Source organism: Legionella sheltonii (assembly GCF_026191355.1).
GTDB lineage: Bacteria > Pseudomonadota > Gammaproteobacteria > Legionellales > Legionellaceae > Legionella > Legionella sheltonii.
Genome location: NZ_JAPHOQ010000001.1, coordinates 315,001 through 372,363, shown reverse-complemented (window position 1 = coordinate 372,363; position 57,363 = coordinate 315,001). Strand labels below are relative to the sequence as shown.

The window sequence follows — 57,363 nt, the reverse complement described above, 5'->3', positions numbered from 1 at the left end:
ATAAATTAATACCACTCACAGGCAAACCAATATTATCAACAATACTTTCCAAATCCTTAGGAGGTATCACCTGCCGAATCACCGTATCAATATTATCAACAAGTCGTGCCGTTTCCTCTACGCGCGTCCCTGTTGGCGCACTAATATGTAATTTAATTTGTCCCGCATCCACATCAGGGAAAAAATTTGAACCAAGCCATGGCCAGAGTAATAATATAGAGACACCAACAAAAGCTAAAAAACAAGGAATAAAAATTTTGGCATTGTCTAATGCCCATGATAATGATTCAGAATAACGGGAGCGGAGCCGTGTAAATTTATCTTCGAATTGTGCATGTAGACGAGCCATGCGGCTTTTATTTTTCTCCTCGCCCATCAGTTCATGTTTGTGTAACCAATATTTTGCGAGTGTAGCTACCAGTGTGCGTGATAACACATAAGACATCAGCATCGCAAAAATTACCGCCTCTGCTAAAGGTACGAATAAGTATTGAGCAACTCCCCCTAAAAAAAACATAGGTACAAAAACAATACAAATACATAGGGTTGATACCAGCGCAGGTATTGCGATTTGTTTCGCACCATCAAGAATAGCCTGTTCTACTTCTTTCCCTTGCTCTAAATTCCAGTTAATGTTCTCGATTGCCACGGTCGCATCGTCAACTAAAATACCCACAGCAAGTGCTAACCCTCCCAACGTCATAATATTAATCGTCTCACCTAAAGCTGAAAGGATAGTAATCGATGCAATGATGGATAGTGGAATAGACAAGGTAATAATAAAGGTGCTACGCATACTTCCTAAAAAAAGTAAAATCATGAGACCCGTTAATGCTGCAGCGATGACTCCTTCAACAATCACCCCACGAATGGCTGCAGTGACAAAAATGGATTGATCCGCAAAATTTGATAAATTAAGTCCTTCCGGAAGCATGTCCTTCACTATAGGCAATAAAGCCTTTACCCGATGTACAATATCTAAAGTGGATGCATTTCCAGTTTTTTGTATCGACATCATGACCGCTCGCTTTCCATCGACCCGTACGATATTGGTTTGCGGTGCGAATCCATCTCGTACGTGAGCCACATCACGAATATATAAAACTCGACCAGGCGTTGATTTAACAGGCACATCATTTAATTCAACAGCTGAAAGCGGACTGCCATTTAATTTGACAATATACTCATATTCACCAATTTTCTGTGTTCCTGAGGGGATAATTAGGTTTTGGGCAAGAATTGCGCTATTAATGTCTTGTGCAGAGACACCATAGGTTTGCATTGCCTGTAAATCCAAATCGACTTGTATTTGCCGAATTTTACCTCCATAAGGATATGGAACTGCCGCTCCTTGTACGGTTGCCAGTTGCGTACGAAGAAAATTATTGCCCAAATCATTTAATTTTTGTTCTGGGATGGTCGCACTGGAAAGCACCAGTTGTAAGACCGGAACTGTGGATGCTTTATAACTTAAGATCAATGGCGGTAAAGTTCCAGGTGGTAAATTGCGGAGTATGGTTTGTGCGATTGCCGTGACCTGGCTCAGAGCGATATCAATATTCACACCGTGTTGAAAGAATAATTTGACGACGCCAACGCCAATCAGTGATTCCGATTCGATATGCTCGATATCATTGACTGTAGTGGTTACAGCACGTTCAAACACACTCGTAATGCGGTTACCCATTTCATCGGGAGGCAAGCCGGTGTAATTCCATACCACACTCACCACAGGGATATTGATGTCAGGGAAAATATCTGTAGGAGTACGCATTATTGCCAAAGGCCCAATAATGAGAAGCATTAGAGCCATTACAATAAACGTGTAAGGTCGCGAAAGTGCAATCCATACAATCCACATAAATATCCATATCCCCGATTGAAACAGTAAGTCATTATATCAATGCAATGAATTAATCTTTAAGAATAAAACTTGAGTTTTTTGATACTCTTGCCCGCTTATTACTTTGAAAAAAAGAAATTCCCAAGGATCGCAATCTTAAAGGATAATTTTGCAATGACATTGTTTTTGATTATATGTTTTTTTAATTCACTTAGATAGCTTTAACCAAGATCAAACTCTTGTCCAGGACGAACGAAACCGGCAAAACCATGTGATTTAGCGTCAGGTAACTCTCCATCATTGTAGTGATATAACCAAAGCTTTGCTTTAATCTTAGGGTCCAATGTATCCAACTGATTGAAATGGGTATGCACTCCACTAGGCACATCTAATGTTTCGCAATCATGAAAAATTACTGTAGCGTCTCGAAAATAGCTTTTGAAACGATCTGGGGTAAATTGCGCATCAGTAGTGATAAAAAATGACTTTCCTTTATGGCCAATATTTAAACCATAGCTTGGCATCAATTCCTTATTTGAATGGATATGAATTGTCTGCACTAAACTTAACTTCAAACCTTCCCAATTGAAAATTTCTCCATCTTTAACTATTTGAACCACAAAATAATCACTCAACGTTGCTTCTTTTTCATTAAGTGATCTCAAGCCCCCACTTAGACTATGCTCCCATAATGGCTGCACCAGGTGTTCATGAATAATCAATTGAGGAGTTCCATTCTGAGCAGCAAATTTACGTTGAAATGCGAACCATTCGATTCCACCTATGTGATCAGCATGCAAATGGCTAACATAAAGCGCATCAATATCTTGAGAGCGATAACCAGCGTGAGTTAATGAAAAACGAATATCGGTGCCACAATCTATCAATAGTTTTTTACCACTATCGGCTATAAGTAACATATTGGATTGGAAGTTTCCAAAATCCGTTCCGATACCGCTGCCAGCCCCTAGAAATAACAATTTCATTAATAATCCCTGAACTAAATTAAGACTTGCCCTAAAATTCCTTAATAAAACAACTATCTTCTTCACTAAGAATAGCATTTAAAATGAGTTATTAGAAATAGCCCAACGATTATAAATGAGCTATTCTTCAAAGTAAGTTGACAAAGAACATGAGTCAAATGTGCTAAAAAAATTCCATCTTAAAAAGACGCGCCTTTTAAACTATTTTTTCCTTTTTTTAGCAATCACACTTGTGAGTTTGATCGTGTGTTTATTTGCATTAAAGCACATTGCTGTTCAAGAAGTTATTGATGGAAACGAGCGTTATCAATTGTATAAATTAGCCAATAAGCTCCGTCAGAGTTCTGATGATTTAACTGAGTTGTCTCGTCTTTATGTGATAACAGGTGAGAAAAAATACCGTGATTACTATTATGAAACTTTGGCAATACGTAATGGCACCTCGCCTCGCCCTGTAAATTATGACGAATTGTATTGGGATTTGGTTATTGGTAATAATGTTCCCCAATCCTATGGTCCAGCAAAATCGTTAGCATCAATGATGTTAGAACATCATTTTTCGCTCAAAGAATTTTCCTTATTGACTGATGCAGAAAATAAAAGCAATAAACTTGCAGAAACTGAAATTAAAGCGATGAATTTGGTTGATGGAACACATCAAGCTAAATCAGGAATCGAGAAACCTAATCCCGAATTAGCCAAACAAATGCTTTTTGATAAGGACTACATGAAAGCAAAATTACAGGTGATGCGACCCTTAGAGGAATTTTTTAACCTCGTTAATGACCGAACCTTCTTAACGAATGAAAAAATTGAAGCCAAAATGTCTAAGATTATCGCTTTGGCACTCGCACTCTCATTTTTATCAACAATACTCATGCTCGTTTTTATTATTCACGCATTAAAAACATTATCTAGGGTAAATGAGGAAAATGATTTATTGCTATTGAATATCTTGCCTGAATCCATTGCCTCACGCTTGAAAATGGGAGAGAAAGGTATTGCTGACGAATTCCCGCAAGCCAGCGTGATGTTTGCGGATATTATTAACTTTACACAAATGACGGAAGAATTAGGTGCCAAAAAGACCGTTGATCTTTTAAACCGCTTATTTGCTGAACTAGACAAACTCACTGAAAAGTATTACGTAGAAAAAGTTAAAACCATTGGCGATAACTATATGGCTGTATCAGGTGTTCCGGAACAAACCACACGACATGCGATCAACATTGCGAACTATGCTTTAGCCATCCAGGAACGATTGCGGACTTTCAATCAAGAAAATCAAATGGAACTCCAATTGCGCATTGGCATTACATATGGTCCGGTAATCGCTGGGATAATAGGCCATAAAAAATTTGTTTACGATATATGGGGCAACGTGGTCAACTTAGCCAGCCGTTTAGAAGAATCTTCCCTTCCGAATAAAATCCACATTTCAGAAAAAATGGCTTTTATGCTTCAAGATGAATTCATTGTCGAACCACGAGGAACTGTGGAAATGAAAGGGTTCGGTGAAATAAAAACCTATTTTCTTTTGGGAAAAAAGGAAAAATAACAGTGGAGGAATTTATCAGTCTGAATGGCAACGTGGGCATATCCCATAAATATTTAATGCATGATCGGTCATCTGAAAATTGGCACGTTCAGCTATAGTCTTTTGTCTCTGCTCAATGACTTCATCGACAAACTCCTCAACACAGCCGCATTTGATGCAGACGAGATGATCGTGATGAGCTCCCTGACTCAATTCAAATACTGAATGCCCTCCTTCAAAATTATGGCGATTAACGAGTCCAGCAGTCTCAAACTGCGTTAATACACGATAAACCGTCGCAAGGCCTACATCTTCTCCAGTTTCCAATAAGGCCTTATACACACCTTCCGCACTTAAATGATGATTTGGAGATTGTTCCAATATTTGCAATACTTTTAAACGTGGTAAAGTAATTTTTAACCCAGCATTCTTAAGTTGCTTGCTTTCTTCCATCAATGTCCTCTTTGCTGTTATGAACTTAGGTGTCTTTCAGTAAATGACGTGTTATTATGGCGAAATTTTTCACGATAGGCAAAAAAAATGAGAATAATAATATTTCTACTTGGAATTGTATTTACTTTAACCCTGACTCAATGTACCACCTTTGATTTATCTCGACGCGTAGTACAGCAGGGAAACCTATTACCAAAATCTCGAATAGACCGACTTAAAGTAGGAATGAGCAAGAATGATGTTGCCATACTAATGGGTACCAGTCTGTTAAGCCCTACATTTAATAATAGCCGCTGGGACTATGCTTACACCTGGCGTAGAGGTCATGGGCCTATAACCATGTCTACATTAAGTTTATATTTCCACAACGATATTCTAACTCGTATAGAGCGTGATCAATTTAAACCAGGACCAGGACTCAATCACCCAGACATTAACCAGGAATAATAGAAATTATCAAGACTTCGTCATCTCGAGCGAGTCGAGGGATCGCCCAGCATAACAACGTGTTATCGCGTAGAGCACCCTTGATAAGCTCGAGATGAGGACAAAAAATTCCGGATTACTTTGCTGTTAATCCAGACTACAAAACTACAGCATGCAGGCTACGTGCGCTGGCGAGCACGAGTAGCTTTTTGACGCCGCTTCTCTTTAGGATCCAAAACCAAAGGTCTGTATATTTCCACCCGGTCACCCTCCTGCAAAACCTGCTCCAAAGAAACTTGCTTGGCATAAATGCCCACGGGCATATCTCGGGTTTCTGGGTAAGTTTGGTATATTCCTGATGAACTTAATGCATCAAAAACGGTTGCTCCATGGTGAAGATCGAGAGTCATATGAACTGTCTTTTTTTCCGCATTCACGTACACCAGTTCCACTTTAACCATAAATAGCCTTGGCTCGTTCACAAAATGAATCAACCATTTTATCCGTTACTTGTTCAAATACTGGGCCAAGCAACATGGAAAACATACGCCCTGCAAATTCAAACTCCAAATCAAAAGAAACATTACATCCCTCTTCAACTTCATCAAAGCGCCAGAAGCCTTCTAAATGGCTGAATGGACCATCAACAAGACGAATTTCTATCATTTTATTAATTTGTAATCTATTGCGGGTAGTAAATGACTTACTCATACCGGCCGCCCCAATAACTAAGGTGGCCTGTACCTCATCTTCATCCCGATGATGTACTAAACTTTCTGTGCAATAAGGTAGAAACTCCGCATATCGCTCTACTTCATTCACTAACGCAAACATTTGTTCACAGGTGTAATTAACGGTACGTGCCTTTCTCACTACGGGCATTATGCTTCTCCCCGAATAGTATTTCTCAACCAAAGACTCAGATCTTTGATCTCCTCAAAACAAATTGAATGTTCCATGGGATACTTATAATAAGAAATATGTTCGTATCCTTTATTCAATAGCCAATCTTTACTTGATTCAGTCCATTGAGATACAACCAGGGGATCAAATTGCCCTGCCCCCATAAAAAAAGGTGTGCTCTTATCCAGTTTTGGTCGGGTATGGGCAGCTAAAGGTAAATAAGCAGATAAAGCGACAACGCCTGCCAGACGAGCCGTTGTATGCAAGGCAGTATGTAATGCCATAGCCCCACCTTGCGAAAATCCTGCTAAAAAGATTCGCTCGTAGGCAAAACCATCATTTAACTGTTCATCCATGACTTTACGAATCAGTAATTCGGATTGTTCAATACCTTCTTTATCTTCTCTATCAATTAATTTCATGCCAACAATATCATACCAGGCAGGCATGATCATTCCACCATTCAGGGTCACTGGACGCTGGGGGGCATTAATAAACACATGACGTAACGCCACATCAGAAACAGTTAACTGATCGACTAACCCCATCATATCGGAAGCATCAGCACCTAATCCATGCATCCAAATAACGCATGCCTGGGCTTGAGCCTGTGACTCATTGATAAATACATTCAAAACAAATCCCCTCACAGACAAAAAAGAGAAATTATCGCTAATGCATTAACACAGTGCAAGTTATTACGTTCTCGATATTTTATAGAATCTCAGAACAGCAAAAATAGAAACAAAATCACACCATTTTGATCAATTGAAAAACAAAACACCCATCCAGACTATTTTATTATTAGGCAACATGTATTATAGTGCGCTACAGTGGATCAATTAGCGGCAAAAATATGTTTAAGAAATTAGAATCTAAATCATTTACCCTTACCATGCTGGGGACAGGCACAGTATATACCCCTACTCTAAAAAACAAGAAAAAAGAACCTGTAAAAGCAGGAGATAAATTGCAAGAGTATTATCCTAAAGGAGAAACTCTCAGTCTCGTATCTATGTTGGTTAAAACAGATAACCCAGTGATTGATCACAAACAACTTGTTCCTTATCAATCTCTAGACATCGCGGTGGTTAATGGCCCCAAAAATGACGGAACCAATGTTGGCGAAAAAATTGGACTTGGTCTGGGTATCGCTTTAAATGCTCTTGCTCGAGGACAAACGGAACTAAATGATATTGCCCACAGCAGGGGCGGGGTTGAATCCATTCTGATTGCTCATGAAATCAATGCCATAAAAGAAGCGATGACCGTTTGTGAAGATTTTGATCAACTAATAAAAGAGCTAACACGACAACAAGCTGAGAGACAAAAAGGCAAACCCACGAATAATACCCCTGACATCATTAAATCCCTATTAACCCAATTACCTCAATCAATAGCAGAGAGAGAGCTATGGTTTAAGGGGCTAAAAGCCAATATCTCTGAAGTGTCAATGAACCTGTTTATCATTGACCCTGTTCCAGGGGATGTCTGCTGGCCTATAACATGGTATGACCCAAGATTTTATAGCATTCCGCCTATTGTTAAATATGCAGAATTTATCTATTACGAAAATGAACATTCAGATTGGGGCTTTACCCCAATCTATCCGGAAGCATCCGATCCACAACAACAGGTAGTCATTCGCAATACCCTACCCGGACATCATGGAACAGGTTCTGCTGGCAGTAACGCATCACAACAGAGCATTGTCGTTTCTCCTGATAAAACCAAATCGACACACGTACAAAAATTAATGATTTTCAAATTACTTCATTTTTTATTTAATCATGGTGTTGAATTTAAAGATGCTCAAGAAATTTTTCATGAACACACCGGACTCGGTAGAAAAAAAATCGCTTTTCTGGAAGAGGTAGGAATTAATGAGAATATTGATGTTGCTAAACTTGATTTTCCAACCATATTTCGCAATCTTTATGACAAAATTTACGCCAATAGAGCGGCATATGAAGCATTCAATACGACTCATTACATTGGGATGGGTGTAGCACCACAAAGAAAAGTACTACGTACTGACCATAAATATGGACTTTTAACGGAGATCTTCCCTAAAAACATAGGATATGTTAACGAAGAGCACAGTGTATTAATGAAAGAGTTTTTCTTCAAAATATTCCACGAACCTTCACAAAAAGATCAAACTATTTTAGAGCTCATTAGATCAGCGCAAGCTATACTGTCGAAAAACATAAAAGTCATTACGAATCTTTCCTCTTCTACTATTAGTGAACATCAAAAAATTGCTGCGGCAGCAATACTTGACAGTGAAAGTGCACGTAAAGATGTCTTGATTTCTTTTGGTACATTGATTCAAAGAGTAAGCCAACAATATTTAATGGATGACTGGAGTTCAGAGAAAAAGCAACACGAAAAAGAAGAGCTTTTTGTTGCTATCATTGGCCTATTTGCAGAGTTTAAAGAACTAGAAAAAATTGACAACCCAACCATACAAGAATTTGTAGCTTCACTCATCGATTTGACACTACACGGGATTAGTCAGACCGTTGCGCAACAACATGCAAATCTGGAAGAAGTATTTAATCGTCTTCGTACACCAACTAATGTAAACTTGAGGTCCTTTTTTCATACCTTATTAACTCAGCTCAATAAAGATGAAGCGTCTTCTGATTTAGAAATTCAACAGGAAATTAATAGGATCTTTACCAGTCTTGAATTTGCTCAATTAGCCGATCATCCCATAAAAATAAAGATAGAATTCATTTGCCAGCAATTGAAAGACAAACTGCCTCGGAGTGAGGGCCAAGAAAACTTGGTCGACCAACTTGTTACACGATTTGAAGAAAATTATGGCAGTTCTTTTGATGAATTTGAAAAACTGTATCATCAAATTGGAATTTTTATCAATGATACTGCCGCGTTAGGTCGACAGTTCGAAACTGAAGCAGCTGTGTTTAACAAGCATGAACTCTCTCTGCGAAAAAAAGCTGAAGCATTAATTGATGTCGCTGCACAAAAATTTTATCGAGATAGGCCTAATGCTTTGCCTCAACCAGCAGAAAAGGACACCTTCAAAGAATTAGTTGAACGACATGCCATTAATAAATACGGTGTAGTGGATAGACTCAAACAAGAAAAAGCGCGTTTGGAAGATGAAAAGAAACAATTAAGCGCCCGTATCAAAATAATGGAAGAACAAATAGCAGCGAAAGATCGGCACAGTGAAGAAATGGATGCTTTATTAAAATCAGAAACAGACAAAAAAAATGAATATTTTGCAGAAAAGAATAAATATTTTGCAGAAAAGAATGATCCCCGAGAAGCTAAATATTTATTACTCATTAATGAAAAACTCATTCCATTAACAGAAGAGTATTTGGCGTCACTCAAATCACAATTGTCCAAAGCTCCAGAATCTGAACAAGATGAAGAGACAAAACAAAAGGATAATAAAATCCAGGACAAAATCAAAAAAGCTACCGAATTGTATTATATTTTGGAAGATAACAAACAAATATCACAGCATAAGGAGCGTTTGCGTTTATTTTACACCCAGCTGGATAAGTATAAAGAGAACTTCGCAGCGCATCATGATCCCGATTGGGTACGGTATCGCAGAAATGCGGTAATTGCCGCCGGAATTCTCTTGACGCTTATCTTCCCTGGATTAATTGCACTGGCAATTTATGCTAATGTGGGCCATTCTTCCGTAAAATCATGCTATTTTTGGCAATCCTCTGGACAAAATGCAGTGGCTTCATTTAACAAACATAGAGTAGCTGCTGATATACCAATTGATGTTGTTGATAAAGATGAAGAGGAAGAAAGCAGACCGCCATCACCTGAGGTTATGTAGTCATGTAGCCAGTATGCAGTGCAGCATACCGCGAGGTAATGGAATAGGATTTTTTATCTCAAACCTGGGTTACGGCTGCGCCTAACCCAGGCTACAATCAGAAACATTTCCTAATACTTGAATTTTTATATAAATAAATGGATAGTTACCGTTCTAAAACTTTTAAATATTCTCTCTAATGAAACAAATTTACTTTTTATTTATGCTTTGCATTGCCATACTCTTAGTAGGTTGTGGACAAAAGGGACCACTCTATTTGCCAGAACCAACAACAAAGACGCAAGTGAGTAACGAGAGTTCAAAATAATTCAGTTCAACAGGCAAATTATGAACATTAAATTTACCAAAATGCATGGCTTAGGTAATGATTTCATGGTGATTGATGGTATTAATCAGCAGATCACTCTAAATCCCCAACAAATAATTACTATGGCTCAACGCCATACTGGCATTGGCTTTGATCAATGCTTGCTTATTGAATCAAGCATGCAGGACGGTATTGACTTTAATTATCGAATTTTTAATGCCGATGGCCAAGAGGTGGGGCAATGTGGCAATGGAGCACGTTGTCTTGCCTTATTTGCTAAATATTACGGATTAACCGATAAAAATCACTTAACTGTTGCAACGCGCACCACACAGATGAATTTGCATATCAATTCAGACTCTAGCGTTAGCGTCGATATGGGAATACCACGCTTATCCCCATCTGATATACCATTCATCACCGAGCAACAATCCGCTGAATATTTTTTAGACCTTCAACCGAACAAAACAGTTCACTTTCATGCCTTAAGTGTGGGCAATCCACATGCAGTATTGGTGGTAGAAGATACAGACAAAGCCCCTGTTCATGCCTTAGGAAAAGAAATCAGTTTACATCCCCGTTTTCCTGTCCAAGTCAATGTTGGATTTATGCAAATTGTGAATCAAAACCATATCAAATTACGAGTCTATGAACGTGGTTGTGGCGAAACACAAGCATGTGGAAGCGGTGCTGTTGCAGCAGCTGCTATTGGCCGCTTATATCATCAATTGGACAAACAAATAAAAGTGACGTTGCCTGGCGGCGATTTATTAATTAACTGGTCATCATTTAATGAGCCGATAATTCTAACCGGGCCAGCCGTTTTTGTTTATGAAGGTATCTTGTTTTAGCTTAAATACATTTACTATGCAAAATTAACACAAGTATTGAATTTTCTTTACAAAGAGTTATTCTGAAAGAACGCCTCACACTCGCACTGTTTCAAATTTACACTAGACTGCTTTCGAAATTCACTTCAAAGTGCGAAGAGAAGCGCAGAACCGCAGTGTACACCCAAGTACATGAGGACTCAGGCACCTGCTCGATAAATTAGTTTGTCGCTACGATAGAGTATTGCAAGAAATCTATTTGGAAATGGGTGCTTGGTTAAAAGGAGAGTGTCATGACAGGAAGCAAAATTCAAAGTTTTGACTTATTCAAAGCGGCTATGGGAAACCTAGAATATTTAACGGAAATTAATAAGGATACAAAAAGCCAGGCCCACTTTTTAACGACTATTGAGGAAGGCGAATTGACTATCCCAAATATTCTCGAGTGCATTCAAATTGTTAAAAATCCGCAGATAAAATCGCTCTTAATTATTTACTTATTAAGCCAAAAAGAATATTTATCTTGTTTAAAAGGTGACTCATTATTAAACAGGCTAACCCATCAAGATCATCATATCCCTTCACGTCTTAATGCTCTCGTGCATCAATTAGACTTAAAAACTCTCTCACCCCAATTGATTGACAAACTAGAACCCGAGTCAGCGATTAGTATTCTTTGTTCTGTTCCTCATTTTCATCAATTGACTAAAGTCCAAGTAGAGGCCCTTCTTGAACGATACCCTCTCTATGAAAGACACAAGGTTCTTACTTATTGGATTAATCATTTTGCCTTAATGCCTAATGCTCATTACATCTTGGCTCATTTTATGAATATCGCAGGTCCAAATGTTATTGACGAATTAGGTAAAATGGAACCGAGCCAAAAAAAAGCAGTGGTGGTTAATATCATTGAGAATTTAGGATTATTTCATAACCTTCCTAATAGGTTTCTCGACCATGCGCACGAAGAATCTCATTTGATGTTGGCAATACGCCTCTATCTTAATGGTCATTATAATAAAACCTATGCATTTTATATTAATCAATTAACGAAAAAACTGTTAGCTAAAAATTACCCGTTCTCATTAGAAGCAGTAGAACTCCTTTTTTTCTTAAATGATAAGCTTGCATTTAAGGAATTAGCATCTAAAACCGCGTACTTAACCAATCGCTATTTACGAACCAATGCGTTAGAAGGGAATGCGGCATTATTTTATCAAAATAAACGAATCAATATGCCGAGGATGCTCCAAAATATTCATTTAAATCCTTCCATCCCCGGAATTCCAAAAGAACAAAGACCATCAATACCCCCTGATGAAAGTCCATTCATAAAAGAGTTGGTTCAACGGGGCAAGTCAATTAATTGCCTTGAGTATTTTTTATTACACTATAAAGGCAGTGTGGAACCCATTCTTAAGTTGCTTAATGATTATATGGAGTTTTATGAGCGTTCTGTAGACGTCATCACGCGCAACAAAGCAATCCACCACATTGGCTTCATGTTAAAACGTCCCGAAATAGACCAAGCGGTAAAAGAAACCATATTTTCAGCCTTTTTAAGCCATCCTGTTTTTTTTGATGAACAAATCATTTATCACTTATTTTTATTTGATGCAAAGAGAGTTATTCGTTATTTTGGCCTCCGTGGTGGAAAAGAAAATCATCAACGAGTCATTGACTTATGTACCTTGGCTCTAAAAAATCTTAACACTGAAAAAAATCAGGAAATTATTCAAATTGCTCAACAAGCCCTCTCTGAAGCACAAGTAGAATTAAAATTCTCTAATGAGTATGGATTTTTTTCTGATTTAATTAACTGGATTAAACGATGTTGGATATATGGGTGGACCGGATTTTTTAAACCCAATTCACCCGAGTTTGTTGCACCAACATCATACTATGTAGAAGAAAACAATAACTCTTCTTCCTTAAGCCGAACAAAAAGTACCGAATCAGCGCAAGAATCAGAAACAATGCTTCTGGATTTGTTGAACAAAATTGCCCTTCCTTTAACACAAGAAAAATTTGCAGAAATCATTAAAGCACTCGATAGATTTTCGCTACAAACAATGCCTAAGAGTGAGTTAATTACCCGACAAAAATTGCATAAGTTATACCATTATGTAATGAAACATAGGGAAGAGAATGAAAGCATTTATCATTGGCTAAAGGACAACCAGAATCCATTCGTCATGAATCAATTTCGACTTTTAGAGCTGATGTTAAAAGAAAAATCACGTGAAGAGATTGATTCATTACTTTCACAGGTCAACGAAGATTCTGATCAACTGCAATATATTTCTGATGAGTTGGATGAGCTCATGCCAGAACTAGTAGTTGTTCCCTGTAAAAAACCGGCACCAAGCTCGGAAACAAGTGATTTTGTAGCAAGCGCAGGTAAAATACTCTCCAAATATACATGCGAAGCAACTGTATATGCACAAAGTGCCTTGAGTTGGGCTGAGGGTTTTTTTGCCAAAATGAAAAAGCCTGAACTAGCGGAAGAAGAGGCCTTTGAAGTGGAGCATATTGAATCGTTTAAAACGATAATAAACAGTAAAGGAACGATTACGACTTGAGTTTCCAACGTTTATGCATCCAATTCCACTGTTCAGGATGAGCCAAAATAATCCGTTCTAATGCTTGATTATAAGCTAACGTATTATAATAAAGAGACTCTTGAGCTGAATCATAATCTTTCCATGGAATGGGATCATAAAACTCCAGGACATGCTTCCCATTGGGTAATCTATATCCAGCAGCTGGAATTACAGGAACTCCGGTATAACGAGATAGGGTTGCAAGGCTACGGTAAGTTCCTGCTTTCACGCCAAAAAACTCAACAGCGATACCATCTCGGTTGGCCAGTGAGGCATGTTGATCGAGAACGAAAATTACTGCATGATTTTTTTCCAAAGCAGCACAAACCTTATCGAGAGAATTCTTTTTAGGAATCACATTTAAGCCGACTTGGTAGTACTGTTTAAATAAACTTCGTTCGATAAATTTAATTGACAAGGTTCGACGAATAAAATGAAACTGACCTTGAAATTCTTTAAAATTTAAAACACCACCAATGGGTGCAACCTCCCAATTGCCAAAATGTCCTGTTAGGACTAAAACTCCTTTTTGTTGTGCTACAACTGCCAGCATATGTTCATGGCCGCGCACCTCTACCAGATTGCGTAAATCCCCTTCGGACATAAAACGCAATTGAATGGCTTCTTTAAAGGACTTAAGCAAATGTGTGTAGTAGGATGTAGCAAGTCGTTTTTTTTGGGTGCTATTCAATTGCTCGCCAAAAACACGATCAATATTTGCCATCACGACTTTTCGCTTATAAGGCAAAAACTTATAGACGAATCGGCCAAGTAAACTTAGAGGCAATTCATTAATTTTTTGTTCTAATTCAGTCACAAGCTTTAATCACCAAACAGGCATTCATACTGGCAAATCCTCGATTGATCGTCAGTGCATAAGGACCACGTTTTAACGCTTGATGCTCCGTACTTACGGACAATCCTTGGCAACTGGGTGCAACCTTCTGCAAATTCGCTATACCGGGTACACACTGAGAAGAGAGTGCATAAGTAGCCATTACTGTGTCAATCAAACCAGAAGCACATATAGTATGCCCCATAGACCATTTGAATGCCGTTACAGGAATTTCTTGTTCGGCAAAAACACTTTGTATCGCCTGAGATTCACTATAATCCGACTTACTATTCCCATTACCATGCGCGACAATAAAGCCTAAGTCATTAGGATTTAATTCAACACATTCTAAAGTACGATGTATCAACTCAGCAAGTTGCTGTCCACTTGTATCGAGAGAAAACAACCCTTCAGCTTCAGTGGTTGATAATCCACCCATAACTTCACCATAGCACGTGGCTGAGCGCGCCCGCATACTGGCCTCACTTTCCAATACTAAAGCAGCAGCACCTTCGGCCAAAATCGTACCATCATGCGACTCATCAAAAGGTTTTAAGTGTTGATTGCTTAATACCCCTAATTGCTCATAGTAAAATAAGGCTTGAGGTTCAGTAGCCATATCATAGGCAACCACAACCGCTCGCTCTGCCTGACCACTGCGAATAGCATGATAGGCTTCCAATAAAGCTTGTGTTCCGCCAACCGCATGGTTTGTTACATTATGATTGGGGCCTTTAAATTCATAGGTTATCCCTGTGTAGGCAAGAACATTATTAGGCAATATGCGTAATAACCACATCGGATGAACTGTTTCAAATAGATGTTGTGCAAATTGGTGCATATTCCTTTGCGTTTTTGCGAGCAAAGGTAAAAAATCATATTGTTGAAAATATTTATTCCCTGGTGAACCGACGAAAACAGCCGTTTGTTCATTAAATGAATTAGGGTCTTCAAGAGTATCACGATAAGCAATCATTTGACTGTGCTCGATTGCTTGTACTGCAGCATGAATTCCCATTACATCCTGCCGTGAAATAACTTTCATCAACTTGCGATCAGGTAGCATTTTTGCTGGATTAAATTCTTTTAACTCACCACCCAAACGATGAGGCCATTGCGATAAATCCCAGTGAGTTATTTCAGCAATTCCATTTTTACCTGAAAGAATTGCATCCCAGGTTGCATCCGCAGTAGCGCCTGAAGCAGTTAGTGCACTTCGTCCTGTAATAAATACTCTGTTACTCTGACTCATATACCCGCTCCTTCAAATTCAGGATGCTTAAATAACAAGCAACTATTAGAGCCACCAAATCCAAATGAATTGGAGAGAACCACTCCCAAAGAACGTTCACGCGGTCCATCAACCACATAATCCAAATCACACTCTGGGTCAGGGGTAGTTAAATTGGCGGTTTTGGGTATCGTTGCTTGCTCTATGGATTTAACTGATAAAACAGCCTCTAGCGCACCGGCCGCAGCAATCAAATGTCCGGTTTGACTTTTGGTCGAACTCACAGGCAAGTTTGCGACAGACTCTCCAAAAACTGCTTTAATGGCATTCGTTTCACTTAAGTCATTCATTTTGGTTGAGGTACCATGTGCATTAATGTAATCCACATCAGAAGCTTGGACTCCAGCATCCTGAAGAGCACGCTCAATTGCTTGTATTGCCCCATCGCCATTTGGATGCGAATCAGTAATTCGATAAGAGCTTAGTGAATTACCTTCGCCGGCTAATTCTGCGTAAATATGAGCGCCTCGCGCTTTTGCCTTACTCCATTCTTCCAGAATTAAAAAAGCAGCCCCTTCTCCTAAAACAAAACCATTGCGTGTTCCATCAAAAGGTCTACTTGCTGTTTCAGGCGTGCTGTTATAAGTAGATAAAGCACCTAATAAGCAAAAACTGGATAATCCCAAAGGATTAATCATTGAATCAAATCCTCCAGCCAGCATAAAATCAGCTTCACCCCGACGAATTACTTGCATTGCCAACCCTAGTGCTTGTCCACCTGATGCACAAGCGGTATGCACCGAGGAAGCATAACCTCTGATGCCAAATTGTTGGATCAACAAAGAAAGGCCTGAATTTGGCGTTGTTTTACCGAAATCAGATAATCTATAAAATTCTTGCGTATTCGCCAGCAAACTCGCCCAATCTGCTTCGCCATTTGGGGCACAAATTTCTTGAAATCGAGCTAAGTAATCAAATTCAGCAGTCATCATCCCACTGCCGGTAACAACCCCCCACTGTGCTGCAGTTTGCGCTGTTGGCAAAATCCCTGCATCATCAAAAGCTTGCTGCGCTGCTTCAAGCGCATAGCGGGTAAAATACACGGAAAAGCGACTCCGTTTGGTAGTTAAATTAGGAGCAAGCGAAAAATTCTTCACCTCAGCCGCAATATCGGTTGGAAAAGCACTGGCATCAAATTGTTTGATTTTAGAAATACCTGAACGCCCCTCCAATAAATTGGACCATGTAGACTGAACATCAAGCCCTAAAGGAGAAACAGCTCCCATACCTGTAATCGCAACTCGTCTTTTTTTCACTTTTATTTACCTCTGGGAATAAGCACTACATCGACCACACAAACACGTTTACCTGCAACCTCGCTACGATAAGCAAGAATTAATTCATCTTCAGTGTGCTTTTTGACCGTTACAAAACATTCAAGAACATCACCTGGATAGACAAACTCATTCATTTTTATTTTGCGACACTCGCTCACTTGATAGTCTACTGCATACCCTGCACGCCGAATAAATTCATGCGCCAAATTTAATTTACATTCCAATAATACCGTCATAGGTAATACCGGTTTTTTGGGGAAGTGATCTGCAAAATAAAGGGCCGCTCGTGATATTCTTTTTTCTGCGGTTAAACTAACCCCTGGTTGGCTGGAGCGAATTCGGTCAAACGTCATGGACACTACGGGCAAGTTCAAATCCATAATCAGATTGTCACTCAATATTGGTGCGCTCTCCTTACTGATAGCTAACCAATCACCTGGTCGATTAATTTCGGAATATTGCTGTTTCACTTCATCTAAATCGATAAAATCATTCATAGGGAGTAGAGGGCCTAAGGCGCCTTCAATACTGAAAACACGCTCATTACCTACTCTCGCTTCACTATGATATTGCATTACTGAACTATCTAAGTGCTCAATAAACGACTCAAGTAATAAAGTTTCACCTACATAGGCGGGCCGATGCATGGAAGATTTAGCAACAATACCTGCCACAGGTCTGCAGGTAAACTCTTGTAGCGCCATCACATTCCATGCAGCCAATTGCCCTAGGGTCTCTCCGATTAATGAGGGGATAAAACAGGGTCGTCCCTGCTCATCAACTGTGAGGCATGTATCATTGGGGGTAACATGTTTGATTCCCCGGATCACCTGACCAGGAGATGACTCCACTATACGATCAACGAATAAGAATCTCATCAGTATTTATTAAGCCCTATTAACCTTGAATTTAAAAAAACACCCGAATTAAGCTTCAGATCCAGCAGTTTGTTGTTCTTTGATTGCCGCAACAACTAATTTACAAAATGTTTCAATGGTAAATAGCATAGGTATTTCATTGACTTTCATATTGGGCTTAAATTGCTCAGCAGGAACTTCACTTAAGTAATTTTGCAATACCTTCAAACCCCTTTCGGTAATAATGCCACCTTTCTCGAATTCATCTTCTGCTAAATCACCACGTGCATTTTTTTCTAATTGGCCACGAGGGATTTTAATTTTGAATTCTTTCTCTAATTGGAATACCAAATCAAGAAAATCAATGGATTCTGCGCCCAGATCTGCTATCAACCGACTGTTAAGAGATACTTCTTCTACATCAATCACTAGCACATCAGCAACAATTTCCCTAACTTTAGGATAAACGTCTGCTACATTCATATTTTTTCCTCAGAGATAGCTAATTTACAAAGCCCGAAATTATACCATACATTTTTTTAAAGGCATAAAGTTAAGAATGATAAGGTATTAACCAACTTGACTATACCCTGCATCAACAAATAAAGTATGCGCATTAATCATGGCTGCTTCAGGCAAACATAAGAGATAAATGGCATTGGCCACATCTTGAGTGGTCAAGGGTCTATCGCTCAATGAGTGCGCCTGATATTCATCGAGCAGCTGTTCTCTATTTGGAAAATGCTTCAATGCGTCGGTATCGACTACTCCAGCAGAAACAGTATTCACTGTAATACCATCAACAGCCAACTCAAGGCTTAAAGAACGCACTAAAGCTTCAAGAGCCGCTTTAGATGCACCAATAAATGCATAATTAGGAATAGCTCGAGACGCACCAAGACTTGATAAAGCAATAATTCGACTGCCTTTAGGCATCAATGAACGTGCTTCTGTTGCCAAATGATTTAACGCCAGAGCATTAGTTTCCAAGCACCAGCGCCAATGTTTGGTAGACATCTTAAGTGCTGACTTTAAAACACCGCTTGCAGCATTACTTATTAAAAAATCAAGGCGATCAAAATGTGTACGGAATTGAGCAAGCATTTCTTTTACCGATTGATGATCGGCAACATTCGCTTGCAGAGCAACCGCTTTGCGTCCCATAGCCTGGATTTCCTCGACTAAAGATTGAGCTTCATCAGAACTGTTGTAATAAACTATGGCTATATCGCTTCCTGCTTGAGCTAACTTTAATGCAGTTGCCTTGCCGATGCCTCGTGCCCCGCCAGTAATTAATCCAACTTTACCTGCAAAAACCAAACTCATGGAATATTCCTCATTAACTTCACTTGATTAAAAAAAGTAGTGTTGATGCAATACCCTCGTGACAGCCCATAAATCATAGTCCGTGTAGCGCGGAAATTGACCAACAATTACAAAAAACTACATTTTCATTTTTATTGAGCAATAAAGCAATGTTTCGTGTATTAAATTTTTAAATATCTTGTTTCTAGAAGGCTAACTTTGTACTATCGGCACACGATAAAGATAAACATATATTAATGAATGAAGCATTCCTGGTTTAAAACTGTATTTCCTATAGCCGCGATTTTTTCTTTCCGCATGATGGGTTTGTTTTTACTCATCCCTGTATTTAGTATTTATGCAGAAAATTTACAAGGCGCAACACCGACATTAGTAGGGTTTGCTCTAGGAATTTATGGTCTTGCTCAAGGGCTCCTGCAAATGCCTTTTGGTATGCTCTCCGATAAAGTTGGAAGAAAGCCTATGATAGCCATAGGCTTACTCCTTTTTGCTTTGGGTAGTCTACTTGGTGCTCTAACGAATTCTATTTATGGGATGATAATTGCCAGAGCCTTACAAGGTACAGGTGCAATTGGTAGTGTTTTAATTGCCTTACTTGCGGATTTAACCCCTGATGAGCAACGCACTAAAGCAATGGCAGTCATTGGTATGACTATTGGCACCTCTTTTAGCCTCGCTATGGTTGTGAGTCCGGCTGTTACCCACCATTTTGGTCTCTCTGGTATTTTTACCTTAACGACTCTATTAGCAATAGCAGGGATCATCTTGCTTTATCTGGTAATCCCCAAACCTGTAAATGAACGTTTTCACGTTGATAGTGAAACAAATCCCGCTTTATTCAAGCAAGTTATTTCCAACGTGCAACTGCAACGTCTTAATGTTGGCATTTTCTGCCAGCATTTTATTCTCACCGCAACATTTTTTGCTATCCCCTTCATCCTAAGAAAGCAAGTGGAACAAGGCCATTTATCCCAACAATGGCATTTTTATCTGCCCATTATGATCATTTCATTTATACTCATGATCCCGTTTATTATTCTCGCGGAAAAGAAAAAGTGCATGAAAAGCGTTTTTCTTTCATCCGTATTCATAATGGCTTTGACTCAATTATTATTGGCCTATACCTTTCAAAATTGGATGAGTCTCTGTCTGCTCATGCTCATTTATTTTATTGCTTTTAATATCCTTGAGGCCGTATTGCCCTCTTTAGTATCCAAGCAGGCTAATCCTAATAATAAAGGAACTGCTATGGGTATTTATTCAACCAGCCAGTTTTTAGGACTCTTTCTTGGTGGGGCATTGGCAGGTATTTTGTATCAATGGAATAGCAGCCAGGGTATTTTTATCACTAATGCCATCTTAGGTATTATATGGTTACTTATTTCTCTTCCAATGAAATCAAACGTTTCTTTTTCAACACTTATTTTACCTTCTCCTTGGCTCCAAAAAAATGAACAAATTATTAGTCAACTATTGAATGCTAAAGGGGTAATTGAAGTGGCATTCGCAGAAAAAGAACAGGTTATTTATCTGCGTGTGGATAGAGAGCGCTATCTTGAGGGCAGTGCAGAAAAAATCATTTATCACGGAAATCACCAATAATGGAGCTATAAATGAAAATTTCTTTGAAACATCAAGCCACGGAGCACAGTAACGCAGCATCTTGTAACGTTACTGAGTATCATCTTAATGATCCCATGCTTGATTGTGCTGTAGCCAAAATATCAGGTCGATACCCTGAGACACGACGCGTCGTCAATTTAGCATGTAATGAATTAGCTTATGTGTTCCAGGGAGAAGGGAAACTCGTTGTTAATCATATGGAATATAGATTATCTGCTGGCGATGCCGTAATCATTGAGGCCGGTGAAAAATATTACTGGGAAGGAACAATGCAACTGTTTATTTCTTGTCGTCCTGCCTGGCATCAAGAACAGCATCAATTAGTCGATTAAATAATCCCATATTATTCGTCAATGTAGGTTGGTGCGAGGCTGAGCAGCAACCTACTGCAAATTCTTAGCTGATGATGCCAAACAAAACTACGTTACTGACGAATCAAGCGCAAATTTTTACCTGTAAATGAGGTCTTTTCAGTAGAGCGATAGGGATTGATATCCAAGCCACCCCGCCTTGTATATCGTCCATAGACCGTCAACTTTTCTGGTTTGCAATAATTCATAATATCGACAAAAATTCGTTCAATACATTGCTCATGAAACTCATTATGATTTCGATATGAAACCAGATATTTTAATAAGCCCTCTCGATTAATTTTTTTGCCTTTGTAAGCAATTTGTACGCTTCCCCAATCGGGTTGATTGGTAACCAGACAGTTTGATTTTAAAAGATTTGAATACAAAGTTTCTTCAACATCCTCATTGCTTACAGAAAGAAATGCAGGTTCAACAAGATAAACCGAACATTCTATATCAAGCTGATCAAGCGAATCACCCACTAATGACTGTTGTATGGAAAATTGAACGGAAGAATCCATATGATGAATCTTAACCCAAACCTCTGCGCCAACACGCTCCTGTAAATCCCTTTTGATCGTATTTTCTAATTCACTAACACTTGAAATCCGCGTGTTGTTGAATGAATTAAAATAAAGTTTTAAAGATTTTGATTCGATTAAGTTTGGGGAGTTGCACTCATAAAATAATTCTGCAATCGCTACCATAGGTTTCCCTTTGGCATTAAGCCAGGAAACTTCGTAGTGATTCCAACAATCAAACCCATAAAAAGGTAATCGAGTCGGATCCACTCCAATTTCCTGTCGTTTTCCTGCCCTGGGGATAGGATATAACCGATTTGGATTATAGGTTTCATCGTAAGCAGATTTTTTACCTAATTCAGATTGTTCCGCGTCAGATTGATATTTTTGCAAAACTTCATCATTCATTGTATTCAACTCCAAGATTTCTATTATTTTTGCGGTACTTTTCCAATTCACCGGCTGATTCATTTCCATTTGGCTGGAAATATAACTAAGAAGAGATGCCGCTTCATTAATTCGAGCTGCTTTTTCAGTCAGTTCACGTGCTTGTATACCTATCGACGTCATCACATCAAAATTGGGATTTTCCATAATTCTTTTTATGGTTGACAAAGAAAATCCCAAAAATTTTAGTGTGGTAATCTGCTGCAATCGCATTAAATCCATTTCAGAATAAAGACGATATCCATTCGCTAACCGCTTTGTAGGTTTTAATAAGCCAATTTCATCATAATATTGTAAGGACCTGACTGTTAATGAGGTCATTTGGCTAATCTCTTTGATTTGGTAATATCTCACTTAATCTTCTCCTGAACCAATATTGTAAACTATCACGTAACGTGAGAGTCAAGAAATTAATCACAAAGATAGTACTGAGAACAAACACTGCTTGCTGTTGTTTAGAAAAACGGAATTAAAAGTTCAGCTCAACACATCAGTGCAAGGGATATATAAATTAGGTATACTCTTCTCCTAACTTTCGCATACAGGAGATCAGAAATGGCACGTGGTATAAATAAAGTCATCTTAATTGGTAACGTCGGTGTTGACCCAGATGTACGTTATTTACCCAATGGCAATGCGGTAACTACACTTTCCATTGCTACCAGTGAAGCGTGGAAAGATAAAGCAACGGGTGAAAAGCAGGAGCGGACCGAATGGCATAGGGTAGTCTGTTTTAACCGCTTAGGTGAAATCGCTGGTGAATACGTCCGTAAAGGTTCTAAACTCTATATTGAAGGCAGTTTAAGAACGAGAAAATGGCAAGATCAACAGGGTCAGGATAGATACACTACAGAGATTGTAGCAAATGACATTCAATTGTTAGACAGTAAAGGGGCTGGTTCATCCAGTTTTGATGAAATGCCACAGGCTCAATTTGCGCCAAGCAATCAAAGTGCTGCAAGACAACAACCAGCTCAAGTACCACAAGATGCTTTTGATCAATTGGATGATGATGTCCCATTCTAATTTCATCTGAATATTAGCCTCATCTCTTGTTTTACTGCCCTTATTGATAAGGCGCTTTCTGTTGACACTGTAACCTGGGTGAGGCCTGAGCCATAACCTGGGTTTCAGTGACATAATAATTTCCGGAATAGGGCTTCTCCTGCCGCTCAACTCGATACCCTGCTTTTCATTATTTAGAATTGAGTAGCACAATCCGTTATATAGACTATATCTTTAACCAATATTTCACTCATTCATCCTATTGAGGTGCCTATGGATAAAATAAATTTAGTTCAAAAATTTAAACTTTTTGGCGAGTTTTGGTCGCCACGTATTGTTGGAGAGCTTAATGGCCAATATATCAAACTTGCAAAATTCAAGGGAGAGTTCATCTGGCATAGCCATGCGAATGAAGACGAGCTGTTTTTAGTGGTCAAAGGCACTCTAAACATTGAGTTCAGGGATAAAATGGTTATCTTAAACGAAGGCGAATTTTATATTGTACCAAAAGGCGTAGAACATAAACCGATTGCACATGAAGAGACCCATGTTCTCCTTTTAGAGCCGAAATCAACAGAACAAACGGGGGGTATCCCAAGTGATTTACTCGTCGACAAACAATCTTGGATATAACTTTAATAAAACATATTAACATTCGTTGATTCACGACGGAGCATTGTAATGTTCAATATACTGATTTGCATATCCAGGCTATAAACTGGATTATGTTTGTAAAAAAAACCCGCATGAAGCGGGTTCTTTATTTAGTGAGGATACTAAAATTTATTCTTCAGATTCATCACTAACTACAGGTCTGTCTAATAGCTCAACAATTGCCATAGGAGCGTTGTCACCATCTCTAAAACCACACTTAATGATACGTACATAACCACCTGGACGTTCAACAAAACGGGGTCCTAAATCTGTAAACAATTTACCAACAGCAGACTTAGATCTCAAAATATCAAACGCATGACGACGTGTAGCTACTGAGTCAACTTTTGATACAGTAATTAAAGGTTCAATATAACGTCTTAGATCTTTAGCTTTGGGCAGAGTTGTTTTTATCAACTCATGCTCAATCAAAGAACAACACATGTTTGCAAACATAGCCTTTCTGTGGCTACTTGTACGGCCAAAACTACGACCTGAATTACGGTGACGCATAACCAAAACTCCTAAACTTTATTCGCCAAGATTTGCTGGCGGCCAATTCTCAAGTTTCATACCCAGCGATAATGAACGTGAAGCTAAAACATCCTTAATTTCGGTTAAAGATTTCTTACCAAGGTTAGGAGTTTTTAAGAGTTCATTTTCAGTTCTTTGTACTAAATCGCCTATATAATGAATATTTTCTGCTTTCAAACAATTTGCAGAACGAACAGTTAACTCTAAATCATCGACAGAACGTAGTAGAATAGGATCAAAATCATTGCGTTCTTTATTATCTGCGCGTGATTCTTCAAATTTCATGTCTACAAAAGCATGAAGTTGTCTTTGAAGAATACTAGCAGAAATTCGTATTGATTCTTCAGCATCAATAGTCCCATTAGTTTCTAACTCAATAGTTAACTTATCGAGGTCAGTTCGATTTTCTACACGAGCACTATCAACATAATAAGCCACTTTTTTAACTGGAGAGAAACTATTATCAATTTTAAGTTTCCCAACTGATTTTCTTTCTACTTCATCATCGAAATGTCTAATGAATGAATCAGTACTGTGGAAACCAATTCCTCGTTCAACTTTCAATGTCATATTTAATTTGCCTTTTTCATTCAAATTAGCAATGACCAACTCTGGATTGATAATTTCTAATCCATGAGTCAGTTGAATGTCACCAGCTGTAACTTGACAAGGACCTTGCTTGCTTAGTGTTACAATCGCTTCTTCACCGACTGTCATTTTTGTCGCAACTAACTTCAGGTTCAGTAAGATATCTACGACATCTTCCTGTACACCTTCAATTGTACTGTATTCATGTAGAACACCATCAATTGAAACTTCGGTAATCGCACTTCCAGGCATTGATGATAGTAAGATACGTCTCAAAGCATTGCCGAGAGTATGACCAAAGCCGCGCTCCAAAGGCTCTAAAACTATTTTAGCTTTATAGGGCGATTCTGCCTGGACCTTAAGAACATTAGGTGTCAACATTTCATTGATTTCAGTATACATTCAGCTATTTCTCCGAGCTTACTTAGAGTAAAGTTCTACAACTAAGTTTACGTTGTAGTCTGAAGATAAGTCAGTTAACGTTGGTGCTGTAGAGAATGTTCCTTTGAAAGAAGAAGTATCTACAGTAATCCAATCGCATGCAGCTCTTTGTTCTGATAAAGCTAAAGCAGCCTGGATACGACCTTGGGCTCTTGCCTTTTGACGAACAGATACAACATCACCTGGTTTTACTAGGAATGATGGAACGTTAACTACTTTATCATTAACAAGTATCGCTTTATGCGTAACTAATTGACGCGCTTCAGCACGTGTACTTGCAAAACCCATACGATAGACAACATTATCTAAACGTCGCTCAAGTAACGACATCAGATTTTCACCTGTTGAACCTTTCATACGAGCAGCCATTTTGTAATAGCCACGGAATTGCTTTTCAAGAACACCATATAATCTTCTGATTTTTTGTTTCTCTCGAAGCTGAATTCCATAACCATTCATACGTGGTTTTTTATCACCATGTTGTCCAGGTAACTTTTCAGATTTACATTTGGACTTATGATCGCGGACACCGCTTTTAAGTAATAAATCACAACCTTCACGACGTGATAACTTACATTTTGGACCAAGATATCTAGCCATTAATTACTCCTGAGTCTTATACACGACGTTTTTTAGGTGGCTTACACCCATTATGAGGTATACCAGTAACATCGGTAATTTCAACAATTTTGAAATCCTGTGATATTAATTCACGAATAGTGGATTCTCTTCCAGGTCCGGGACCATGAACAAAAACAGCCACAGATTTCATACCGTATTCTTTTGCAACAGCAGCAGCACGCTCAGTAGCAACCTGTGCAGCATAAGGAGTACTCTTTCTAGACCCTCTAAAGCCTGAGCCGCCAGATGTTGCCCAACACAGTGCATTACCTTGTCTATCAGTAAAGGTCACTATCGTATTATTAAAAGAAGCATGAACGTGTACGATACCATCAGATACTACACGCTTCGCCTTCTTGCGTACTTTTTGTTGTTTTGACTTAGTTATTGCCATCTTACTTTCCTACATGAAAAATCAAACGGTAGTGCCCTTTCTGCGACCTTTTCGTGTACGAGCATTAGTTTTCGTACGTTGTCCGCGCAATGGCAACCCTCTTCTGTGTCTTAGACCACGATAACATCCTAGATCCATAAGGCGCTTAATGTTCATCGTCACAACACGACGCAAATCACCTTCCACTGTTATTTTTGCAATTTCTGTTCTTAAAGACTCAAGTTGAGCATCGGTCAGTTCTGAAACCTTTTTAGAAGGTTCAATACCAACTGCAGAACACAGTTTTAAGGATGTAGGTTTACCAATACCATATATTGCTGTTAAAGCAATCACAACATGTTTGTGATCAGGTATATTTACTCCTGCAATACGAGCCATTAACTTCTCCGAACGTTATTTGTTCTGTCGAAAGGGACAGAAGAATACTATTTTTATAAAATTAAATCAAGCAGAGTTTAACCTTGCTTTTGTTTATGTCTGGCATCTTTACAAATAACTCGTATAGTGCCACTTCTTTTAATAATCTTGCAATTGCGACAAATTCGCTTTACAGATGCTCTTACTTTCATTCTTAACTCCGATAAAAATCATAAAAGACCAGGTAATTTAGTACCTTTAAAATTAGCCTTTTTCATTAAAGAATCATATTGCTGAGTCATTAAATGTGCTTGTACCTGAGCTACAAAATCCATAATAACAACTACGATAATCAGCAATGACGTTCCTCCGAAATAAAAAGGGACATGCCATGTATACATCAAAATCTGAGGCAAAAGACAAACTAGAACCAAATAAATTGCACCAACTAATGTCAGACGAGTCATGACACCATCAATATATTTAGTTGTTTGTTCACCAGGTCTAATTCCGGGTATATATGCACCAGATTTTTTTAAATTATCAGCAGTATCTTTGGGATTAAACACCAGAGCTGCATAAAAGAACGCAAAAAATATAATAGCAACTGCATATACTATTAAATATAAAGGCTGTCCGGGAGATAATGCCATTCCTACATCGGCAAGCCACCCTAAACCTTTAGTATGTGAGAAAAACTGTGCCAAAGTTGCCGGTAATAAGATAATACTGGATGCAAAAATAGGTGGTATCACACCAGACATATTAATCTTTAAAGGTAAATGACTTGTTTGGGCAGCATAAACCTTTCTACCTTGTGTTCTTTGCGCATAATTAACCCGTATACGTCGTTGTGCGCGCTCCATAAATACTACAAATCCTGTTACAACTACCACTACCACTGCAATAATGATCAAAGTTAATGCTTGCATTTGTCCTTCTTTAACTTGTTGAAGAACAGAAGCAATTGCCGTAGGCATGCTTGATACAATTCCCGAAAAGATAATTAGTGAAATTCCATTACCAACACCTTTTTCAGTAATTTGCTCACCTAACCACATTAAGAACATAGTTCCTGTAACCAAAGTTACAACTGCAGTAAAGTAAAATGAAAAGTCAGCTTGAAGTGCAATTTGTTGTCCAGCTAACCAGCGTGCCATCCCTAAAGATTGAAACACAGAAAGCACTAGAGTTAAATATCGGGTGTATTGGTTTATTTTTCTACGTCCAGACTCACCTTCTTTTTTAAGTTGTTCAAGTTTTGGTGACACAACTGAGAACAACTGTATGATAATGGACGCTGAAATATAAGGCATAATACCTATTGCAAAAACCGTAACACGCGATAATGCACCACCAGAAAACATATTGAATAAGCCAAAAATTGTATTCTGTTGTTCATTAAAAAAGTTAGCCAACCGTGCTGGGTCTAAACCTGGAACAGGTATATGAGCCCCCAACCGATAAACTAAAATACCAAGAACAACGAACAATAATCTTGATTTTAGTTCAGCCAATCCACCACGTGATTGGCTTGCATTATGTTTTTGGTTTTTCATAGTCACTCTTCTATGCTGCCGCCTAAACCTTCAATGGCTAAACGAGCTCCTTTAGTGACCCTTAAACCTTTAAGTTTGATGGCAGTAGTTAATTCACCGGATAAAATAACTTTTACATCTTTAATAGAGCTGTTTATTAAGCCCGCTTCACGTAAAACATTTAAGTCAATTACATCAGCAGAAAGCTTTGCCAGTTCACTAAGACATACTTGATCTACAGTTTTACTAACTCGCGATTTAAAGCCCATTTTTGGCAGTCTTCTTTGAATAGGCATTTGTCCGCCCTCAAAGTTAATTTTATGAAAACCACCAGCTCTCGCTTTTTGACCTTTATGTCCTTTACCACTTGTTTTACCTAGCCCGGATCCTATACCACGTCCTAAGCGTCTTTTAGGGCGTCTTGAACCAGGATCTGGTGATAGTGAATTTAAATTCATTATGCACTCTCCTCAACCAGCAACAAGTAATCTACTATATTAATAAGACCACGGATTGCTGGCGTATCATTATGTGATACGCTTGAATTAGTTTTACCTAGACCTAATTGTTTTACTATAGAAATATGCTTTGGTTTTCTGCCTATAATGCTTTTAACCAAAGTTATTTTAATTTTCTTTTCCATAATTAGCCCGCCATAACTTCTTCAACAGTTTTACCACGCTTGGCCGCAACATAATCTGGAGTACCGATATTAGTTAAAGCAGCGATCGTAGCTCTTACAATATTACTTGGATTGGTTGAACCAATACTTTTAGCTAATATATTTTGCACGCCTAAAACTTCTAATACGGCTCGCATCGCACCACCGGCAATAATTCCAGTACCTTCACTAGCAGGTTTCATAAATACTTTAGAAGCCCCATAGTTCCAAGTAATTTCGTGGAAAATAGTTGATCCAGAAAGTGGAATATAAACCATATTTTTCTTTGCTTGTTCCATTGCTTTTTGAATTGCAATTGGAACTTCTCTCGCCTTACCTCTACCAAAGCCAACTTTACCTTTGCCGTCGCCGACGACAACAAGTACTGCGAAACCAAAAACACGGCCTCCTTTGACAACTTTAGCGGTACGGTTAACCGACACTAACTTTTCTTGGTAGCCATCTGATTTTGGTGATGATTCATCGTATGCCATAATCGTTCCTTAAAAATCTAATCCAGCTTCGCGCGCACCTTCTGCAAGGGCTTTCACTCGGCCATGATATTTATAACCAGCACGATCAAATGCAACTTGAGTAATGCCATGCTCACTCGCACGCTTACCTAGTAATTTCCCAACTAGATTAGCCTGTTCTACTTTACATTTACCAGTCAAGTTAGCTCGTAATTCTTTGTCCTTAGTTGAACATGCTACCAGTACTTTATCTCCAAGCGTATCAGCTTGAACAATTTGCGAGTAAATATGCAAACCACTTCTATAAACTACTAGTCTTGCTCTTCCCGATTTACGAATCAGTGCTTTTGCTTTTAATCCACGTCGAGCACGTGAGTTGTGTTTATTCATGACTTAAACCTTATTTCTTTTTCGCTTCTTTACGAGCAATATACTCGCCAGCAAGTTTAACACCTTTACCTTTATAGGGCTCTGGTGGTCTAAATGCTCTTATTTCAGAAGCTACTTGACCCAAAATTTGTTTATCAACACCTTTCAGTAATATCACTGTATTACTTGGTGTTTCAACCTGAACACCATTTGGTAAGTGGTATTCAATAGGATGAGAGAATCCTAAAGATAAGCTAATCGATTTATCTTTAGATTGTGCTCTATAACCTACACCAACTAGTTCCAAGGTTACAACAAAACCTTCGGTTACACCCTTCACCATGTTATTCACTAATGCTCTTGCCGTACCAGCTTGAGCCCAAGCTTTAGGATCATTTGCAGCAGGAGCAAACTCAACATGATTAGAATCTTTGTTTTTAGTTACTTTTACTAACCGATTAATTTTTTGGGTTAGTGTTCCTTTAGGCCCTTTTACAGTAATTTCACCATCACCTATTGTTATTTCAACATTTGCTGGTTGAACTACTGGGGCTTTTGCTACTCTAGACATATTATTCCTCGCAAGTATTAAGCCACTTCACAGATGACTTCGCCACCAACGCCTTTCATCTTTGCAGATATATGGGTCATTATACCTTGAGATGTAGACAATATAGCCACTCCAAAACCAGGAATAGAGGTTAAATCTTTATAAGACTTATATACTCGTAACCCAGGTCTACTAATTCTCTTAATGAGCTCAATAACAGGTCTGCCATGGTAATACTTCAGCTTTATCGTCATTAATTTAAGATTATTATCTAGTGGTTCTACAAAGAAGTTTTCAATATAGCCTTCTTCTTTTAAAACACGAGCAATTTCTTCTTTCAATTTAGAAGAAGTTAAAGTTATTTGCTGATGTTTTGCTTGTTGACCATTTCTAATTCGGGTCAGCATATCAGCAACTGGATCATGCATACTCACAATCGTTCTCCAATTAAAAAATTACCAGCTGGATTTTCTTCCGCCAGGTATATTACCAACCATTAGTTGTTGTCTTAAGCAAATTCTACAAAGACTAAATTTACGATACACGCCATGTGGACGACCACAGCATTGGCATCGAGTTTTGAAACGAACAGGATTTGAATTAACAGGCAATTTTGCTAGCTTTAACTGACTATCCATAATTACCTGAAAATCATCAGATGATTTAATCAATTGTTTCAATTCGTTTCTGCGTTTACTGTGCTTATCTACTAGTTTTTTACGCTTTAACTCTCTTATAAGCATTGATTTTTTAGCCACAATTTCACCCTTATTTTTTATCTCTATCTTTCAATGGAAGGTTAAAGGCTTCTAATAAAGCTTTAGCTTCTTCATTTGTTTTAGCACTTGTAGTAATACAAATATCTAAACCACGGATACCATCTGTTTTGTCGTAATCAATTTCTGGAAATACGATTTGTTCATGTATTCCCATACTATAATTACCAGTTCCATCAAAAGATTTAGGATTTAAACCACGAAAATCTCTCACACGCGGTAAAGTCACGGAAATTAATCGGTCTAAAAACTCATACATACGTTGACGTCTTAGTGTTACTTTACAGCCTATTGGCCATCCTTCTCTAATTTTAAAACCAGCAATAGATTTTCTTGCTTTAGTAACAACAGGTTTTTGTCCAGCAATTAAAGTCATATCTTCAACAGCATGATTCATCACCTTTTTATCACCAACAGCTTCACCAACACCCATATTTAAAGTGACTTTGAGCAGTTTAGGAACTTCCATAACGCTGGAATAGTTGAACCGTTTCATCATCATTGGGATGATTTCTTTCTTATAAAATTCATTAAGTCTTGCCATTTCAACCACCTAATTAAACACGGTCAATTATTTCATTGTCAGATTTAAAATATCTAACTTTTGTATTTACACCGTTACTCTCAATAAATTTAAATCCTACTTTATCTGCTTTATTAGTGTTGGGATTAAAATGAGCAACGTTTGAAACGTGTACTGGCGCTTCAAGAGTAACAATTCCACCCTTGTTTTCAGGCTTTTGTGGGTTGGGCTTAACATGTTTCTTTATTAAGTTTCCACCTTCAACAACAACGCCATTTTCAGTGACACGTAGGACTTTACCTCTATGACCTTTACTTTTACCGGCAATTATAATTACATCATCGCCTTTTTGAATACGTTTCATATCTAAATCCTTCTCACAAAACTTCTGCAGCCAGAGATATTATTTTCATAAATCTCTCTCGTAGCTCGCGAGTAACGGGGCCAAATATACGAGTACCTATTGGCTCGTTTTGGTTATTTAAAAGTACTGCTGCGTTGCCATCGAAACGAATTAAAGAGCCATCATCTCTACGAACGCCTTGTGCTGTACGCACTACTACAGCTTTCATTACAGCACCTTTCTTTACTTTACTTCTGGGTATTGCATCTTTAATACTTACTTTAATTACATCGCCTACACGGGCATATCTACGGTGCGACCCGCCAAGCACTTTAATACACATAACTTTACGTGCTCCGCTATTGTCAGCCACTTCGAGCACTGTCTGCATTTGGATCATTTTTTACTCCAGCTCTGATTTCGACCAGAAAAAGGTTGCTGATTATATCAGGCCTTTTAGGGTTTTAAAAGTAAATCAACAGGGTTGATTAAGAAATTACTTCGACTAATACCCAGCTTTTTGTTTTAGAGAGTGGTCTTGACTCACGGATCTTTACAATATTACCAATTTTGCATACTTGATTTTCATCGTGAGCATGTAATTTGGTTCTACGTTTCATAATTTTTCCATACTTTGGATGCTTAACAGAACGTTCAATCATCACAACTATGGTCTTATCCATTTTGTCACTAACTACTTTTCCAACCATTGTTCTGGCATTTGATTCACTATTAGACATGTCAATTACCTGCCTTTTCAGTCAACATTGTTTTAACTCTTGCCACTGACTTACGCACCATGGTGATGAGATGTGTTTTATCTAGTGAGCCACTTGCTTTCTTCATTCGCAAATTTAATTGTTCTTTACGCAATGAAAGCAATTCGTTTTGCAGTTCTTCTATGGACAAGCTGCGTAATTCTTCAATCTTTTTCATTACATCACCTTCCTTTCTTCAAATATAACTTTGAAAGGAAGTTTTGCTTTAGCCAGATCAAAAGCTTCCATCGCAAGCTCTCTGGATACACCTTCCATTTCAAATAAAACTTTGCCAGGTTGTATTTGAGCAACCCAATATTCAACGCTACCTTTACCTTTACCTTGTCTTACTTCTAAAGGTTTTTGTGTAATAGGCTTGTCTGGGAATACTCTAATCCAAATTTTACCACCACGTTTAATATGACGTGTCATTGCTCTTCGAGCTGCTTCGATTTGTCTTGCTGTTAAACGACCACGCTCAAGAGCTTTCAAACCAAATTCACCGAAGCTGATGTTGCTGCCGCGTAGCGCCAAGCCTCTATTACGGCCTTTCATCTGCTTGCGGTATTTCGTACGTTTAGGTTGTAACATGATTCTTAATCCTCACTCACTGGGCAACGTCAGATGATCTTTTCTTTTGTGGGAGAATTTCGCCCTTGAAGATCCAGACTTTTACGCCAATAATACCGTAGGTAGTTTTAGACTCTGCTGTACCATAATCGATATCTGCTCTGAATGTATGTAAAGGTACTCGCCCTTCTCGATACCACTCACTGCGAGCGATTTCAGCACCACCAAGTCTGCCGCTGACACAAATTTTAATTCCCTTAGCACCAGCCTTAAGAGCAGAAGTTACTGCACGTTTCATAGCACGTCGGAACATAACACGTTGTTCTAACTGTTGCGCAATTCCTTCAGCAACTAAGGTTGCATCAAGTTCAGGCTTTTTAATTTCTTCAATATTAAGGTGTACTGGCACGCCTAATTTGCCGGAAATTTCACTACGTAATGTTTCAATACCACCACCCTTTTTACCGATAATTACACCAGGTCGTGCGGTGAGTATTGTAACTACTGCATTATTAGCAGGACGTTCAATAAGAATCTTGCTTACAGCAGCAGCCATAAGTTTCTTTTTCAGTTCAGTACGTAATTTTATATCTTGAATTAAAAATTCAGCATATTTTTTACCAGCGAACCACTTAGAGTTCCAGTCTTTAATAATACCAAGGCGTATGCCTATAGGGTTAACTTTTTGTCCCATTGCTATTCCTCGTCAGACACTTTAATCGTGATATGGCAGGTACGTTTACAAATTCTATTTGCACGTCCTTTAGCTCTGGGACTAATGCGTTTTAAAGTCATTGCTTCATCAACACAGACCATACCTACTTTCAAATCATCAATATCTGCTCCATTATTATTTTCAGCATTAGCAATTGCTGATTCTAATAATTTAAGCATTAATTGAGCACCTTTTTTTGGTGTAAACTTGAGGACATCAAGTGCACCAGATACTTTCATATTTCGTATCATATCTGCTACCAATCTGCCCTTTTGAGCGGATAAGGGAGCACCTTTCAATTTTGCTGTAACTTCCATCATATCCTCTTATTTACCTTTAGCCTTTCTGTCACCAGAGTGGCCTTTAAAAGTTCGAGTCATGGCAAACTCACCTAATTTATGACCGACCATATTATCTGTTATGTAAACAGGGATATGATCTTTACCGTTATGAACAGCAATTGTTAGGTCAATCATTTCAGGAACGATTGTTGATCGTCTTGACCATGTTTTAATTGGTTTCTTAGATTTCGATTCAATTGCAGCTTCTACTTTGGCAATCAAATGATGGTCAACAAAAGGACCTTTTCTTATAGAACGAGCCACTTGATATCCTCTCAATAATTATTTCTTTTTACGTCTTCTGACAATAAAATTATCAGTACGCTTATTACTTCGGGTTTTGTAACCTTTAGTAGGTAAGCCCCATGGAGACACTGGATGACGTCCACCAGAAGTACGGCCCTCACCACCACCATGTGGGTGATCAACAGGGTTCATAGCTACCCCACGTACTGTTGGACGAATACCTCTCCAACGTTTTGCTCCAGCTTTACCTAATGCGCGCAAACTATGCTCACTATTACTTACTTCACCAATTACTGCTCTGCAAAGAACATGAATTTTACGCATTTCACCTGAACGAAGTCTTAATGTTGCGTATATGCCTTCTTTAGCAACTATTTGTCCGCTCGCTCCAGCACTTCTTAAGACCTGGGCGCCCTTCCCTGGTTTCATCTCAACACAGTGAATTGTAGTACCAACAGGAATATTTTTTAGTGGAAGACAATTACCTACACTAATAGGTGAATCAGCACCACTTACTACCGTATCGCCAACTTTTAAATTAGATGGAGCAATAATATATCTACGTTCACCATCTTTATAAACGATTAGTGCAATGAGTGCAGTACGGTTAGGATCGTATTCAATACGCTCAACACGAGCCTCGATCCCATCCTTATTACGTTTAAAATCGATGATACGATATTGGTTGCGTTGACCACCACCGATATGTCTTACAGTGATTCTACCTTGGTTATTCCGTCCACCAGTTTTCTTCAGTTTCTCAACTAAAGCATCATGTGGTCTCCCTTTATGAATATGGTGATGAACCACGCGCAATTCGCCACGTTTTCCGGGCGATGTAGGTTTAGATTTTAATAGTGCCATCTTAATCTGCCTTATTCGGTAGCTGTAAAGTCAATATCTTGATCAGCATGAAGAGTTACAAATGCTTTTTTCCAGTCACTACGCTTTCCACTCATTTGCTTAAAACGTTTTGTTTTTCCCTTCACATTGACAACCGATACATTTTTAACTTTAACGTTAAATATATTCTCTACCGCCATTTTAATTTCAGTCTTAGTTGCAGTTTTCAATACTTTGAAAGTGAACTGTTTCAGCTTATCAGCTATGACAGTAGCTTTTTCAGAAGTATGTGGTTCACGTAGAACCATCAACAATCTTTCAGCGTTCATTGTAACTGTTCCTCAATTTTTTTAATTGCAGCTTCTGTAACAACAACTTTCTCAAATTTGAGTAAAGAAACAGGATCTATAGTTGTAACGTCGCAGATATCATAATCAATTAAGTTTCTTGAACCAAAATATTCATTCTCGCCTACTTCAGTCATCACGATGAGTGCATTTTTGACGTTCAGTTGGTTCATTTTAGTAACAAAATCTTTAGTTTTTTTGCTTTCGCATTGGAAATCGCTAACTACAATCAAGTTACCAGTGCGGCAAAGTTCGGAGATTATACTACGTAATGCACGTTTGTACATTTTTTTATTAATTTTTTGTGAATAATCTCTTTTTTTAGAAGCAAATGTGACACCACCGCTTCTCCATATTGGACTTCTAATAGTTCCGGCGCGTGCACGACCGGTACCTTTTTGATTCCATGGCTTTTTACCACCGCCACTTACTTCAGAACGTGTTTTTTGTGCGCTGTTACCACTACGCGCATTATTCATATAAGTTACTACAGCTTGATGAATTAAGCCTTCATTATAACCATATGCAAATACTTCTTGATTCAGTGTTAATTTTGCATTTGTATCTATAGTAGTAATTTCCATCACTCACCTCGTACTTGCTTTTTAACTGCAGGCTTAATCTCAACTCGTGAGCCGGGAGCACCAGGTATAGCACCTTTGATAAGAAGTAAATTTCTTTCTGCATCGACGCGTACCAATTCAAGACTTTGAACTGTACAACGAACATTACCCATGTGACCAGCCATTTTCTTACCTTTGAACACACGTCCTGGAGTTTGGTTTTGTCCAATAGAACCAGGGACCCGATGTGATCTAGAGTTACCATGAGTTGCATCTTGCGTTCTAAAGTTATAACGTTTTACTGTACCAGCAAAACCTTTACCTTTAGTAGTTCCAGCAACATCAACAAATTGTCCAGCAGTGAATACATCAGCCACTGAGATTACTTGTCCTGCTTTGTATGTATCTTCGGAGTCAACTAAAAACTCAACCAGCATGTCCCCTGCTTCAATTTCAGCTTTTGCAAAGTGACCAGTTAAAGCTTTGTTAACCTTGCTTGCTTTTTTTGTGCCACCAGTTAATTGAACAGCAGAATACCCATCAGCATCTTTAGTTTTAACTTGTGAAACTCTATTAGGGTGAACTTCAACGACAGAAACTGGAACTGAAACTCCATCCGCCATGAAGACCCGCGTCATACCGATTTTACGGCCTAATAAACCGATCATCATTCTAACACCTCTTTAATATCCTTCACCCTAATATTTAGTCATCAAGGCTTATCTGAACATCAACCCCAGCAGCCAGATCCAATTTCATCAATGCATCAACTGTTTTTTCAGTTGGATGAACGATAACGACCAGGCGTTTATGAGTACGTAATTCATATTGATCTCGAGCATCTTTATTAACATGCGGTGAAGTCAATACAGTAAATTTTTCCTTACGGACAGGTAGGGGTATTGGCCCACGAACTTGTGCGCCAGTACGTTTTGCTGTCTCTACAATTTCTCGAGTTGATAAGTCAATCAACCGATGATCAAAGGATTTTAATCTTATTTTAATGTTTTGATTGCTACTCATTCTAATTACTCGATAATTTTAGCGACAACACCGGCGCCAACTGTACGGCCACCTTCCCGAATTGCGAAACGTAAACCTTCGTCCATCGCAATAGGAGCATGCAGATGAATGGTTAATTGTACGTTATCACCAGGCATTACCATTTCTACTCCAGAGGGCAGATCACAGGTTCCTGTTACGTCTGTTGTTCTGAAATAAAACTGGGGTCTGTATCCATTAAAGAATGGAGTATGACGTCCGCCTTCTTCTTTTGATAATACGTATACTTCCGCTTCAAACTTTGTATGTGGCTTAATTGTACCTGGCTTAGCTAATACTTGGCCACGTTCAACTTCATCACGTTTCGTGCCGCGTAACAATACGCCAACGTTATCTCCAGCGCGTCCTTCGTCCAACAACTTACGGAACATTTCTACGCCAGTACAAGTGGTTTTTTGAGTGTCACGAATTCCAACAATCTCAATCTCTTCACCCACTTTCACTATTCCACTTTCTACACGACCTGTAACTACAGTTCCTCGTCCAGAAATAGAGAATACGTCTTCAATCGGCAACAAGAATGCTTTATCAATGTTACGTACTGGTTCTGGGATATACGAGTCCATGGTCTCTACCAATTTCTCAATTGCAGGAACACCAATCTCGCTTGTATCACCTTCCAATGCTTTCAATGCAGAACCAACAACAATTGGAATCTCATCGCCAGGGAAATCGTAACTGCTTAACAAATCACGCACTTCCATCTCAACCAATTCTAATAACTCAGGATCATCAACCATATCTGCTTTGTTCATGAACACAACAATATAAGGTACACCTACTTGGCGCGATAACAGAATGTGCTCTCTGGTTTGTGGCATAGGACCATCTGCAGCTGATACTACCAGTATCGCTCCGTCCATTTGCGCCGCTCCAGTAATCATATTCTTAACGTAGTCAGCATGTCCTGGGCAATCCACGTGTGCATAGTGGCGGTTTGCTGATTCATATTCTACGTGTGCTGTAGAAATAGTAATCCCGCGTTCACGTTCTTCTGGGGCAGCATCAATTTGGTCATATGCTTTTGCTGTACCACCATACTTCTTAGCCATAATTGTGGTAATCGCCGCTGTCAATGTGGTCTTACCATGGTCAACGTGACCGATTGTGCCAACATTTACGTGTGGCTTCTTACGTTCAAATTTTTCCTTCGCCATTTTCAATTAACCTCGTTAACTTTATTGTTTCTTAATAATTGCTTCAGCAATGTTCGTTGGTGCTTCCGCGTACTTAGAAAATTCCATAGTATATGTTGCTCTTCCTTGAGTCGCAGAACGTAAATCGGTCGAATAACCAAACATCTCTGCCAATGGAACTTCTGCCCTCACAATTTTTCCTGCAGGGGAATCTTCCATTCCTTGAACTAAACCACGTCGTCTGTTAAGGTCACCCATAACATCCCCCATATAATCTTCAGGGGTTACAACTTCAACACTCATAATAGGTTCAAGTAATACAGGTTTAGCTTTTAATGCACCTTGCTTGAAGCATTGTGAACCAGCGATTTTAAATGCCATCTCACTAGAATCCACTTCGTGGAATGAGCCATCAAACAACGTGACTTTAACATCCACTACAGGGTAACCAGCGATAACACCATTTTGCATCTGTTCTTGAACCCCTTTATCAACTGCAGGGATGTATTCTTTAGGAATAACACCACCAACGATTGCATTGATAAATTCATAACCCTTTCCAGGCTCTTGAGGTTCAATTTTCAACCAAACGTGACCATATTGTCCACGTCCACCTGACTGTCTTACAAATTTGCCTTCTTGCTCCACAGATTGTTTTAGTGTTTCACGATAGGCAACTTGAGGCTTACCAACATTAGCTTCCACATTAAACTCACGTTTCATGCGGTCAACAATAATTTCCAGATGAAGTTCACCCATACCTTCAATAATGGTTTGTCCAGATTCTTCATCGGTATGAACTCTGAATGATGGGTCTTCTTGGGCTAACTTACCAAGGGCAATACCCATTTTTTCTTGGTCCGCTTTAGTTCTTGGCTCAACAGCAACTGCAATTACTGGATCTGGAAAGTCCATCCTTTCTAGGATGACAACACTTTCTGTATCACATAGAGTATCACCAGTCATTACTGTTTTGAGTCCAACCGCTGCAGCAATATCACCCGCTCTTACTTCTTTAATTTCTTCACGTGAATTGGCATGCATCTGTAATAAACGTCCAATACGCTCTCTTTTTGCTTTCACGGAGTTGTAAACCGTATCACCACTCTTTAAGACACCAGAATATGTTCTAAAATAAGTTAGTGTTCCAACAAATGGATCCGTGGCAATTTTAAAGGCTAAAGCCGAAAATGGAGCATCATAGCTTGTCTTACGAGAGGCTGGATTACCTTCTTCATCCACTCCTTGAACATCAGGGATGTCAGTTGGAGAAGGCAAATACTCAATAACACCATCCAATACTGCTTGAACACCTTTATTTTTAAAGGCTGAACCGCAGAAAACCGGGACTATTTTATTGCTAATCGTCAATTGACGGAGTGCTGTCTTAATTTCTGCTTCGGTAAGCTCTTCACCTTCAAGATATTTTTCCATGAGTTCTTCAGTTGCTTCGGCAGCAGCCTCAACAAGCAGAGCACGGTATTCTTCACATTGATCTTTTAGATCTTCAGGAACCTCTTTATATTGGAAGGTCATCCCTTTATTGTCTTCATCCCAATGAATTGCTTTCATCTTGATGAGGTCAATAACCCCTTTAAACTCTTCTTCAGCACCAATAGGCAGTTGAACAACAACGGGATTTGAGCCTAATCTTTGTTTAATTTGGCTCACCACACGCAGGAAATTAGCACCCATTCTATCCATCTTATTGACAAAGACGATACGTGGTACACCATATTTATTAGCTTGGCGCCAAACAGTTTCAGATTGGGGCTCTACACCGGATACTGAGTCGAACACAACAACAGCACCATCAAGTACGCGTAGTGAACGTTCTACTTCAATCATAAAGTCTACGTGTCCTGGAGTATCAATAATATTGATGCGATGCGGCTCGAACTGTTTGTCCATGCCTGACCAGTAACATGTTGTTGCTGCTGAAGTAATGGTAATACCGCGTTCCTGCTCCTGAACCATCCAGTCCATTGTTGCAGCACCGTCATGCACTTCACCAATTTTATGAGACATACCAGTATAGTACAGTACGCGCTCTGTCGTTGTAGTTTTTCCAGCATCGACATGCGCTGCAATGCCTATGTTTCTATACAACTTTAATGGAGTAGACACGGATTACCTCTCTCTTAATTCCATCTAAAATGTGCAAACGCCTGGTTAGCTTTTGCCATTTTATGTGTATCTTCGCGCTTCTTGACTGCTGAACCTTTACTCTCGTAGGCGTCCATCAGTTCACCAGCTAAGCGTAACATCATTCCTTTTTCACCACGAGTACGTGCTGCTTGAACAATCCAGCGCATACCTAGTGCAATACTTCGATCAGTTCTAACTTCAACTGGAACCTGATATGTAGCACCACCAACACGACGTGAACGCACTTCAACGCTGGGGCGAACATTATCTAAAGCATTTTCAAAGTAACGAAGAACTGTCGCTGAACCACTGGTAGAACCTGATTCACCTTCATCTTCATCTGATTTTTTAAGTTTCTTTACGCGCTCTTCCATAACTGATAAAGCACCGTAAATTATTTTTTCAGCGGTAGATTTCTTACCACTGACCATTAATACGTTAATGAATTTTGCTAATAGTTCACTATGATGTTTAGGATCTGGCAAAATTTCTCTTTTGGGGACTTCTCTTCTTCTAGGCATTTCGATTTCCTACAATCAGTTATTTTTTATCTTTTGGCTTTTTGGTACCGTATTTTGAACGACCTTGTTTACGATCGTTAACACCTGATGTATCCAAACTACCTCTTACTGTGTGGTAACGCACACCAGGCAAATCTTTAACACGACCACCTCTAATAAGAACAACAGAGTGTTCTTGAAGGTTATGGCCTTCTCCACCAATATATGATGAAACTTCAAATCCATTCGTCAAACGTACACGAGCAACCTTACGCATAGCTGAGTTAGGTTTTTTAGGTGTAGTGGTGTATACGCGTGTACACACACCGCGTCGCTGTGGACATGACTCTAGTGCAGGTACGTTACTTTTCTTCTTTACGTCCACACGAGGCTTTCTTACTAACTGATTAATAGTAGCCATTTATACTTAACTCCGATCTGTCTCTTTTGATTATTTCGAATGCATAAGGAGGCCGGATTCTATATAGCCACGGCAGATTTGTCAAGTTTAATCTGCCGATTTCGAATCCGAACTAGTGTTCTTGATTGTCTGCGTTTAATGCTTCACTTAACGCATGTTCAACATCACTTGCAGTAACGGTATGCACTGGGTGCTCACCGGCTGCAGCCTTAGCTCTTTTTGCCTTACGGCCTTGATGGTATGCATAGCCTGTTCCTGCAGGAATCAAACGACCAACCATCACGTTTTCTTTTAATCCTCGTAAATCATCAACTTTACCGCTTACTGCAGCCTCAGTTAGAACCCTTGTTGTTTCCTGGAACGATGCCGCAGAGATAAATGACTCAGTTGCCAAAGAAGCCTTTGTGATACCCAATAATATAGGAGTACCGCGAGCTGGTTGTTTATCTTCAGCAATAAGCTTGTCATTTTCTTGCAACAAGACGCTTTCTTCTACCTGCTCTCCTGCTAAGAATTTTGAATCTCCAGCAAAAGTAATGACGCGTTTACGTAGCATTTGCCTTACAATTGTTTCGATGTGCTTGTCATTAATTTTAACACCTTGTAAACGATATACGTCTTGTACCTCATTTACGATGTAATTGGCTAATGCACCAACACCAAGTAAACGTAATATATCATGAGGATTGAGTGCACCCTCTGCGATAATTTCACCGCGTTCCACATGCTCCCCTTCGAAGACAGAAATATGTCTCCACTTGGGTATCAATTCTTCATGACATTGATCTTCAGAAACATTAATAATTAATCTTCTCTTACCTTTTGTTTCTTTACCAAAGCTAACCATTCCCGAAACTTCAGCCATAACCGCAGAATCTTTAGGTTTACGTGCTTCAAATAAGTCAGCCACCCTTGGTAGACCCCCTGTAATATCGCGTGTTTTAGAACGCTCTTGTGGAATACGGGCGATAACATCCCCAATTCCAACGTGACCACCATCCTCAAAATTAACGATCGCATCTACAGGTAGATAGTATTGAGCAGGAACATTAGTTCCAGCAAGATAAATATCTTCGCCATTTTCTGCAACAAGTTTTACCATTGGACGTAAATCACGACCTGCAGTACTACGCTGTTTTGCATCGATAACGACAATATTACTTAAACCAGTTAATTCATCAGTTTGTCGATTCATGGTAATACCATCAATTAAGTCGACAAATTTCAGATATCCAGTTACCTCGGAAATAACTGGGTGAGTGTGCGGATCCCAAGTAGCAATAACTTGTCCAGCTTCTACAGCCGAATTATCGTGAACTGAAATTACAGCACCATAGGGTAACTTATAACGTTCGCGCTCACGTCCAAATTCATCCACAATAGTTACTTCACCAGAACGCGATACTGCGACTAGATTTTTGTTTTCATGAGTTACTGTTTTAATGTTGTGTAAACGAATAACCCCTTTCGTTTTAATCTGAATATTATTAGCCGCTGTTGCTCTGGATGCAGCCCCTCCAATATGGAAAGTACGCATTGTGAGCTGTGTCCCTGGCTCACCAATTGATTGTGCTGCAATAATACCTACAGCCTCACCGGTGTTAACCAGATGACCTCTTGCTAAATCACGGCCATAGCACTTCGCACAGAGTCCAAACCGAGTTTGGCAGGTAATCGGTGAACGAACCATGATTTGATCGACACCTTGCTTTTCTAGCTTTTCAACCCACTCTTCATCCAATAAAGTTCCTGCTGTTACAACAGGCTCACTATGATTTGGAATATAAACATCAGCTGCAACTACACGTCCCAATACCCGTTCATGTAATGGTTCAACGATATCACCACCTTCAATCAGTGGCTGCATTAAAATACCTGTATCAACGCCACAATCATCTTCAGTTATCACAACGTCTTGCGCAACATCAACTAAGCGTCGTGTTAAGTAACCTGAGTTAGCGGTTTTTAACGCGGTATCCGCCAATCCTTTTCGAGCACCGTGAGTGGAAATAAAGTATTGGAATACGTTCAAACCTTCACGGAAGTTTGCAGTAATTGGTGTTTCAATAATTGAGCCGTCTGGTGCAGCCATCAATCCCCGCATACCAGCTAGCTGTCTTATTTGTGCGGCAGAACCCCTAGCACCTGAATCAGCCATCATGAAGATTGGGTTAAAGGATTCTTGTCTTACCCGATTACCTTGTGAATCAACAGCCTCTTCCGTTGCTATTTTAGTCATCATCGATTTAGCAACGAGTTCGTTAGTTCTCGACCAAATATCGATTACTTTGTTATAACGTTCGCCATTGGTTACCAAGCCTGAACGGAATTGAGATTCAATTTCTCGAACTTCGTTATCTGCGTGTTCAATAATGCTGGCTTTATCATCAGGTATTTCCATATCTTCAATACCGATTGATACACCAGAACGTGTTGCATACTTGAAGCCGGTATACATCAATTTATCAGCAAAGATAACTGTTTCTTTCAAGCCAAAATTTCTATAGCAACTGTCAATTACTTTAGAAATTACTTTCTTGGTCATAGTCCGGTTAATCGTCGCAAAAGTCATTCCTTTGGGTAAAACTTCAGCAAGAATTGCACGACCAACTGTGGTTTCGACTAAATGATGACCCGGTTCGCCTTCTTTTGGCATACGAATTTTAATTTTCGCATGAATATCAAGATGACCAGATTCATAAAAATTTTGCGCTTCTTGAGCACTAACAAAAATTTTACCTTCACCTAAAGCATTTACTTTTTCACGAGTTAAATAGTACAAGCCAAGTACAACGTCCTGACTAGGAACGATAATTGGTTCACCACTCGCAGGTGACAAAATATTGTTGGTAGACATCATTAAGGAGCGGGCTTCTAGCTGCGCTTCCAAAGTCAATGGCACGTGCACCGCCATTTGGTCACCGTCAAAGTCAGCATTGTAAGCGGTACAAACCAGAGGATGAAGCTGAATCGCCTTACCTTCGATTAATACTGGTTCAAAAGCTTGAATACCTAATCGATGCAATGTAGGAGCACGGTTTAATAGAATAGGATGCTCGCGAATTACATCATCTAGAATATCCCAAACAACCGACTCTTCCCGCTCAACCATTTTCTTGGCCGCTTTAATTGTTGTAGCTAGACCTCGGAATTCCAGTTTACTGAAAATAAATGGTTTGAATAGTTCAAGAGCCATTTTCTTTGGAAGACCGCACTGATGCAGTTTTAAAGTTGGCCCAACCACAATTACAGAACGACCTGAATAGTCAACACGTTTACCCAACAGATTTTGACGGAAACGACCTTGCTTTCCTTTAATCATATCGGCTAAGGATTTCAGCGGTCTTTTGTTTGTTCCAGTAATCGCACGACCACGACGACCGTTATCCAATAAAGCATCCACCGATTCTTGTAACATTCTCTTTTCATTACGCACAATAATATCAGGCGCATTCAGGTCGAGAAGTCGTTTTAAACGATTGTTTCGGTTGATCACTCGACGATACAAGTCGTTAAGATCAGATGTGGCAAAACGGCCACCATCTAGTGGAACAAGCGGTCTTAAATCAGGTGGTAGAACAGGCAATACATCCATAATCATCCACTCTGGCTTATTACCAGAATCATAAAATGCCTCAAGCAGTTTTAATCTTTTAGTGATTTTCTTAATCTTTGTTTCTGAACTTGTAGTCGGTAATTCTTCACGCAAGCTCTTGATCTCTTCTTCCAAATCAACTTGACGTAATAAGTCACGAATTGCTTCAGCACCCATACGCGCATCAAATTCATCACCGTATTGTTCCATTGCATCAAGATATACTTCGTCATTGAGCAATTGGCCACGCTCAAGCTCAGTCATTCCTGGGTCAACGACAACAAAGGCTTCAAAATAGAGAACACGTTCAATGTCTCTTAAGGTCATATCCAGTAATAAACCAATTCTGGAAGGCAATGATTTCAAGAACCAGATGTGTGCAACTGGACTTGCAAGCTCAATATGCCCCATCCGCTCGCGGCGTACTTTAGCCAATGCAAGCTCGACCCCACATTTTTCACAAATAACGCCTCGATGTTTGAGCCGTTTGTACTTACCACATAAGCACTCGTAATCTTTTACTGGACCAAAAGTTTTAGCGCAGAATAAACCATCTCGTTCCGGTTTAAACGTACGGTAATTTATTGTTTCTGGTTTTTTTACTTCACCATATGACCAAGAGCGAATTAATTCAGGAGAAGCCAACGCAATTTTAATTGCATCAAATTCTTCGCTTTGTCCTTGTTGTTTAAGGATGCCAAGCAAATCGCTCATCACAGGAGCTTTTCTCATTGGTTCATTCATTGGATCGTCGTTTAGAGTACTCAAGTCTATGCCTCCAAAAATTTGTTAATCAGTATTTAACGCTGAAAATTAATCGTGTTCGAGTTCGATATCTATTCCCAGGGCACGGATTTCTTTCAATAGTACGTTGAAAGATTCAGGCATTCCTGGGTCCATACGATGATCGCCATCGACAATATTTTTGTAGATCTTTGTTCTACCTCCAACGTCATCTGATTTCACAGTCAACATTTCCTGTAATGTATAAGCTGCGCCATATGCTTCGAGAGCCCAAACTTCCATCTCTCCAAAGCGTTGTCCTCCAAACTGTGCTTTACCACCTAGCGGCTGTTGTGTTACCAGGCTGTATGAACCAGTCGAACGAGCATGCATCTTATCATCAACTAAATGGTTTAGTTTCAACATGTACATGTAACCTACAGTAACTGGGTTATCAAATCTGTTTCCGGTTCTACCATCGATCAAAAAGGTTTTACCATCAGAAGACAAGTCCGCCAGCTGCAGCATACTTTTTATCTCTTCTTCGGAAGCACCATCAAACACAGGTGTTGCCATCGGTACACCTGCACGCAGATTATCTGCCAATCGGAACATTTCTTCGTCATTCAGGGAATCTAAATGCACTCTTTGGACACCGTCATGGTTGTATATTTTAGCTAAGAAGGATCTGATATCGGCGGCATTTTGTTTTGAATCAAGCATTTGGGCAATTTTATTACCTAACCCTTTAGCAGCTAAACCAAGATGTGTTTCTAGGACCTGACCAATGTTCATACGAGACGGTACGCCCAATGGATTTAGAACGATATCTACTGCTGTACCATCTTCCATATGAGGCATATCTTCAACAGGGACTACAATAGAGATAACCCCTTTGTTTCCATGTCGACCAGCCATCTTATCACCTGGTTGGATTCTTCTCTTCACAGCGAGATATACTTTAACAATTTTCAAAACACCAGGAGCTAAATCGTCACCCTGGATTATTTTCTTACGACTGTCGTTAAAGCGTTTTTCCATTTCTTTAGACAACATTTCCAATTGTTTCGAAAGTTGTTCTAATTGTTGACTCGTCACATCGTTTTCAAGACGAATATCAAACCATTTGTCTCTGCCTATTTTATCCAAGTAGTCCTGATTTATTTTGGAACCTGGCTTGAGATTTCCTGGACCGCCTGTTGCTACTTTATCAAGGATAATGTTAGCTACACGATGATAGATATCTTCTTCACGGATACGTCGCTCATCAACGAGGTCTTTACGGACTCGTGCCAGATGCTCTTCTTCAATGCTCTTTGCTCGAGCATCTTTCTCTAAACCATCACGCGTAAATACTTGTACATCAATCACAGTACCGTTCATTCCTGATGGAACGCGAAGTGAAGAGTCTTTAACATCAGAAGCTTTTTCCCCGAAAATTGCGCGCAACAATTTCTCTTCAGGAGTCAGTTGGGTTTCACCTTTAGGTGTAACTTTTCCGACTAAAATATCACCGGCTTTAACTTCCGCACCAATAAATACCACTCCAGACTCATCAAGATTTGAAAGAGCTGACTCACCGACATTGGGTATATCTGCGGTGATTTCTTCGGTTCCCAATTTAGTATCACGAGCAATACATGTTAATTCTTCGATATGGATCGTGGTGAAGCGGTCATCTTGCACAATGCGCTCAGATATGAGGATAGAGTCCTCAAAGTTATAACCATTCCAAGGCATAAAAGCGACCAGTAAATTCTGGCCTAATGCAAGTTCACCCATATCAGTACAAGGACCATCAGCTAAGATGTCTCCTCTTTGTATGATATCACCCGTATTAACGATTGGACGTTGGTTAATACATGTATCCTGGTTTGAACGGAAGTACTTGGTGAGATTGTAAATATCAACCCCAGTTTCACCAGCTGTCGTCTCATCATCATTCACGCGAACCACAATACGTGATGCGTCAACAAGATCAATGACTCCACCGCGTTTTGCCACTACAGATACACCTGAATCTGAAGCAACAATACGTTCCATTCCTGTACCTACTAGAGGTTTTTCAGAACGCAAGGTGGGTACTGCTTGTCGTTGCATGTTTGATCCCATCAAGGCACGGTTCGCATCATCATGCTCTAAGAATGGAATTAGGGAAGCAGCTACAGAAACGATTTGCTTTGGAGAAATATCCATGTAGTTAATATTATCAGGTGTAGTTAACGAGAACTCGTTTTGATGTCTACATGGAACTAAATCGGCAAGGATGTTTCCATCTTTATCAAGAGCTACACTTGATTGTGCGATATACTGATCAACTTCTTCGATAGCTGATAGATATTCAATCTCATCAGTCACACGACCATTAATCACCTTACGACATGGAGTTTCAATAAATCCATAATCATTGGTTCGGGCATAAACAGACAGTGAATTGATCAAACCAATGTTTGGACCTTCAGGCGTTTCAATAGGACATACTCGACCATAGTGTGTGGTATGTACGTCACGTACCTCAAAGCCAGCACGCTCACGTGTTAAACCACCTGGGCCTAATGCTGAAACTCTTCGCTTATGGGTAACACCAGATAAGGGGTTAACCTGATCCATAAATTGTGATAATTGGCTTGAACCAAAGAACTCTTTAATAGCAGCTGAAACAGGTTTTGCATTAATTAAGTCTTGTGGCATTAGATTTTCTGATTCAACTAGACTCAAACGCTCCTTAACAGCTCGTTCAACGCGTACAAGTCCAACTCTGAATTGGTTTTCAGTCATTTCACCGACACTTCGAACCCTTCGGTTACCAAGGTGGTCAATATCATCAACCATACCAATACCATTTCTAATGTCTATCAATGTCTTGATCACAGCCATGATATCTTCTTTAGTCAAAGTACCTGGACCATCATCATTTTTTCTTCCAACACGTCGGTTAAACTTCATTCTACCAACGGCGGATAAATCATAACGTTCATCAACAAAAAATAAGTTTTTAAACAAAGCTTCAGCAGCCTCTTTAGTTGGTGGTTCGCCAGGACGCATCATGCGATAAATTTCAACTAAAGCCTCCAACTGACTTGAAGTCGGATCGATTTTTAATGTGTCGGATATATATGAACCATGATCCAAGTCATTTGTATAAATCATGTCAAATTCATGGATTCCATTAGAAGCCATGACATCAAGAAGCTCATCAGTTACTTCATCATTTGCCTGAGCAATAAACTCTCCGGTAGAAGTATCGATTATATTTTTAGCTAAGGTCTTTCCTATCAAATAGTCACGTGGAACAATCAGATCTTTCATCTGAGCTTTTTCCATTTGCTTGATATGGCGAGCGGTAATTCTTCTGCCTTGTTCTACAATAAGTTCTCCAGTTCCAGGAACATGGATATCAAATGAAGCAATTTCACCTCGTAATCTTTGAGGAATCAGGTCAATATGATATTCACCATTTTTCAGATGACAACTTGTCATTTCGAAAAATTCATTAAGAATATCTTCTGTTTCATATCCTAAAGCTCTTAAAAGGATACTGACAGGAAGTTTACGTCTTCTATCAATTCGAACATAAACACAATCTTTCGGGTCGAATTCAAAATCTAACCAGGAACCACGGTAGGGTATAATGCGTGCAGAATATAATAACTTTCCAGATGAATGAGTTTTGCCTTTATCATGTTCAAATATAACACCTGGAGAACGATGTAATTGAGAGACAACGACTCTCTCGGTACCGTTTACAACAAATGTACCGACATCAGTCATTAAAGGAATCTCACCCATAAAAACATCTTGTTCTCTAATATCCTTGATAGGCTTAGGATCTTCACTTGCATCTTTATCAAGAACAACAAGTCTGATTTTAACTCTGAGCGGCGCAGAATAAGTTAAGCCTCTTAGTTTGCATTCACGAACATCGAATGCTGGTTCACCCAATTTGTAACCAACATATTCTAATCGTGCATTGCCAGAAAAGCTTTCAATGGGGAATACAGAAGAAAATGCAGCATGCAATCCTGTATTAAAGTGTTCGTTTGACTTGCTATCAGCCTGAAGAAAATCTCTATATGATTTTAATTGAATTTCAAGCAGATTTGGTATTGCCATTTTATCGGCCTGCGTACCAAAGCTTTTGCGAAATCGTTTTTTCTCAGCATGCGAATATTGAGGTTTAGCTTCTGCAACGGCCATGGTGTTTCCTCTGTAAATTATTGATGACTTCAAACACGTAAACCCAGCCATGAAACCATGGCTGGGTCCTATCTCACTGATATAACTTTATTATTTAACTTCTACTGAAGCACCAGCTTCTTCAAGTTCTTTCTTGATGTTAGCAGCTTCATCTTTAGATACACCTTCTTTAATAGTTGAAGGAGCACCTTCTACTAAATCTTTAGCTTCTTTCAAGCCAAGACCAGTAATACCACGAACTGCTTTAATAACGTTTACTTTATTAGCACCAAAGCTGGTCATAACAACTGTAAACTCAGTTTGCTCTTCAGCAGCGGCAGCAGCACCTGCAGCTGGAGCAGCAACAGCAACAGCAGCAGCGGCAGCAGAAACGTTAAACTTCTCTTCCATAGCTTCGATTAATTCAACAACTTCCATAACAGACATATTTGCTATGGTTTCTAAAATATCATTTTTTGACACAGCCATTACTAGCTCCTGATTTAAAATTAATTTAATGATTAAATGATTTAACCTGCTTTTTTATCTTTTACTGCTGCTAAGGTTCTTACTAATTTAGCATGTGGCTCAGCAAGAGTTCTGACAAATTTCTCAACTGGCGCTTTCATCACATACATCAACTTGGCAATCGCTTCATCACGAGTCGGTAAGCTAGCAACAGCATCAATTTGATCTGCCTTATATACTTTTCCGCCAACGGATAATGCTTTGATCTCAAGTTTTTCAAATGTCTTAGTGAATTCTTTAAGCAGTCTTGCAGCGTCACTAGGTGCTTCCAGTGATAATGCAATGAACAACGGGCCAACAAGCAAGTCATTCAAGCATTCAAACTCAGTGTCTTTAAAAGCTCTTCGTGTTAAAGTATTTCTTACAACTCGAAGATAAACACCTGATTTGCGTGCTTCACTACGTAAATGCGTCATTTGATTAACGGTTAAACCACGATAATCAGCAACAACTGCCGAAATAGCCTTTGAGGCGACCGCAGTCACTTCTTCAACAACAGCTTTTTTTTCAGCTAAATTTAATGTCACGTTACTGACCTCCTAATGTATACAAATCGCAAGGATTTGCCAGTTATGGTGGCCGTCTCTTTATATTAAATCGGAGCCGGTTCACCGTCTGCGCAGGAAATTAAGCGTTAGCACCTGCGGTCTTCGACGGCATGGAACCAAATCTATGCCGTGAATTCCTAAAAAATGGGTGGTTATATTACACAGGTATTGATGAAATATCAATAGCTATACCAGGTCCCATTGTTGTAGATAATGATATTTTCTTTAAATATTGACCCTTTGACGAAGTCGGCTTCGCCTTTTTTAGGTCGTTAATTAAAGCAACAATATTTTCAATAATGTCTTCAGCAGTAAAATCTACTTTCCCTACTGTACAGTGAATAATACCATTCTTATCAGTTCTGTAACGTACTTGACCTGATTTTGCATCTTTAACAGCAGCTTCAACGTTGGTAGTAACGGTACCCACTTTGGGGTTTGGCATTAAGCCTCTTGGACCTAAAACTTGACCTAATTGACCAACGATACGCATTGCATCTGGCGTGGCAATAACCACATCAAAGTCCATCGCGCCGCCTTTAATTTTATCAGCCAAATCTTCAAATCCAACAATATCAGCACCAGCGTCTTTAGCTTTAGTAGCATTTTCACCTTGGGCAAATACAGCGACACGTACAACCTTTCCAGTACCTTTAGGTAAGTTAGTTGAAGAACGAACTACTTGATCAGATTTACGAGGATCAACACCGAGATTAACGCTAATATCTAAACTTTCACGAAATTTAGTTGAAGCAAATTGTTTTAAAAGGTTAATTGCTTCACTAGCACTATATAAATGATTTTGTTTAATCGTCTCTAAAATCTTCTTTTGTTTCTTAGATACTCTAGCCATGGCAACCCCCTTATTCTAAACCTTCAACGTCAATACCCATACTGCGCGCAGTACCAGCGATACTTCTTACTGCTGCTGCTAAGCTTGCTGCAGTTAAATCGGGTTCCTTAATCTTCGCAATTTCTTCAAGTTGCTTGACGTTAAGTTTTGCCACCTTTTTAGTATTAGGTGTACCACTTCCACTTTGAATACCAGCAGCTTTCTTCAGAAGGACTGAAGCTGGTGGAGTTTTAGTAATAAAGGTAAAGCTACGATCACTGTATACAGTAATTACAACTGGAGTAGGTAATCCTTGCTCCATTTGCTGTGTGGCGGCGTTAAATGCTTTACAAAATTCCATAATGTTAACACCACGTTGACCTAAAGCTGGGCCTACTGGTGGACTTGGGTTTGCTTTACCAGCTGGAATTTGCAACTTAATATATGCTTCTACTTTTTTTGCCATGTTTACTCCTTATGGGTCATACGCTGATTGTTTAAAGAAAAGTTGAATTCTCTTTATTAACTTCAGCTCCCCTTTTACACAAAATAGCCCTGATAAGTCTCATTAAATTTAAAGAGACCTATCAGGGCACCTTAGCGAACTAAGTTTTCTCTACTTGACTAAATTCAAGTTCTACTGGAGTAGAGCGTCCAAAAATCAACACTGCTACTCTTAATCTATTTTTCTCATAATTGACCTCTTCAACTACGCCATTAAAGTCAACAAATGGTCCCTCTTTGACGCGAACGACTTCACCAGGTTCAAATAGAATTTTTGGTCTTGGTTTTGTAACACCATCTTCAACACGTTGCATAATCGCACGAGCTTCTTTATCTGTAATAGGCGTTGGAGTCTGGCTGGTTCCACCAATAAAACCCAGAACCCGAGGTATCGCTCTTATCATATGCCATGTTTGATCATCCATAACCATGTTTACTAAAACATAGCCAGGGAAAAATTTACGTGTGCTTTTGCGCTTTTGACCCGAACGCATTTCAACCACTTCTTCTGATGGGACGACAACTTCACCAATTTTATCTTCTAAATTGTGGTGCTGTGCACGAGATTTTATTTCACGCATAACGAAATTTTCATAACCTGAATAGGCATGTACTACGTACCATTGTTTCGATTTGTGTTCTTCCACCGAATTCACCCTAAATGCGTTATTTTAGCAATTGCCCACATCATTACTGAATCAACTCCCCAGAGTATGAATCCGGTTACTGCAACCATAACGATGACGATGGTTGTTGTTTGTATCGTCTCTTGGCGAGTAGGCCAAACAACTTTTAACAATTCAACTTTTGATTCTTGAGCAAATTTAAATACTTGTTTGCCCGCAGATGTCATGTAGGCAAAGAATAAAGACAACAACAACCATACAAGCCATACTATCGACTGGATGGGACCTGAAAAAGTATAGTAATAGGTGCAGAAAAATGCTGCTGCAGTAATAAGAACTACAGACATCCATGATAATAAATCTTTAGTATTACTTTGATTTTCGTTCGAACTTTTCATATTCACTTGTAAGTTGGCAGGCCAGGAGGGAATCGAACCCCCAACCTGCGGTTTTGGAGACCGCCACTCTGCCAATTGAGCTACTGGCCTAAATTAATTGGCATGAATAATTGATATCCATGCCAACAAAATTTAACTTTACTACTCGATAATTTTCGCAACAACACCGGCGCCAACTGTACGGCCACCTTCCCGAATTGCGAAACGTAAACCTTCGTCCATCGCAATAGGAGCATGCAGATGAATGGTTAATTGTACGTTATCACCAGGCATTACCATTTCTACTCCAGAGGGCAGATCACAGGTTCCTGTTACGTCTGTTGTTCTGAAATAAAACTGGGGTCTGTATCCATTAAAGAATGGAGTATGACGTCCGCCTTCTTCTTTTGATAATACGTATACTTCCGCTTCAAACTTTGTATGTGGCTTAATTGTACCTGGCTTAGCTAATACTTGGCCACGTTCAACTTCATCACGTTTCGTGCCGCGTAACAATACGCCAACGTTATCTCCAGCGCGTCCTTCGTCCAACAACTTACGGAACATTTCTACGCCAGTACAAGTGGTTTTTTGAGTGTCACGAATTCCAACAATCTCAATCTCTTCACCCACTTTCACTATTCCACTTTCTACACGACCTGTAACTACAGTTCCTCGTCCAGAAATAGAGAATACGTCTTCAATCGGCAACAAGAATGCTTTATCAATGTTACGTACTGGTTCTGGGATATACGAGTCCATGGTCTCTACCAATTTCTCAATTGCAGGAACACCAATCTCGCTTGTATCACCTTCCAATGCTTTCAATGCAGAACCAACAACAATTGGAATCTCATCGCCAGGGAAATCGTAACTGCTTAACAAATCACGCACTTCCATCTCAACCAATTCTAATAACTCAGGATCATCAACCATATCTGCTTTGTTCATGAACACAACAATATAAGGTACACCTACTTGGCGCGATAACAGAATGTGCTCTCTGGTTTGTGGCATAGGACCATCTGCAGCTGATACTACCAGTATCGCTCCGTCCATTTGCGCCGCTCCAGTAATCATATTCTTAACGTAGTCAGCATGTCCTGGGCAATCCACGTGTGCATAGTGGCGGTTTGCTGATTCATATTCTACGTGTGCTGTAGAAATAGTAATCCCGCGTTCACGTTCTTCTGGGGCAGCATCAATTTGGTCATATGCTTTTGCTGTACCGCCATACTTCTTAGCCATAATTGTGGTAATCGCCGCCGTCAATGTCGTCTTACCGTGGTCTACGTGACCAATTGTGCCCACGTTAACGTGTGGCTTCTTACGCTCAAATTTTTCCTTCGCCATTGGAAAGTCTCCCCATTGCTAATTGACATTATGGTGCCCACAACTGGACTCGAACCAACGACCTCTTCCTTACCAAGGAAGTGCTCTACCGCCTGAGCTATGTGGGCTTATATTAGCTTGCTGATTCATACGAACAAGCAAATATTTCTAATTTATATAATTTGGAGCGGGTGATGGGAATCGAACCCACGCTATCAGCTTGGAAGGCTGAAGTTCTACCATTGAACTACACCCGCTTTTATCCTTTCTTTTTAACTGGTGGAGGGGGAAGGATTCGAACCTTCGAAGGCAGAGCCGTCAGATTTACAGTCTGATCCCTTTGACCGCTCGGGAACCCCTCCAAAAAGAACGTTATTGTCTTTTAAGATGAATAGAATGTCAACATTTTGTTAACGGCCAACCTAATAAGATGGTGCTGGCACCAGGAATCGAACCCGGGACCTACTGATTACAAGTCAGTTGCTCTACCAACTGAGCTACGCCAGCATATTCGCTTTTTCCCATTTTAACTGGGCTTCTAGTGAAATTTAGCTTTCTAAAGATCACTTAAATAAAACCCTGGCGATGACCTACTTTCACATGAGGAAGCCTCACACTATCATTGGCGCGGGTTCGTTTCACTTCTGAGTTCGAGATGGAATCAGGTGGTTCCAAACCGCTATGGTCGCCAGGAAAACTGGTTTAACATGATTAATGGGCGCATTATACCCGAATCATGCGTTAGGTAAATAAAGAGTACACATTTTTTTGCTGATTGGGCGTTAGCCCAACCGGCTTTTCTTGTATTTGATTCAGTTAATCTGAAGTAATTCAGATTATATGGTCAAGACAATCAGCCAATTAGTACAAGTTAGCTGCACACATTACTGCGCTTCCACACCTTGCCTATCAACGTCGTAGTCTTCAACGGGCTTCATGGGAAAACTCATCTTGAGGGAGGCTTCCCGCTTAGATGCTTTCAGCGGTTATCCCGTCCGAACTTAGCTACCCGGCGATGCGACTGGCGTCACAACCGGTACACCAGAGGTTCGTCCACTCCGGTCCTCTCGTACTAGGAGCAGCTCCTCTCAATTTTCCTACGCCCACGGCAGATAGGGACCGAACTGTCTCACGACGTTCTAAACCCAGCTCGCGTACCACTTTAAATGGCGAACAGCCATACCCTTGGGACCTGCTTCAGCCCCAGGATGTGATGAGCCGACATCGAGGTGCCAAACACCGCCGTCGATATGAACTCTTGGGCGGTATCAGCCTGTTATCCCCGGAGTACCTTTTATCCGTTGAGCGATGGCCCTTCCATTCAGAACCACCGGATCACTAAGACCAACTTTCGTTCCTGCTCGAGCCGTCGCTCTCGCAGTCAAGCACCCTTATGCCTTTACACTCTTGGTACGATGTCCGACCGTACCGAGGGTACCTTTGTGCTCCTCCGTTACTCTTTGGGAGGAGACCGCCCCAGTCAAACTACCCATCATACACTGTCCTCATCCCGGATTACGGGACCAAGTTAGAACCTCAATAACAACAGGGTGGTATTTCAAGGTCGGCTCCATGAGAACTAGCGTCCTCACTTCATAGCCTCCCACCTATCCTACACAGTTATCATCAAAGTCCAGTGCAAAACTATAGTAAAGGTTCACGGGGTCTTTCCGTCTAGCCGCGGGTACACTGCATCTTCACAGCGATTTCAATTTCACTGAGTCTCGGGTGGAGACAGTGTGGCCATCGTTACGCCATTCGTGCAGGTCGGAACTTACCCGACAAGGAATTTCGCTACCTTAGGACCGTTATAGTTACGGCCGCCGTTTACCGGGGCTTCGATCAAGAGCTTCTCCGAAGATAACCCCATCAATTAACCTTCCGGCACCGGGCAGGCGTCACACCCTATACGTCTTCTTACGAATTTGCAGAGTGCTGTGTTTTTAATAAACAGTCGCAGCCACCTGGTCTCTGCGGCCCTCTCCAGCTCTGAAAGTAAATCCCATCACCAGAAAGGGCGTACCTTCTCCCGAAGTTACGGTACCATTTTGCCTAGTTCCTTCACCCGAGTTCTCTCAAGCGCCTTAGTATTCTCTACCTGTCCACCTGTGTCGGTTTGCGGTACGGTTCTCTATAAGTTATGGCTAGCAGCTTTTCCTGGGAGCCGGGCATCAATAACTTCGCCGTACACCGAAGTGTCAGCACCACGTCGCACCTCAGAGTTAATAATGGTCCGGATTTGCCTAAACCATCCCCCTACATGCACGTACCAGGACAACCAACGCCTGGCTTATCTAGCCTTCTCCGTCCCCACTTCACCACTTATAAAAAGTCCAGGAATATTAACCTGGTTCCCATCGACTACGCTCTTCAGCCTCGCCTTAGGGGCCGA

The 57,363-nt window shown here is 39.7% G+C and carries 63 protein-coding genes, 5 tRNA genes, 2 rRNA genes and 2 pseudogenes (2 of these 72 cut by a window edge); 10 read left to right on the top strand and 62 right to left on the bottom strand.

All coding sequences use genetic code 11. The features are described 5' to 3' along the window. A protein-coding gene (locus tag OQJ26_RS01730) for an efflux RND transporter permease subunit (RefSeq protein WP_265702154.1) crosses the window boundary here: on the bottom strand, positions 1-1,861 show its 5' portion. Its footprint begins 1,304 nt before the window's first position; 1,861 of the gene's 3,165 nt are visible here — the first part of the coding sequence; its start codon is at positions 1,859-1,861; its stop codon lies off the left edge, out of view. Positions 1,862-2,064: 203 nt separating this feature from the next. Then, positions 2,065-2,829, bottom strand: coding sequence for an MBL fold metallo-hydrolase (locus tag OQJ26_RS01725; protein ID WP_265702153.1), 765 nt, complete (start codon positions 2,827-2,829; stop codon positions 2,065-2,067). Positions 2,830-3,073: 244 nt separating this feature from the next. Between OQJ26_RS01725 and OQJ26_RS01720 the strand changes: the two genes are divergently transcribed. Further along, positions 3,074-4,387, top strand: a complete 1,314-nt coding sequence (locus OQJ26_RS01720) for an adenylate/guanylate cyclase domain-containing protein (RefSeq protein WP_265702152.1) — start codon at positions 3,074-3,076, stop codon at positions 4,385-4,387. Positions 4,388-4,402: 15 nt separating this feature from the next. Here OQJ26_RS01720 and fur read toward each other — a convergent pair whose 3' ends face one another. After that, complete coding sequence (gene fur / locus OQJ26_RS01715; RefSeq protein WP_265702151.1) at positions 4,403-4,819, bottom strand: ferric iron uptake transcriptional regulator; 417 nt, start codon at positions 4,817-4,819, stop codon at positions 4,403-4,405. A 56-nt stretch (positions 4,820-4,875) separates the two neighbouring features. Here fur and OQJ26_RS01710 point away from each other — a divergent pair. Then, a pseudogene (locus tag OQJ26_RS01710) lies at positions 4,876-5,266 on the top strand (outer membrane protein assembly factor BamE). Between the two features lie 158 nt (positions 5,267-5,424). Here the strand turns inward: OQJ26_RS01710 and OQJ26_RS01705 are convergent. The 3 genes from OQJ26_RS01705 to OQJ26_RS01695 are packed head-to-tail and all read right to left on the bottom strand — an operon-like array spanning position 5,425 to position 6,783. Next, positions 5,425-5,706, bottom strand: coding sequence for an RnfH family protein (locus tag OQJ26_RS01705; RefSeq protein WP_265702149.1), 282 nt, complete (start codon positions 5,704-5,706; stop codon positions 5,425-5,427). After that, a complete protein-coding gene (locus tag OQJ26_RS01700; protein WP_265702148.1) occupies positions 5,699-6,127 on the bottom strand; it encodes a type II toxin-antitoxin system RatA family toxin in 429 nt (142 codons plus the stop codon). Before OQJ26_RS01700 ends, OQJ26_RS01705 begins: the two co-directional genes overlap by 8 nt. Further along, complete coding sequence (locus OQJ26_RS01695; protein ID WP_265702147.1) at positions 6,127-6,783, bottom strand: alpha/beta hydrolase; 657 nt, start codon at positions 6,781-6,783, stop codon at positions 6,127-6,129. The genes OQJ26_RS01700 and OQJ26_RS01695 overlap by 1 nt, the downstream gene beginning before the upstream one ends. A 221-nt stretch (positions 6,784-7,004) precedes the next feature. Here OQJ26_RS01695 and OQJ26_RS01690 point away from each other — a divergent pair, with 221 nt between their 5' ends. The 4 genes from OQJ26_RS01690 to OQJ26_RS01675 all read left to right on the top strand — a co-directional run bounded on the left by OQJ26_RS01690 (position 7,005) and on the right by OQJ26_RS01675 (position 13,702). Continuing rightward, complete coding sequence (locus OQJ26_RS01690; protein ID WP_265702146.1) at positions 7,005-9,983, top strand: hypothetical protein; 2,979 nt, start codon at positions 7,005-7,007, stop codon at positions 9,981-9,983. Between the two features lie 178 nt (positions 9,984-10,161). After that, on the top strand, positions 10,162-10,290 hold the full coding sequence (gene lptM, locus OQJ26_RS01685) for an LPS translocon maturation chaperone LptM (protein WP_322783951.1): 129 nt from the start codon (positions 10,162-10,164) through the stop codon (positions 10,288-10,290). A 20-nt stretch (positions 10,291-10,310) separates the two neighbouring features. Continuing rightward, positions 10,311-11,141 (top strand): diaminopimelate epimerase, encoded by an 831-nt coding sequence (gene dapF / locus OQJ26_RS01680; RefSeq protein WP_265702145.1) that lies wholly within the window; start codon positions 10,311-10,313, stop codon positions 11,139-11,141. Positions 11,142-11,413: 272 nt separating this feature from the next. Further along, positions 11,414-13,702 (top strand): hypothetical protein, encoded by a 2,289-nt coding sequence (locus tag OQJ26_RS01675; RefSeq protein ID WP_265702144.1) that lies wholly within the window; start codon positions 11,414-11,416, stop codon positions 13,700-13,702. On the opposite strand, the gene OQJ26_RS01670 is transcribed toward OQJ26_RS01675, so the two are convergent. From OQJ26_RS01670 to fabL, 6 genes are all read right to left on the bottom strand, one after another. Further along, positions 13,692-14,540: a lysophospholipid acyltransferase family protein gene (locus OQJ26_RS01670; protein ID WP_265702143.1), complete on the bottom strand. Its 849-nt coding sequence runs from the start codon at positions 14,538-14,540 to the stop codon at positions 13,692-13,694. The genes OQJ26_RS01675 and OQJ26_RS01670 overlap by 11 nt on opposite strands. Beyond that, positions 14,533-15,810 carry a beta-ketoacyl-[acyl-carrier-protein] synthase family protein gene (locus OQJ26_RS01665; protein WP_265702142.1) on the bottom strand — a complete coding sequence of 426 codons (1,278 nt, stop codon included), beginning with the start codon at positions 15,808-15,810 and terminating at the stop codon, positions 14,533-14,535. Before OQJ26_RS01665 ends, OQJ26_RS01670 begins: the two co-directional genes overlap by 8 nt. Beyond that, complete coding sequence (locus OQJ26_RS01660; protein WP_265702141.1) at positions 15,807-17,105, bottom strand: beta-ketoacyl-[acyl-carrier-protein] synthase family protein; 1,299 nt, start codon at positions 17,103-17,105, stop codon at positions 15,807-15,809. Before OQJ26_RS01660 ends, OQJ26_RS01665 begins: the two co-directional genes overlap by 4 nt. Before the next feature lie 2 nt (positions 17,106-17,107). Next, the gene (locus OQJ26_RS01655; protein ID WP_265702140.1) at positions 17,108-18,004 is read right to left on the bottom strand and encodes a 3-hydroxyacyl-ACP dehydratase FabZ family protein; all 897 of its coding nucleotides are present in this window, start codon (positions 18,002-18,004) and stop codon (positions 17,108-17,110) included. Between the two features lie 48 nt (positions 18,005-18,052). Next, positions 18,053-18,466: an acyl carrier protein gene (locus OQJ26_RS01650; RefSeq protein ID WP_265702139.1), complete on the bottom strand. Its 414-nt coding sequence runs from the start codon at positions 18,464-18,466 to the stop codon at positions 18,053-18,055. Between the two features lie 87 nt (positions 18,467-18,553). Continuing rightward, positions 18,554-19,309 (bottom strand): enoyl-[acyl-carrier-protein] reductase FabL, encoded by a 756-nt coding sequence (gene fabL / locus OQJ26_RS01645; protein WP_265702138.1) that lies wholly within the window; start codon positions 19,307-19,309, stop codon positions 18,554-18,556. Positions 19,310-19,549: 240 nt separating this feature from the next. On the opposite strand from fabL, the gene OQJ26_RS01640 reads away from it, so the two are divergent. Together OQJ26_RS01640 and OQJ26_RS01635 are read left to right on the top strand one after the other, a co-directional pair. Continuing rightward, complete coding sequence (locus tag OQJ26_RS01640) at positions 19,550-20,911, top strand: MFS transporter (RefSeq protein WP_265702137.1); 1,362 nt, start codon at positions 19,550-19,552, stop codon at positions 20,909-20,911. An 11-nt stretch (positions 20,912-20,922) separates the two neighbouring features. Beyond that, entirely contained in the window at positions 20,923-21,264 is a 342-nt protein-coding gene (locus OQJ26_RS01635; protein WP_265702136.1) for a cupin domain-containing protein, read from the top strand. A 92-nt stretch (positions 21,265-21,356) separates the two neighbouring features. Here the strand turns inward: OQJ26_RS01635 and queF are convergent, their stop codons facing one another. Both queF and OQJ26_RS19430 read right to left on the bottom strand, forming a co-directional pair. Beyond that, positions 21,357-22,214, bottom strand: a complete 858-nt coding sequence (queF, locus tag OQJ26_RS01630; RefSeq protein WP_322783952.1) for an NADPH-dependent 7-cyano-7-deazaguanine reductase QueF — start codon at positions 22,212-22,214, stop codon at positions 21,357-21,359. Between the two features lie 240 nt (positions 22,215-22,454). Continuing rightward, a pseudogene (locus tag OQJ26_RS19430) lies at positions 22,455-22,574 on the bottom strand (MerR family DNA-binding transcriptional regulator); the annotation flags it as partial. Between the two features lie 234 nt (positions 22,575-22,808). Between OQJ26_RS19430 and ssb the strand changes: the two are divergent. Further along, complete coding sequence (ssb, locus tag OQJ26_RS01625) at positions 22,809-23,279, top strand: single-stranded DNA-binding protein (protein ID WP_265702134.1); 471 nt, start codon at positions 22,809-22,811, stop codon at positions 23,277-23,279. A gap of 252 nt (positions 23,280-23,531) precedes the next feature. After that, on the top strand, positions 23,532-23,891 hold the full coding sequence (locus OQJ26_RS01620) for a cupin domain-containing protein (RefSeq protein ID WP_265702133.1): 360 nt from the start codon (positions 23,532-23,534) through the stop codon (positions 23,889-23,891). Between the two features lie 150 nt (positions 23,892-24,041). Here the strand turns inward: OQJ26_RS01620 and rplQ are convergent, their stop codons facing one another. From rplQ to OQJ26_RS01380, 48 genes are all read right to left on the bottom strand, one after another. Further along, positions 24,042-24,425 carry a 50S ribosomal protein L17 gene (rplQ, locus tag OQJ26_RS01615; RefSeq protein ID WP_265702132.1) on the bottom strand — a complete coding sequence of 128 codons (384 nt, stop codon included), beginning with the start codon at positions 24,423-24,425 and terminating at the stop codon, positions 24,042-24,044. Positions 24,426-24,443: 18 nt separating this feature from the next. After that, positions 24,444-25,436: a DNA-directed RNA polymerase subunit alpha gene (locus OQJ26_RS01610; RefSeq protein WP_028381374.1), complete on the bottom strand. Its 993-nt coding sequence runs from the start codon at positions 25,434-25,436 to the stop codon at positions 24,444-24,446. 18 nt (positions 25,437-25,454) lie between these two features. Further along, the gene (rpsD, locus tag OQJ26_RS01605; RefSeq protein WP_265702131.1) at positions 25,455-26,075 is read right to left on the bottom strand and encodes a 30S ribosomal protein S4; all 621 of its coding nucleotides are present in this window, start codon (positions 26,073-26,075) and stop codon (positions 25,455-25,457) included. A 16-nt stretch (positions 26,076-26,091) separates the two neighbouring features. Next, on the bottom strand, positions 26,092-26,490 hold the full coding sequence (gene rpsK, locus OQJ26_RS01600; RefSeq protein WP_003633055.1) for a 30S ribosomal protein S11: 399 nt from the start codon (positions 26,488-26,490) through the stop codon (positions 26,092-26,094). A gap of 21 nt (positions 26,491-26,511) precedes the next feature. Then, the gene (rpsM, locus tag OQJ26_RS01595) at positions 26,512-26,868 is read right to left on the bottom strand and encodes a 30S ribosomal protein S13 (protein WP_019233380.1); all 357 of its coding nucleotides are present in this window, start codon (positions 26,866-26,868) and stop codon (positions 26,512-26,514) included. A gap of 77 nt (positions 26,869-26,945) precedes the next feature. Then, a complete protein-coding gene (gene rpmJ / locus OQJ26_RS01590; RefSeq protein WP_010946099.1) occupies positions 26,946-27,059 on the bottom strand; it encodes a 50S ribosomal protein L36 in 114 nt (37 codons plus the stop codon). Between the two features lie 18 nt (positions 27,060-27,077). Then, positions 27,078-28,406: a preprotein translocase subunit SecY gene (gene secY, locus OQJ26_RS01585; RefSeq protein ID WP_265702130.1), complete on the bottom strand. Its 1,329-nt coding sequence runs from the start codon at positions 28,404-28,406 to the stop codon at positions 27,078-27,080. A gap of 2 nt (positions 28,407-28,408) precedes the next feature. Beyond that, entirely contained in the window at positions 28,409-28,843 is a 435-nt protein-coding gene (gene rplO / locus OQJ26_RS01580; RefSeq protein WP_265702129.1) for a 50S ribosomal protein L15, read from the bottom strand. Further along, positions 28,843-29,028 (bottom strand): 50S ribosomal protein L30, encoded by a 186-nt coding sequence (gene rpmD, locus OQJ26_RS01575; protein WP_028381379.1) that lies wholly within the window; start codon positions 29,026-29,028, stop codon positions 28,843-28,845. The genes rplO and rpmD overlap by 1 nt, the downstream gene beginning before the upstream one ends. Positions 29,029-29,030: 2 nt before the next feature. Further along, positions 29,031-29,540: a 30S ribosomal protein S5 gene (gene rpsE / locus OQJ26_RS01570; protein WP_028381380.1), complete on the bottom strand. Its 510-nt coding sequence runs from the start codon at positions 29,538-29,540 to the stop codon at positions 29,031-29,033. A gap of 9 nt (positions 29,541-29,549) precedes the next feature. After that, positions 29,550-29,909, bottom strand: a complete 360-nt coding sequence (gene rplR, locus OQJ26_RS01565) for a 50S ribosomal protein L18 (protein WP_265702128.1) — start codon at positions 29,907-29,909, stop codon at positions 29,550-29,552. Between the two features lie 10 nt (positions 29,910-29,919). Then, the gene (gene rplF, locus OQJ26_RS01560; protein WP_265702127.1) at positions 29,920-30,459 is read right to left on the bottom strand and encodes a 50S ribosomal protein L6; all 540 of its coding nucleotides are present in this window, start codon (positions 30,457-30,459) and stop codon (positions 29,920-29,922) included. A gap of 17 nt (positions 30,460-30,476) precedes the next feature. Further along, positions 30,477-30,866: a 30S ribosomal protein S8 gene (gene rpsH / locus OQJ26_RS01555; RefSeq protein ID WP_197718080.1), complete on the bottom strand. Its 390-nt coding sequence runs from the start codon at positions 30,864-30,866 to the stop codon at positions 30,477-30,479. A 27-nt stretch (positions 30,867-30,893) separates the two neighbouring features. Continuing rightward, the gene (gene rpsN / locus OQJ26_RS01550) at positions 30,894-31,196 is read right to left on the bottom strand and encodes a 30S ribosomal protein S14 (protein WP_265702126.1); all 303 of its coding nucleotides are present in this window, start codon (positions 31,194-31,196) and stop codon (positions 30,894-30,896) included. Positions 31,197-31,206: 10 nt separating this feature from the next. Next, the gene (gene rplE, locus OQJ26_RS01545; RefSeq protein WP_028381385.1) at positions 31,207-31,758 is read right to left on the bottom strand and encodes a 50S ribosomal protein L5; all 552 of its coding nucleotides are present in this window, start codon (positions 31,756-31,758) and stop codon (positions 31,207-31,209) included. Positions 31,759-31,771: 13 nt separating this feature from the next. Continuing rightward, on the bottom strand, positions 31,772-32,101 hold the full coding sequence (gene rplX, locus OQJ26_RS01540) for a 50S ribosomal protein L24 (protein ID WP_265702125.1): 330 nt from the start codon (positions 32,099-32,101) through the stop codon (positions 31,772-31,774). A 13-nt stretch (positions 32,102-32,114) separates the two neighbouring features. Continuing rightward, a complete protein-coding gene (gene rplN, locus OQJ26_RS01535; protein WP_006872243.1) occupies positions 32,115-32,480 on the bottom strand; it encodes a 50S ribosomal protein L14 in 366 nt (121 codons plus the stop codon). Positions 32,481-32,568: 88 nt separating this feature from the next. Continuing rightward, a complete protein-coding gene (gene rpsQ / locus OQJ26_RS01530; protein ID WP_010654824.1) occupies positions 32,569-32,820 on the bottom strand; it encodes a 30S ribosomal protein S17 in 252 nt (83 codons plus the stop codon). Position 32,821: 1 nt separating this feature from the next. Beyond that, on the bottom strand, positions 32,822-33,016 hold the full coding sequence (rpmC, locus tag OQJ26_RS01525; RefSeq protein ID WP_265702124.1) for a 50S ribosomal protein L29: 195 nt from the start codon (positions 33,014-33,016) through the stop codon (positions 32,822-32,824). Next, positions 33,016-33,429, bottom strand: coding sequence for a 50S ribosomal protein L16 (gene rplP / locus OQJ26_RS01520; RefSeq protein WP_003633085.1), 414 nt, complete (start codon positions 33,427-33,429; stop codon positions 33,016-33,018). The genes rpmC and rplP overlap by 1 nt, the downstream gene beginning before the upstream one ends. Positions 33,430-33,445: 16 nt before the next feature. Then, positions 33,446-34,102: a 30S ribosomal protein S3 gene (rpsC, locus tag OQJ26_RS01515; RefSeq protein WP_265702123.1), complete on the bottom strand. Its 657-nt coding sequence runs from the start codon at positions 34,100-34,102 to the stop codon at positions 33,446-33,448. A 2-nt stretch (positions 34,103-34,104) separates the two neighbouring features. Further along, positions 34,105-34,440, bottom strand: coding sequence for a 50S ribosomal protein L22 (rplV, locus tag OQJ26_RS01510; protein ID WP_003633087.1), 336 nt, complete (start codon positions 34,438-34,440; stop codon positions 34,105-34,107). A 9-nt stretch (positions 34,441-34,449) separates the two neighbouring features. Beyond that, complete coding sequence (gene rpsS / locus OQJ26_RS01505; RefSeq protein ID WP_010654828.1) at positions 34,450-34,728, bottom strand: 30S ribosomal protein S19; 279 nt, start codon at positions 34,726-34,728, stop codon at positions 34,450-34,452. A gap of 18 nt (positions 34,729-34,746) precedes the next feature. After that, on the bottom strand, positions 34,747-35,574 hold the full coding sequence (gene rplB / locus OQJ26_RS01500) for a 50S ribosomal protein L2 (RefSeq protein WP_265702122.1): 828 nt from the start codon (positions 35,572-35,574) through the stop codon (positions 34,747-34,749). An 11-nt stretch (positions 35,575-35,585) separates the two neighbouring features. After that, positions 35,586-35,882: a 50S ribosomal protein L23 gene (rplW, locus tag OQJ26_RS01495; protein ID WP_028381391.1), complete on the bottom strand. Its 297-nt coding sequence runs from the start codon at positions 35,880-35,882 to the stop codon at positions 35,586-35,588. Further along, on the bottom strand, positions 35,879-36,484 hold the full coding sequence (gene rplD / locus OQJ26_RS01490; protein ID WP_265702121.1) for a 50S ribosomal protein L4: 606 nt from the start codon (positions 36,482-36,484) through the stop codon (positions 35,879-35,881). Before rplD ends, rplW begins: the two co-directional genes overlap by 4 nt. Further along, complete coding sequence (rplC, locus tag OQJ26_RS01485) at positions 36,484-37,134, bottom strand: 50S ribosomal protein L3 (protein WP_463605696.1); 651 nt, start codon at positions 37,132-37,134, stop codon at positions 36,484-36,486. The genes rplD and rplC overlap by 1 nt, the downstream gene beginning before the upstream one ends. 34 nt (positions 37,135-37,168) lie before the next feature. Further along, positions 37,169-37,486: a 30S ribosomal protein S10 gene (rpsJ, locus tag OQJ26_RS01480; RefSeq protein WP_010654833.1), complete on the bottom strand. Its 318-nt coding sequence runs from the start codon at positions 37,484-37,486 to the stop codon at positions 37,169-37,171. A gap of 5 nt (positions 37,487-37,491) precedes the next feature. Further along, positions 37,492-38,682, bottom strand: a complete 1,191-nt coding sequence (gene tuf / locus OQJ26_RS01475) for an elongation factor Tu (protein ID WP_058388342.1) — start codon at positions 38,680-38,682, stop codon at positions 37,492-37,494. Positions 38,683-38,703: 21 nt separating this feature from the next. Further along, positions 38,704-40,788 carry an elongation factor G gene (fusA, locus tag OQJ26_RS01470; RefSeq protein WP_265702120.1) on the bottom strand — a complete coding sequence of 695 codons (2,085 nt, stop codon included), beginning with the start codon at positions 40,786-40,788 and terminating at the stop codon, positions 38,704-38,706. Positions 40,789-40,802: 14 nt separating this feature from the next. Continuing rightward, positions 40,803-41,330 (bottom strand): 30S ribosomal protein S7, encoded by a 528-nt coding sequence (gene rpsG / locus OQJ26_RS01465; RefSeq protein ID WP_265702119.1) that lies wholly within the window; start codon positions 41,328-41,330, stop codon positions 40,803-40,805. Between the two features lie 19 nt (positions 41,331-41,349). Then, positions 41,350-41,730, bottom strand: coding sequence for a 30S ribosomal protein S12 (gene rpsL, locus OQJ26_RS01460; protein ID WP_010654837.1), 381 nt, complete (start codon positions 41,728-41,730; stop codon positions 41,350-41,352). A gap of 112 nt (positions 41,731-41,842) precedes the next feature. Further along, positions 41,843-46,039: a DNA-directed RNA polymerase subunit beta' gene (rpoC, locus tag OQJ26_RS01455; RefSeq protein WP_265702219.1), complete on the bottom strand. Its 4,197-nt coding sequence runs from the start codon at positions 46,037-46,039 to the stop codon at positions 41,843-41,845. 99 nt (positions 46,040-46,138) lie between these two features. After that, positions 46,139-50,245: a DNA-directed RNA polymerase subunit beta gene (gene rpoB / locus OQJ26_RS01450; protein WP_265702118.1), complete on the bottom strand. Its 4,107-nt coding sequence runs from the start codon at positions 50,243-50,245 to the stop codon at positions 46,139-46,141. Between the two features lie 90 nt (positions 50,246-50,335). Then, positions 50,336-50,713 carry a 50S ribosomal protein L7/L12 gene (gene rplL, locus OQJ26_RS01445; protein ID WP_265702117.1) on the bottom strand — a complete coding sequence of 126 codons (378 nt, stop codon included), beginning with the start codon at positions 50,711-50,713 and terminating at the stop codon, positions 50,336-50,338. Positions 50,714-50,754: 41 nt separating this feature from the next. Continuing rightward, the gene (rplJ, locus tag OQJ26_RS01440) at positions 50,755-51,279 is read right to left on the bottom strand and encodes a 50S ribosomal protein L10 (protein WP_028381773.1); all 525 of its coding nucleotides are present in this window, start codon (positions 51,277-51,279) and stop codon (positions 50,755-50,757) included. 178 nt (positions 51,280-51,457) lie between these two features. Next, positions 51,458-52,153, bottom strand: coding sequence for a 50S ribosomal protein L1 (rplA, locus tag OQJ26_RS01435; protein ID WP_265702116.1), 696 nt, complete (start codon positions 52,151-52,153; stop codon positions 51,458-51,460). 10 nt (positions 52,154-52,163) lie between these two features. Beyond that, positions 52,164-52,598: a 50S ribosomal protein L11 gene (gene rplK / locus OQJ26_RS01430; protein WP_010654844.1), complete on the bottom strand. Its 435-nt coding sequence runs from the start codon at positions 52,596-52,598 to the stop codon at positions 52,164-52,166. Between the two features lie 139 nt (positions 52,599-52,737). Continuing rightward, positions 52,738-53,283 (bottom strand): transcription termination/antitermination protein NusG, encoded by a 546-nt coding sequence (nusG, locus tag OQJ26_RS01425; RefSeq protein WP_028381771.1) that lies wholly within the window; start codon positions 53,281-53,283, stop codon positions 52,738-52,740. 5 nt (positions 53,284-53,288) lie between these two features. Further along, positions 53,289-53,660, bottom strand: coding sequence for a preprotein translocase subunit SecE (gene secE, locus OQJ26_RS01420; protein ID WP_028381770.1), 372 nt, complete (start codon positions 53,658-53,660; stop codon positions 53,289-53,291). A 14-nt stretch (positions 53,661-53,674) separates the two neighbouring features. Next, positions 53,675-53,750: transfer RNA gene (locus OQJ26_RS01415), tRNA-Trp, on the bottom strand. Between the two features lie 51 nt (positions 53,751-53,801). Next, positions 53,802-54,992, bottom strand: coding sequence for an elongation factor Tu (gene tuf / locus OQJ26_RS01410; RefSeq protein WP_058388342.1), 1,191 nt, complete (start codon positions 54,990-54,992; stop codon positions 53,802-53,804). A gap of 31 nt (positions 54,993-55,023) precedes the next feature. Then, positions 55,024-55,099: transfer RNA gene (locus tag OQJ26_RS01405), tRNA-Thr, on the bottom strand. A gap of 55 nt (positions 55,100-55,154) precedes the next feature. After that, positions 55,155-55,228: transfer RNA gene (locus tag OQJ26_RS01400), tRNA-Gly, on the bottom strand. Positions 55,229-55,248: 20 nt separating this feature from the next. Beyond that, positions 55,249-55,333, bottom strand: a tRNA-Tyr gene (locus OQJ26_RS01395). A 69-nt stretch (positions 55,334-55,402) separates the two neighbouring features. Next, a tRNA-Thr gene (locus tag OQJ26_RS01390) sits at positions 55,403-55,478 on the bottom strand. A 70-nt stretch (positions 55,479-55,548) separates the two neighbouring features. Then, positions 55,549-55,664: ribosomal RNA gene (rrf, locus tag OQJ26_RS01385) — 5S ribosomal RNA — on the bottom strand. A 147-nt stretch (positions 55,665-55,811) separates the two neighbouring features. Continuing rightward, a 23S ribosomal RNA gene (locus OQJ26_RS01380) occupies positions 55,812-57,363 on the bottom strand (it continues 1,342 nt past the right edge of the window).

Excerpts from the sequence above, each read along its gene's own strand:
- rpsD (WP_265702131.1), bottom strand. The coding sequence starts at position 26,075 with ATGGCTAGATATCTTGGTCCAAAATGTAAGTTATCACGTCGTGAAGGT.
- rplD (WP_265702121.1), bottom strand. The coding sequence starts at position 36,484 with ATGGAAATTACTACTATAGATACAAATGCAAAATTAACACTGAATCAA.
- OQJ26_RS01665 (WP_265702142.1), bottom strand. The coding sequence starts at position 15,810 with ATGAGTCAGAGTAACAGAGTATTTATTACAGGACGAAGTGCACTAACT.
- fur (WP_265702151.1), bottom strand. The coding sequence starts at position 4,819 with ATGGAAGAAAGCAAGCAACTTAAGAATGCTGGGTTAAAAATTACTTTA.
- rplP (WP_003633085.1), bottom strand. The coding sequence starts at position 33,429 with ATGTTACAACCTAAACGTACGAAATACCGCAAGCAGATGAAAGGCCGT.
- OQJ26_RS01640 (WP_265702137.1), top strand. The coding sequence starts at position 19,550 with ATGAAGCATTCCTGGTTTAAAACTGTATTTCCTATAGCCGCGATTTTT.
- ssb (WP_265702134.1), top strand. The coding sequence starts at position 22,809 with ATGGCACGTGGTATAAATAAAGTCATCTTAATTGGTAACGTCGGTGTT.
- rpmD (WP_028381379.1), bottom strand. The coding sequence starts at position 29,028 with ATGGAAAAGAAAATTAAAATAACTTTGGTTAAAAGCATTATAGGCAGA.
- tuf (WP_058388342.1), bottom strand. The coding sequence starts at position 38,682 with ATGGCGAAGGAAAAATTTGAACGTAAGAAGCCACACGTAAATGTTGGC.
- OQJ26_RS01690 (WP_265702146.1), top strand. The coding sequence starts at position 7,005 with ATGTTTAAGAAATTAGAATCTAAATCATTTACCCTTACCATGCTGGGG.
- rpsC (WP_265702123.1), bottom strand. The coding sequence starts at position 34,102 with ATGGGACAAAAAGTTAACCCTATAGGCATACGCCTTGGTATTATTAAA.
- rpoC (WP_265702219.1), bottom strand. The coding sequence starts at position 46,039 with ATGAGCGATTTGCTTGGCATCCTTAAACAACAAGGACAAAGCGAAGAA.
- rplL (WP_265702117.1), bottom strand. The coding sequence starts at position 50,713 with ATGGCTGTGTCAAAAAATGATATTTTAGAAACCATAGCAAATATGTCT.
- rpmJ (WP_010946099.1), bottom strand. The coding sequence starts at position 27,059 with ATGAAAGTAAGAGCATCTGTAAAGCGAATTTGTCGCAATTGCAAGATT.
- lptM (WP_322783951.1), top strand. The coding sequence starts at position 10,162 with ATGAAACAAATTTACTTTTTATTTATGCTTTGCATTGCCATACTCTTA.
- rplA (WP_265702116.1), bottom strand. The coding sequence starts at position 52,153 with ATGGCTAGAGTATCTAAGAAACAAAAGAAGATTTTAGAGACGATTAAA.
- rpsH (WP_197718080.1), bottom strand. The coding sequence starts at position 30,866 with ATGCATGATCCAGTTGCTGATATGCTGACCCGAATTAGAAATGGTCAA.
- OQJ26_RS01635 (WP_265702136.1), top strand. The coding sequence starts at position 20,923 with ATGAAAATTTCTTTGAAACATCAAGCCACGGAGCACAGTAACGCAGCA.
- OQJ26_RS01725 (WP_265702153.1), bottom strand. The coding sequence starts at position 2,829 with ATGAAATTGTTATTTCTAGGGGCTGGCAGCGGTATCGGAACGGATTTT.
- rplK (WP_010654844.1), bottom strand. The coding sequence starts at position 52,598 with ATGGCAAAAAAAGTAGAAGCATATATTAAGTTGCAAATTCCAGCTGGT.
- rplR (WP_265702128.1), bottom strand. The coding sequence starts at position 29,909 with ATGAATAAACACAACTCACGTGCTCGACGTGGATTAAAAGCAAAAGCA.
- rpsL (WP_010654837.1), bottom strand. The coding sequence starts at position 41,730 with ATGGCTACTATTAATCAGTTAGTAAGAAAGCCTCGTGTGGACGTAAAG.
- rplV (WP_003633087.1), bottom strand. The coding sequence starts at position 34,440 with ATGGAAGTTACAGCAAAATTGAAAGGTGCTCCCTTATCCGCTCAAAAG.
- OQJ26_RS01700 (WP_265702148.1), bottom strand. The coding sequence starts at position 6,127 with ATGCCCGTAGTGAGAAAGGCACGTACCGTTAATTACACCTGTGAACAA.
- OQJ26_RS01705 (WP_265702149.1), bottom strand. The coding sequence starts at position 5,706 with ATGGTTAAAGTGGAACTGGTGTACGTGAATGCGGAAAAAAAGACAGTT.
- queF (WP_322783952.1), bottom strand. The coding sequence starts at position 22,214 with ATGAATGATGAAGTTTTGCAAAAATATCAATCTGACGCGGAACAATCT.
- rplX (WP_265702125.1), bottom strand. The coding sequence starts at position 32,101 with ATGAAACGTATTCAAAAAGGCGATGATGTAATTATAATTGCCGGTAAA.
- rpoB (WP_265702118.1), bottom strand. The coding sequence starts at position 50,245 with ATGGCCGTTGCAGAAGCTAAACCTCAATATTCGCATGCTGAGAAAAAA.
- rplF (WP_265702127.1), bottom strand. The coding sequence starts at position 30,459 with ATGTCTAGAGTAGCAAAAGCCCCAGTAGTTCAACCAGCAAATGTTGAA.
- secY (WP_265702130.1), bottom strand. The coding sequence starts at position 28,406 with ATGAAAAACCAAAAACATAATGCAAGCCAATCACGTGGTGGATTGGCT.
- OQJ26_RS01620 (WP_265702133.1), top strand. The coding sequence starts at position 23,532 with ATGGATAAAATAAATTTAGTTCAAAAATTTAAACTTTTTGGCGAGTTT.
- dapF (WP_265702145.1), top strand. The coding sequence starts at position 10,311 with ATGAACATTAAATTTACCAAAATGCATGGCTTAGGTAATGATTTCATG.
- rpsM (WP_019233380.1), bottom strand. The coding sequence starts at position 26,868 with ATGGCTCGTATTGCAGGAGTAAATATACCTGATCACAAACATGTTGTG.
- OQJ26_RS01655 (WP_265702140.1), bottom strand. The coding sequence starts at position 18,004 with ATGAGATTCTTATTCGTTGATCGTATAGTGGAGTCATCTCCTGGTCAG.
- rpmC (WP_265702124.1), bottom strand. The coding sequence starts at position 33,016 with ATGAAAAAGATTGAAGAATTACGCAGCTTGTCCATAGAAGAACTGCAA.
- rpsQ (WP_010654824.1), bottom strand. The coding sequence starts at position 32,820 with ATGTCTAATAGTGAATCAAATGCCAGAACAATGGTTGGAAAAGTAGTT.
- tuf (WP_058388342.1), bottom strand. The coding sequence starts at position 54,992 with ATGGCGAAGGAAAAATTTGAGCGTAAGAAGCCACACGTTAACGTGGGC.
- secE (WP_028381770.1), bottom strand. The coding sequence starts at position 53,660 with ATGAAAAGTTCGAACGAAAATCAAAGTAATACTAAAGATTTATTATCA.
- rpsE (WP_028381380.1), bottom strand. The coding sequence starts at position 29,540 with ATGGCATACGATGAATCATCACCAAAATCAGATGGCTACCAAGAAAAG.
- rplN (WP_006872243.1), bottom strand. The coding sequence starts at position 32,480 with ATGATCCAAATGCAGACAGTGCTCGAAGTGGCTGACAATAGCGGAGCA.
- rpsJ (WP_010654833.1), bottom strand. The coding sequence starts at position 37,486 with ATGAGTAGCAATCAAAACATTAAAATAAGATTAAAATCCTTTGATCAT.
- rpsK (WP_003633055.1), bottom strand. The coding sequence starts at position 26,490 with ATGGCAATAACTAAGTCAAAACAACAAAAAGTACGCAAGAAGGCGAAG.
- fabL (WP_265702138.1), bottom strand. The coding sequence starts at position 19,309 with ATGAGTTTGGTTTTTGCAGGTAAAGTTGGATTAATTACTGGCGGGGCA.
- rpsG (WP_265702119.1), bottom strand. The coding sequence starts at position 41,330 with ATGCCTAGAAGAAGAGAAGTCCCCAAAAGAGAAATTTTGCCAGATCCT.
- rplO (WP_265702129.1), bottom strand. The coding sequence starts at position 28,843 with ATGAATTTAAATTCACTATCACCAGATCCTGGTTCAAGACGCCCTAAA.
- rplQ (WP_265702132.1), bottom strand. The coding sequence starts at position 24,425 with ATGCGTCACCGTAATTCAGGTCGTAGTTTTGGCCGTACAAGTAGCCAC.
- OQJ26_RS01650 (WP_265702139.1), bottom strand. The coding sequence starts at position 18,466 with ATGAATGTAGCAGACGTTTATCCTAAAGTTAGGGAAATTGTTGCTGAT.
- rplC (WP_463605696.1), bottom strand. The coding sequence starts at position 37,134 with ATGATGATCGGTTTATTAGGCCGTAAAATCGGTATGACGCGGGTCTTC.
- OQJ26_RS01610 (WP_028381374.1), bottom strand. The coding sequence starts at position 25,436 with ATGTATACTGAAATCAATGAAATGTTGACACCTAATGTTCTTAAGGTC.
- rplB (WP_265702122.1), bottom strand. The coding sequence starts at position 35,574 with ATGGCACTATTAAAATCTAAACCTACATCGCCCGGAAAACGTGGCGAA.
- OQJ26_RS01675 (WP_265702144.1), top strand. The coding sequence starts at position 11,414 with ATGACAGGAAGCAAAATTCAAAGTTTTGACTTATTCAAAGCGGCTATG.
- rplE (WP_028381385.1), bottom strand. The coding sequence starts at position 31,758 with ATGGCAAGACTTAATGAATTTTATAAGAAAGAAATCATCCCAATGATG.
- rplW (WP_028381391.1), bottom strand. The coding sequence starts at position 35,882 with ATGAACGCTGAAAGATTGTTGATGGTTCTACGTGAACCACATACTTCT.